This is a genomic window from Shewanella sairae (assembly GCF_023283535.1).
GTDB lineage: Bacteria > Pseudomonadota > Gammaproteobacteria > Enterobacterales > Shewanellaceae > Shewanella > Shewanella sairae.
The window spans coordinates 1-57,671 of record NZ_JAKILT010000022.1; the positions used below are offsets into that span (position 1 = coordinate 1).

The 57,671-nt window shown below is 42.7% G+C and carries 49 protein-coding genes and 1 pseudogene (1 of these 50 running past the window's edge); 25 read left to right on the forward strand and 25 right to left on the reverse strand.

The features are described 5' to 3' along the window. Window positions 1–353 precede the first annotated feature (353 nt). The 3 genes from L2748_RS10835 to L2748_RS10845 form a co-directional block, all read right to left on the reverse strand. Window positions 354–1,058 carry an SDR family NAD(P)-dependent oxidoreductase gene (locus tag L2748_RS10835; protein WP_220782823.1) on the reverse strand — a complete coding sequence of 235 codons (705 nt, stop codon included), beginning with the start codon at window positions 1,056–1,058 and terminating at the stop codon, window positions 354–356. A gap of 144 nt (window positions 1,059–1,202) precedes the next feature. Beyond that, a complete protein-coding gene (locus L2748_RS10840; RefSeq protein ID WP_220782824.1) occupies window positions 1,203–1,763 on the reverse strand; it encodes a VOC family protein in 561 nt (186 codons plus the stop codon). Window positions 1,764–1,847: 84 nt separating this feature from the next. Next, window positions 1,848–2,351: a L,D-transpeptidase family protein gene (locus L2748_RS10845; protein ID WP_220782825.1), complete on the reverse strand. Its 504-nt coding sequence runs from the start codon at window positions 2,349–2,351 to the stop codon at window positions 1,848–1,850. 212 nt (window positions 2,352–2,563) lie between these two features. Between L2748_RS10845 and L2748_RS10850 the strand changes: the two genes are divergently transcribed. Together L2748_RS10850 and L2748_RS10855 are read left to right on the forward strand one after the other, a co-directional pair. Then, on the forward strand, window positions 2,564–3,397 hold the full coding sequence (locus L2748_RS10850; RefSeq protein WP_220782826.1) for an ion transporter: 834 nt from the start codon (window positions 2,564–2,566) through the stop codon (window positions 3,395–3,397). Between the two features lie 59 nt (window positions 3,398–3,456). Then, window positions 3,457–4,992 (forward strand): MATE family efflux transporter, encoded by a 1,536-nt coding sequence (locus L2748_RS10855; protein WP_220782827.1) that lies wholly within the window; start codon window positions 3,457–3,459, stop codon window positions 4,990–4,992. A gap of 75 nt (window positions 4,993–5,067) precedes the next feature. On the opposite strand, the gene L2748_RS10860 is transcribed toward L2748_RS10855, so the two are convergent. Further along, a complete protein-coding gene (locus tag L2748_RS10860) occupies window positions 5,068–5,310 on the reverse strand; it encodes a DUF2986 domain-containing protein (RefSeq protein WP_220782828.1) in 243 nt (80 codons plus the stop codon). Between the two features lie 234 nt (window positions 5,311–5,544). Between L2748_RS10860 and yqfB the strand changes: the two genes are divergently transcribed. The 4 genes from yqfB (at window position 5,545) to L2748_RS10880 (ending at window position 10,801) form a co-directional block, all read left to right on the forward strand. After that, on the forward strand, window positions 5,545–5,859 hold the full coding sequence (yqfB, locus tag L2748_RS10865; protein WP_220782836.1) for a N(4)-acetylcytidine aminohydrolase: 315 nt from the start codon (window positions 5,545–5,547) through the stop codon (window positions 5,857–5,859). Between the two features lie 210 nt (window positions 5,860–6,069). Next, window positions 6,070–6,351 (forward strand): hypothetical protein, encoded by a 282-nt coding sequence (locus tag L2748_RS10870; RefSeq protein WP_220782829.1) that lies wholly within the window; start codon window positions 6,070–6,072, stop codon window positions 6,349–6,351. Continuing rightward, window positions 6,351–7,694, forward strand: a complete 1,344-nt coding sequence (locus tag L2748_RS10875) for an efflux RND transporter periplasmic adaptor subunit (protein WP_220782830.1) — start codon at window positions 6,351–6,353, stop codon at window positions 7,692–7,694. Before L2748_RS10870 ends, L2748_RS10875 begins: the two co-directional genes overlap by 1 nt. Beyond that, window positions 7,691–10,801, forward strand: coding sequence for an efflux RND transporter permease subunit (locus L2748_RS10880; protein WP_220782831.1), 3,111 nt, complete (start codon window positions 7,691–7,693; stop codon window positions 10,799–10,801). Before L2748_RS10875 ends, L2748_RS10880 begins: the two co-directional genes overlap by 4 nt. 151 nt (window positions 10,802–10,952) lie before the next feature. Here the strand turns inward: L2748_RS10880 and L2748_RS10885 are convergent, their stop codons facing one another. Together L2748_RS10885 and L2748_RS10890 are read right to left on the reverse strand one after the other, a co-directional pair. Further along, window positions 10,953–11,738: a 5'-methylthioadenosine/adenosylhomocysteine nucleosidase gene (locus L2748_RS10885; RefSeq protein ID WP_220782832.1), complete on the reverse strand. Its 786-nt coding sequence runs from the start codon at window positions 11,736–11,738 to the stop codon at window positions 10,953–10,955. Window positions 11,739–12,017: 279 nt separating this feature from the next. Further along, window positions 12,018–12,536, reverse strand: a complete 519-nt coding sequence (locus tag L2748_RS10890) for a hypothetical protein (RefSeq protein WP_246616249.1) — start codon at window positions 12,534–12,536, stop codon at window positions 12,018–12,020. Between the two features lie 193 nt (window positions 12,537–12,729). Between L2748_RS10890 and L2748_RS10895 the strand changes: the two genes are divergently transcribed. After that, entirely contained in the window at window positions 12,730–13,341 is a 612-nt protein-coding gene (locus L2748_RS10895) for an energy-coupling factor ABC transporter permease (protein ID WP_220782833.1), read from the forward strand. An 8-nt stretch (window positions 13,342–13,349) separates the two neighbouring features. Here the strand turns inward: L2748_RS10895 and L2748_RS10900 are convergent, their stop codons facing one another. Beyond that, window positions 13,350–13,757 (reverse strand): GFA family protein, encoded by a 408-nt coding sequence (locus L2748_RS10900; protein WP_220782834.1) that lies wholly within the window; start codon window positions 13,755–13,757, stop codon window positions 13,350–13,352. 205 nt (window positions 13,758–13,962) lie between these two features. Here L2748_RS10900 and L2748_RS24445 point away from each other — a divergent pair, with 205 nt between their 5' ends. From L2748_RS24445 to L2748_RS10950, 11 genes are all read left to right on the forward strand, one after another. Then, the gene (locus L2748_RS24445; protein ID WP_276516340.1) at window positions 13,963–14,094 is read left to right on the forward strand and encodes a hypothetical protein; all 132 of its coding nucleotides are present in this window, start codon (window positions 13,963–13,965) and stop codon (window positions 14,092–14,094) included. 594 nt (window positions 14,095–14,688) lie between these two features. Beyond that, window positions 14,689–15,951 (forward strand): dicarboxylate/amino acid:cation symporter, encoded by a 1,263-nt coding sequence (locus tag L2748_RS10905; RefSeq protein WP_220782835.1) that lies wholly within the window; start codon window positions 14,689–14,691, stop codon window positions 15,949–15,951. A 1,046-nt stretch (window positions 15,952–16,997) separates the two neighbouring features. Further along, window positions 16,998–18,359, forward strand: coding sequence for a Na(+)-translocating NADH-quinone reductase subunit A (locus L2748_RS10910; protein ID WP_220782345.1), 1,362 nt, complete (start codon window positions 16,998–17,000; stop codon window positions 18,357–18,359). After that, the gene (locus L2748_RS10915; RefSeq protein ID WP_220782344.1) at window positions 18,359–19,573 is read left to right on the forward strand and encodes an NADH:ubiquinone reductase (Na(+)-transporting) subunit B; all 1,215 of its coding nucleotides are present in this window, start codon (window positions 18,359–18,361) and stop codon (window positions 19,571–19,573) included. The genes L2748_RS10910 and L2748_RS10915 overlap by 1 nt, the downstream gene beginning before the upstream one ends. Beyond that, window positions 19,563–20,336, forward strand: coding sequence for a Na(+)-translocating NADH-quinone reductase subunit C (locus L2748_RS10920; RefSeq protein WP_220782343.1), 774 nt, complete (start codon window positions 19,563–19,565; stop codon window positions 20,334–20,336). The genes L2748_RS10915 and L2748_RS10920 overlap by 11 nt, the downstream gene beginning before the upstream one ends. 3 nt (window positions 20,337–20,339) lie before the next feature. Further along, entirely contained in the window at window positions 20,340–20,963 is a 624-nt protein-coding gene (locus L2748_RS10925) for an NADH:ubiquinone reductase (Na(+)-transporting) subunit D (RefSeq protein WP_220782342.1), read from the forward strand. An 8-nt stretch (window positions 20,964–20,971) separates the two neighbouring features. After that, a complete protein-coding gene (gene nqrE / locus L2748_RS10930; RefSeq protein WP_220782341.1) occupies window positions 20,972–21,580 on the forward strand; it encodes an NADH:ubiquinone reductase (Na(+)-transporting) subunit E in 609 nt (202 codons plus the stop codon). Window positions 21,581–21,635: 55 nt separating this feature from the next. Continuing rightward, complete coding sequence (nqrF, locus tag L2748_RS10935; RefSeq protein WP_220782340.1) at window positions 21,636–22,853, forward strand: NADH:ubiquinone reductase (Na(+)-transporting) subunit F; 1,218 nt, start codon at window positions 21,636–21,638, stop codon at window positions 22,851–22,853. A gap of 771 nt (window positions 22,854–23,624) precedes the next feature. Beyond that, complete coding sequence (locus L2748_RS10940; protein ID WP_220782339.1) at window positions 23,625–24,380, forward strand: putative porin; 756 nt, start codon at window positions 23,625–23,627, stop codon at window positions 24,378–24,380. Between the two features lie 176 nt (window positions 24,381–24,556). Then, window positions 24,557–24,865, forward strand: a complete 309-nt coding sequence (locus L2748_RS10945) for a hypothetical protein (protein ID WP_246616217.1) — start codon at window positions 24,557–24,559, stop codon at window positions 24,863–24,865. Window positions 24,866–25,216: 351 nt separating this feature from the next. After that, entirely contained in the window at window positions 25,217–27,022 is a 1,806-nt protein-coding gene (locus L2748_RS10950) for an aryl-sulfate sulfotransferase (RefSeq protein WP_220782337.1), read from the forward strand. 150 nt (window positions 27,023–27,172) lie between these two features. Here L2748_RS10950 and trpA read toward each other — a convergent pair whose 3' ends face one another. The 6 genes from trpA to L2748_RS10980 all read right to left on the reverse strand — a co-directional run bounded on the left by trpA (window position 27,173) and on the right by L2748_RS10980 (window position 34,010). Next, the gene (gene trpA / locus L2748_RS10955) at window positions 27,173–27,982 is read right to left on the reverse strand and encodes a tryptophan synthase subunit alpha (RefSeq protein WP_220782336.1); all 810 of its coding nucleotides are present in this window, start codon (window positions 27,980–27,982) and stop codon (window positions 27,173–27,175) included. A gap of 10 nt (window positions 27,983–27,992) precedes the next feature. Further along, complete coding sequence (gene trpB, locus L2748_RS10960; protein WP_220782335.1) at window positions 27,993–29,204, reverse strand: tryptophan synthase subunit beta; 1,212 nt, start codon at window positions 29,202–29,204, stop codon at window positions 27,993–27,995. Between the two features lie 119 nt (window positions 29,205–29,323). Then, window positions 29,324–30,751 (reverse strand): bifunctional indole-3-glycerol-phosphate synthase TrpC/phosphoribosylanthranilate isomerase TrpF, encoded by a 1,428-nt coding sequence (gene trpCF / locus L2748_RS10965; protein WP_220782334.1) that lies wholly within the window; start codon window positions 30,749–30,751, stop codon window positions 29,324–29,326. Between the two features lies 1 nt (window position 30,752). Beyond that, entirely contained in the window at window positions 30,753–31,811 is a 1,059-nt protein-coding gene (gene trpD / locus L2748_RS10970) for an anthranilate phosphoribosyltransferase (protein WP_220782333.1), read from the reverse strand. 4 nt (window positions 31,812–31,815) lie between these two features. Continuing rightward, window positions 31,816–32,430: an aminodeoxychorismate/anthranilate synthase component II gene (locus L2748_RS10975; RefSeq protein ID WP_220782332.1), complete on the reverse strand. Its 615-nt coding sequence runs from the start codon at window positions 32,428–32,430 to the stop codon at window positions 31,816–31,818. Beyond that, entirely contained in the window at window positions 32,427–34,010 is a 1,584-nt protein-coding gene (locus L2748_RS10980) for an anthranilate synthase component 1 (protein WP_220782331.1), read from the reverse strand. The genes L2748_RS10975 and L2748_RS10980 overlap by 4 nt, the downstream gene beginning before the upstream one ends. A gap of 789 nt (window positions 34,011–34,799) precedes the next feature. On the opposite strand from L2748_RS10980, the pseudogene L2748_RS10985 reads away from it, so the two are divergent. Continuing rightward, a pseudogene (locus L2748_RS10985) lies at window positions 34,800–35,855 on the forward strand (alpha/beta hydrolase). A 59-nt stretch (window positions 35,856–35,914) separates the two neighbouring features. Here the strand turns inward: L2748_RS10985 and L2748_RS10990 are convergent. From L2748_RS10990 to L2748_RS11000, 3 genes are all read right to left on the reverse strand, one after another. After that, on the reverse strand, window positions 35,915–36,271 hold the full coding sequence (locus L2748_RS10990) for a glutathione S-transferase N-terminal domain-containing protein (protein ID WP_220782330.1): 357 nt from the start codon (window positions 36,269–36,271) through the stop codon (window positions 35,915–35,917). Between the two features lie 89 nt (window positions 36,272–36,360). After that, window positions 36,361–37,014: a Type 1 glutamine amidotransferase-like domain-containing protein gene (locus L2748_RS10995; RefSeq protein WP_220782329.1), complete on the reverse strand. Its 654-nt coding sequence runs from the start codon at window positions 37,012–37,014 to the stop codon at window positions 36,361–36,363. 182 nt (window positions 37,015–37,196) lie between these two features. Beyond that, window positions 37,197–40,316 carry a DUF748 domain-containing protein gene (locus L2748_RS11000; RefSeq protein ID WP_220782328.1) on the reverse strand — a complete coding sequence of 1,040 codons (3,120 nt, stop codon included), beginning with the start codon at window positions 40,314–40,316 and terminating at the stop codon, window positions 37,197–37,199. A gap of 364 nt (window positions 40,317–40,680) precedes the next feature. Between L2748_RS11000 and L2748_RS11005 the strand changes: the two genes are divergently transcribed. The 3 genes from L2748_RS11005 to L2748_RS11015 all read left to right on the forward strand — a co-directional run bounded on the left by L2748_RS11005 (window position 40,681) and on the right by L2748_RS11015 (window position 42,358). Further along, a complete protein-coding gene (locus L2748_RS11005; RefSeq protein ID WP_220782327.1) occupies window positions 40,681–41,388 on the forward strand; it encodes a DUF445 domain-containing protein in 708 nt (235 codons plus the stop codon). A gap of 162 nt (window positions 41,389–41,550) precedes the next feature. Next, entirely contained in the window at window positions 41,551–41,913 is a 363-nt protein-coding gene (locus L2748_RS11010; RefSeq protein ID WP_220782326.1) for a VOC family protein, read from the forward strand. 100 nt (window positions 41,914–42,013) lie between these two features. Continuing rightward, window positions 42,014–42,358: a 5-carboxymethyl-2-hydroxymuconate Delta-isomerase gene (locus tag L2748_RS11015; RefSeq protein ID WP_220782325.1), complete on the forward strand. Its 345-nt coding sequence runs from the start codon at window positions 42,014–42,016 to the stop codon at window positions 42,356–42,358. A 92-nt stretch (window positions 42,359–42,450) separates the two neighbouring features. Here L2748_RS11015 and asnB read toward each other — a convergent pair whose 3' ends face one another. From asnB to L2748_RS11030, 3 genes are all read right to left on the reverse strand, one after another. After that, complete coding sequence (asnB, locus tag L2748_RS11020; protein WP_220782324.1) at window positions 42,451–44,115, reverse strand: asparagine synthase B; 1,665 nt, start codon at window positions 44,113–44,115, stop codon at window positions 42,451–42,453. 480 nt (window positions 44,116–44,595) lie between these two features. Then, complete coding sequence (locus L2748_RS11025) at window positions 44,596–46,254, reverse strand: M28 family metallopeptidase (protein WP_220783422.1); 1,659 nt, start codon at window positions 46,252–46,254, stop codon at window positions 44,596–44,598. A gap of 318 nt (window positions 46,255–46,572) precedes the next feature. Beyond that, window positions 46,573–47,319 (reverse strand): HAD-IIA family hydrolase, encoded by a 747-nt coding sequence (locus tag L2748_RS11030; protein WP_220783423.1) that lies wholly within the window; start codon window positions 47,317–47,319, stop codon window positions 46,573–46,575. A 486-nt stretch (window positions 47,320–47,805) separates the two neighbouring features. Here L2748_RS11030 and L2748_RS11035 point away from each other — a divergent pair, with 486 nt between their 5' ends. Next, window positions 47,806–49,755, forward strand: coding sequence for a GGDEF domain-containing protein (locus tag L2748_RS11035; RefSeq protein WP_248957700.1), 1,950 nt, complete (start codon window positions 47,806–47,808; stop codon window positions 49,753–49,755). Between the two features lie 254 nt (window positions 49,756–50,009). Beyond that, the gene (locus L2748_RS11040; RefSeq protein ID WP_220782379.1) at window positions 50,010–52,151 is read left to right on the forward strand and encodes a TonB-dependent receptor; all 2,142 of its coding nucleotides are present in this window, start codon (window positions 50,010–50,012) and stop codon (window positions 52,149–52,151) included. A gap of 193 nt (window positions 52,152–52,344) precedes the next feature. On the opposite strand, the gene L2748_RS11045 is transcribed toward L2748_RS11040, so the two are convergent. The 5 genes from L2748_RS11045 to purM form a co-directional block, all read right to left on the reverse strand. After that, on the reverse strand, window positions 52,345–53,205 hold the full coding sequence (locus L2748_RS11045) for a hypothetical protein (RefSeq protein ID WP_248957701.1): 861 nt from the start codon (window positions 53,203–53,205) through the stop codon (window positions 52,345–52,347). 203 nt (window positions 53,206–53,408) lie between these two features. Further along, window positions 53,409–53,864, reverse strand: a complete 456-nt coding sequence (locus tag L2748_RS11050; protein ID WP_220782378.1) for a GNAT family N-acetyltransferase — start codon at window positions 53,862–53,864, stop codon at window positions 53,409–53,411. 67 nt (window positions 53,865–53,931) lie between these two features. Then, window positions 53,932–54,339, reverse strand: a complete 408-nt coding sequence (locus tag L2748_RS11055; protein WP_220782377.1) for a GNAT family N-acetyltransferase — start codon at window positions 54,337–54,339, stop codon at window positions 53,932–53,934. A 169-nt stretch (window positions 54,340–54,508) separates the two neighbouring features. Continuing rightward, the gene (gene purN, locus L2748_RS11060; protein ID WP_220782376.1) at window positions 54,509–55,153 is read right to left on the reverse strand and encodes a phosphoribosylglycinamide formyltransferase; all 645 of its coding nucleotides are present in this window, start codon (window positions 55,151–55,153) and stop codon (window positions 54,509–54,511) included. After that, window positions 55,153–56,193 carry a phosphoribosylformylglycinamidine cyclo-ligase gene (gene purM, locus L2748_RS11065; protein WP_220782375.1) on the reverse strand — a complete coding sequence of 347 codons (1,041 nt, stop codon included), beginning with the start codon at window positions 56,191–56,193 and terminating at the stop codon, window positions 55,153–55,155. Before purM ends, purN begins: the two co-directional genes overlap by 1 nt. Window positions 56,194–56,413: 220 nt before the next feature. Between purM and upp the strand changes: the two genes are divergently transcribed. Next, window positions 56,414–57,040, forward strand: a complete 627-nt coding sequence (gene upp / locus L2748_RS11070) for a uracil phosphoribosyltransferase (RefSeq protein WP_220782374.1) — start codon at window positions 56,414–56,416, stop codon at window positions 57,038–57,040. 121 nt (window positions 57,041–57,161) lie between these two features. Here upp and L2748_RS11075 read toward each other — a convergent pair whose 3' ends face one another. Further along, window positions 57,162–57,671, reverse strand: partial view of a Na+/H+ antiporter family protein gene (locus L2748_RS11075; protein ID WP_220782373.1) — the 3' portion only. The gene runs 810 nt beyond the window's last position; only the last 510 of its 1,320 coding nucleotides appear in the window; its start codon lies beyond the right edge, outside the window; its stop codon occupies window positions 57,162–57,164.

The following is a 57,671-nucleotide window of genomic DNA, read 5'->3' on the forward strand; positions in this document are numbered from 1 at the left end:
TATTCAGGCTCCTAGGTTCATCTGGTGATACAGATGGTCCACTCTATTAAGCGGTGGACAGCGCTTCATACGACCTCATGTCGCACGCCCCGTTATTATTTTCGTGAGCGTATTTAACGCTGGTCGTATATTGGGATTATTTCTATATAGTGAGCAACCATTTACTCAAAGTTTAACTAGCCATGTAGGTATTGAGCTGGTGATAACACTGAGTTTAGCTATTTGTGCCATTTCTGAATTTTTACGTTCTATCCGACATGCCAAATCAAAGTGTGCAGGTAGCGCTTGTTTACGTCTTGATTAGCAAGTTATTTCAAACTTTCTGTTCAATAAATTTTATATTCATTGTTTACTTACCAAGGTAAAATCGAGCCGTCATAACTATAAAATTTACCAGTATCACTCGCACTGGTATCACGGATGATACGGCTTAAACAATCGGCTACATATTCAGCAGTAAATAGTTTTCCCTCTGGCACATTACGCTGAAAACGCTTGGATAACTCTGTGTCAGTGGTACCAGGGTGAAACACCAATACGCAGGTATTGGCCAGCTTGAAGCGCCATTCGATACTGATGGTTTTCATTGCCATATTGAGCGCAGCTTTTGAGCTTCTATAGCTCACCCAGCCCCCAAGACGATTATCTTCTATACTGCCAATTTTGGCGGAAACAGTCACAAAGTGGCTGGTGGTTTTCGATTTCAGGTGTTCGGCAAAGTAGCTTGCGAGTAATAAACTCGGAGTGACATTGATAACAATATTTTTATTGAAAAAGTTGCTATCAAACTCTTTAACGCTTTTCTCTGGGTTATGTTCGCCATCATGCAGCATACCTACTGCATTAACTAATAAGCTCAGCTTTGGTAAAAGCTTAGCAAGCTCTTCAATGTCACTTTCTACCGTGACATTCACCTTGTACCAAACCAGTTTAGGGTGATTAAGTGCAGGCTTATTTGTGCGATAGGTGGCAAATACGTTTGCCGTATTTGTCGCTAAATAATGTTCTACCAGTGCCAAGCCTATGCCACCAGAGCCGCCTACTACCAATACATTCACGTTTGTTGTCCTTACAAAGTTACTGATGTCGTGACTTTAAAGAAATACGGAGATTGGAGGCTGAGGGATCAACTCAGTCTCCATGATGTATTAGCGTGACTGTTAACTTTAGGCGCTGGTGGAGCGCTTTTATTGATTATCTGGTTACTCAGCTTCTGAGGCGATAACAGCTTTAATACCGTGAGAGTGAACCTTTACGCAAAGGCCATCTTTCTTAAAGGCGATTGTAGGGTTGAGTAAGCGCTCTTTATCCCCTTGTGGTGAGCTTAGCTTCACTTTGATATCAGTTTGTCCCGCTAATACAGGTGCTAGCTGTGGTGCTTGTTCAAGCAGGGATTGGGTTAGCATGTCGCAATTATTAGCGCCGCAATCGAGCACAAGCTCTATATGCTCCCAGCCCTCCTTTGGATAAGCTTTTTCGCCAGGGTAAGGCAGTTCAACACATTCAATAGTATTGGTACCCATCAAAAGTGGCGTGTTTAGCTCAATAATTAAAATTGGGCGGCCATTAATCATGTTGTCTGAAATAATCGTGCCGACGTTAGCGAAGTCTTGTCTAAGCTGGTCAGCGCTTGCATTCGTATTCACTCTTAAGGCGCTATGATCACATTCTAGTGTTAGCTTATCTAAGCCTAACTCTTGAGTAAACGCTTGTATACGCTGGCTAAATACCGGCCAGCTATTGATTAATTCTTGGTATGTCATGGGTGAGCCTTAATGCTAAAAGGGCGTGGAGAATGATGGTAAAATATTAAAAAATCCGATAAATATGACTTGCAAAGAGGCCAATTATGGCCAGATTTCAATAGGTGTGCCTGCATCAATCATTTGCCAAAGTTCATCCATTTCGGCGTTAGTCACAGCGATACAACCGTCGGTCCAGTTATACATTTGTGCTTCTTCTGGTGACAGGCTGGAATTGGGATTCTCGCCGTGGATCATAATCTGTCCACCTGGGCTAATGCCTAACGCATTGGCACGTAATCTGTCTTCATCGTTAGGGTAAGAGATATGGATCGCCCGGTAATATGCGCTATCAGATTTTTTATAATCTAATATGTAGCGACCTTCTGGAGTTCGTTGGTCACCTTCGGTGAGCTTATGGCCTACAGGGCTATCGCCCATAGCAATGCGGTAGGTTTTAAGCACTTTACCTTGACGCAACACTTTCATGCTGGATTCTGACTTTGTGACAACGACTAAATCTATCTTTGGGCTTGCCCAAGCACAATTGGAGAATAAACCGCTGACGGTCAATAGAATTAAGCTAAGTGATAGAGCTAAAAAGCGCATGAAAAAACCTTGCTGACAGACGAACTAGCGATAAATGAATAATGGCATATTACCTTAAAAAACCGCTGCTGTTGACGGCAAAGGGTAAGATTATTTTTGAGCTCTGATCTTTTGCGTGTCACACTATTAGCATTATTGATTTTAAAACATTGATCCGTCGACTGAAGTCGGCGAGAGCAAACATCACTTTTTTGTAAGGAGTTGCTGCAACAATGGCAACAGAGAAAGATTTAGAAAGCCAATTTAAACTTAAGTTACGTCGGGTGATTTTTGGCACTGATACTCCCGCAGGGCGCTACTTTGACCTCAGTTTGATGGTGTGCATTGTATTAAGTGTGGCGTTAGTTTTTCTTGATACAGTGGCGCGTGTTCACGCGAAATATGGCGATATTATCGTGATGCTGGAGTGGGGCTTTACCTTTATTTTTACGATAGAGTACATTCTTAGGCTCTATTGTTCGGCTAAGCCGCTCAGTTACGCGAGAAGTTTTTATGGCGTAGTTGACCTTTTATCGGTATTACCAACGTATTTGGCACTGCTGTTCCCGGGTGCTAACTTCACTATGGTTATTAGGGTCTTGCGCTTATTCAGGATCTTTAGAGTATTAAAGCTGCTGCGTTATTTAAGTGAAGGTAATCTGTTATTGCGAGCCATGCTGCAATCAGGGCGTAAGGTGTTTATCTTCTTTTTCTCTGTTAGCCTGATCGTGGTTGTTCTGAGCGCCGTAATGTATGTGGTTGAAGGGCCGAATAATGGTTTTACTTCAATCCCCAAGTCTATTTATTGGACAATCGTCACCATTACCACTGTAGGGTATGGCGATATCACACCGGGTACGCCATTAGGTCAGGCGATAGCAGCATTTACCATGTTGTTAGGTTATTCAATTATTGCGATACCAACCGGTATTTTGACCGCAGAAATATCGCAAGAAATTGGCCGTACAAGAGATTTAAGACGTTGCAGTAACTGTTTAAAAGTTGGTCATGAAAACAACGCATTGTATTGCGATCATTGCGGCAGCGAATTAGAGAGTGAATTGTAAATCACTTACATGTGTTGAATGTATTTAGTTAAAGGACTAGCCAAAGGCTAAGAGGTGTTATGGCGGTAGCCAAGTTTGTACAGGGATCGATTTTACGACATATATTAGTGATGAGCTCTACCGCTGCAGTGGGGATCTCAGCGCTGTTCGTGGTCGACTTATTAGATATTTTCTTCCTTAGTTTATTAGGTGAGTTAGAGCTCGCGGCTGCGGTCGGTTATGCGGGCACGATTTCATTTTTCACCACCTCAATTGGTATCGGGTTATCTATTGCGCTAGGGGCTTTAGTGTCTCGCTCTATTGGCGCTAAAGAAACGAAAAAAGCGAAACGATTACTGCTTAACAGTTTGGTGGTGACCTTACTGATGAGCATTTTAGTTGCGATTACCGTTTATCTGTTTATCCCTGATTTATTAAAGTTAGTCGGCGCCACCGGTAAAACCGCTGAGCTGGCTGAAAGCTATCTTAATATCTTGGTGCCATCACTACCGCTTATTTGCTTAGCAATGGCGTTAGGCAGCGCACTAAGGGCAGTGGGCGATGCCAAGTTGTCTATGGTATCGACCTTAATTGGTGGCGGTGTTAACGCCGTATTTGACCCGATATTTATCTTTATGTTCGCTATGGGCATTGAAGGGGCTGCGGTTGCGTCGGTGATGGCACGTTTTGCGGTATTTGCTGTCGCTGCAAAAGGGGGGGTGGTTAAGCACAATTTACTTGGCCGTTTTAACTTTGATCATTTTGTTGAAGATTTAAAACCTATTTTTGCTATTGCAGGTCCTGCAATGCTAACTAACGTGGCAACACCAATTGGTAATGCGGTGGTTACCCGCGCTATTGCCGATTTTGGTGACAGTTACGTGGCTGGTTGGGCGGTACTTGGCCGATTAATTCCGGTGTCATTTGGGATGATTTTCGCCTTATCTGGCGCAGTGGGTCCTATTGTTGGGCAAAACTTTGGCGCGTTGGAATTTGAGCGAGTGAAAGAGTCGCTCACCCGAGCCATTCAATTTTGTGCCGTATACGTCATCGCAGTGTCTTTACTGCTGTTTCTTACTCGCCATCAAATTGTCAGTGTGTTTGATATGAAAGGTGATGCGGCAGAGTTAATCTTATTCTTCTGTTCGTATATCGCAGTGTTTTTTGTTTTTTCAGGGATTTTATTTGTCGCTAATGCTTCCTTTAACAATTTAGGCAAGGCCAAATATTCAACCTTATTTAACGTGGGTAAAGCCACTTTGGGCACTATCCCTTTTGTGTATTTTGGCGCCCAATGGGGTGGAGTATATGGAGTGCTTGTTGGCCAAGCAATAGGCTCGATTATCTTTGGTGTATTGGGTGTCGTGGTGGCTTATCGACTAGTCGATAAAGTGCAAAATATGGCGACAGGTAGTGTGTCTGCAAGTGAGTTGCGCGAGAGCGTCACACAAGCGGAAGATAAGACAGAGTTTGATGAGGAATTAAGCTTAAGTAGTCAAAATCCCATGTCATCATCATGCGCTAACATGGCAATGGTGAATGAAGAGCAAGATTGCGTTGCGAGTAATAAAGTGGCTGAGCTTATTGGTACAGACGAGAAAGCGTCAACCAAGTAAGCTCAATCTAACGAAGCGCATAGTGATGCAAAAGAGTGAGTTGGCTTGAGGTCAACTCGCTAACCGTAAAATGGGCTAGCTTGCAGGTGTTGCTTTTTCTTCGTTTGTTTCTGCAGGATCAGCCGCTGAAAGGTCAGCTTCTGCGGTGCCTTCTGTTGCAAGTAATGCTTGCTCAGCGGCTTCAGCCTCTAGTTTCGCTTGCTGTTCAGCACGCTCTGCTTTAGACACATATTTTTTGATCGTAGGCGCAGTGTGCTTATTAAGGCGAGCCTTGGCACGTTTAGCGGTCTTTTTGATCATCTTCTGTTTTCTGTTCATGAGTTCTCTACGATATGTCGTCTATAGTATGACAATTGTGGCACATTAGGCGCCAAGCTAGAAATCGGATGCGGATTTTACCCTAAACGCGCCGCTATCGCTACCGTCGTGTTTATTACAACTTGATTACTTTTTAAGGAGTGAGGTTAGCGTAAAAATGATGTACCGCAGATTACTAACAGATTAAAATGGCTTCAAAGCATCAATAGTGGTGCAGCCATGAGTTATTGCAGTATGAATCCACCAAACAGTATTACTTTTTTCAGCCGATTTGAAGCCGATATTTTAGCCGGTAAAAAAACCATTACCCTGCGTGATGAGTCTGAGTCTTTCTATCAAGCGGGCCAGCGTGTGAGCGTGTCTAATTTAGAAGATGGTCGCTGTTATGGTGAGCTTGATATCCTCTCTATTAGCCGCGTGGCTTTTGATGACTTAAATGACACCCACGCAGAGCAAGAAAATATGAGTTTAGCTGAGCTTAAGACCTTAATTAGGCAAATTTATCCTGGTATTGAAGCGCTGTACTTAATTCACTTTAAGTTAGTCTAATTCACTTTAAGTTAGTTTAATGCAATTTAAATGGGTTTAATTCTTTGTAAACTCATTTAGTTCAACTTCTTAGTCGTTATTTTTTCACTAAGTTATTTTAGTGTGCGGTTATTCAAAACTCTGGTTTTTGAATAACGATAGTTCATGCAAAACCTCAAAGCAGACAGTAGACTTGTGTTATTCAACTGAATAATACGGTCTATGTCGCTGATGACAACGGAGCACTCTGTCGAGGCTAAAGGGGTCATTTTTAGATTGTTTGAGCCAATCGCTGAACTGACTCCCATGCCACATAAATTATTAGAAGGATGGGGAGAGCTTGATCCACAAATGCTGAAAATGTCGTTACTGAGCTTAATGATTTTCCCCTTTGTCATGCCAATTCCAATGGCAAAACTACATGGTTATCAACTTAATGAAGAATTTTATCAACAATTGGCCAAGCACAATATTGCGCTGCTCGAAAACGGGATCTGTGGAGGAAAGCGCTAATGTCTAGTTTTAAAGGTAAGCGCTGGTATTTTTTCCCTGCATTGGCAGTTGGCTTTGTGGTGCTGATTTTAGTGGTTAAGTTACGCAGTCATCCGCCGCTAGAGTTACAGTCAGAGCCGAGCAAGCTGGTTGAAGTGACTACACTTAAGCAGGTCCCGGTTATTGCTCAAGTTGATGCGTTTGGTCGAGTGAGTCCTAAAACTCAGTGGCAGTTGTTACCCGAAGTGGGCGGACGAGTGGTGTATAAGCACCCTGATCTAGCAGTGGGAAAAATCCTCGCTAAAGACACTTTATTATTATCTATTGACCCACTTGATTACCAAATTCGCCTGTCTCAAGCACAAGCAGATCGTAAAGCCCTTGAAGGTCAGCTTGCCGGTAAAGCGTTGCAACTTAAAAATCTACAGTTATCGCTTGAGATTGAAAATAATCGCTACGACTTAGTTAAATCAGATTTAAAGCGTAAAGAGACATTACGTAAGCAAAATTTGATTTCGCAATCAGAACTTGATGGTGAAAGGCAAAATCTATTAGCGCAGCAGCAAAAACTGCAAGAATTAGATAACAGCTTAAATCTAATGCCGAATGAAACTGACATTCTGAAGGCGCAGTTACAGCAAGCTATTGCCCGAGAACAAGAAGCCCTGAGTCAGCTAACTAAGACAGAAATTAGATTACCTTTTGAAGGCCGTGTGGCCGAAGTGAATGTTGAAGCCAGCCAAGTGGTGTCGCCACAGCAAATTCTTGCGCGTATTAATGGCATTGAGACCATGGAAGTTGAAGCGCAGGTCTCGCTAGGCGATGTGATGACATTAATGAAAACCGTTAATCAACCGCAAGCAGAAAAGGGGCAACTGCCTCGCGCTGAAGCGTTAGGGCTAACAGCTGAAATCACTCTTAAAGGCGCGACATATTCATTTAACTGGCCGGCAGCAATTAATCGTATTGGCGAAACCGTTGATCCAACGCTTGCGACGGTAAGTGTGGTTTTGCAGGTAGAGCAAGAGTATCGCGAGCTTAAAATTGGTCAGTCACCACCGCTGGTTAATGGCATGTTTGTTAGCGCTCGGATCAAAGGCGGCGAGCGTAACTACTGGATGGTGGCAGAGCGTGCATTACATGGCGATAAACTGTATATCATGAATCAAGATAACCGATTGCAAGTTATTGATGTACAAGTGCTATTCCGTCAAGAAGGCCAAGCTGCTGTACAAGGTGCGTTAGTTGAAGGCATGCAGTTAGTACTGACCGATCTTATTCCAGCAGTTAATGGCATGGCGCTGCGCACTAAAAGTAATGATGTTAGCGATTCAGAGCCTGCAAATGGGGAGATGCAGCCGTGATCGGTTTTTTTGTTCGCCATCCAACCGCAACAACGCTGTTGATGTTAGCGTTTATTGTGCTAGGTATTAAAGCGTTACCCGAGCTTAAACGTGAAACATTTCCCGAGTTTTCAAAAAACTACATTAGTGCTCAAGTTGTACTTCCAGGTGCGTCGCCGCAAGATGTAGAAGAAAACCTCTGCCTGAGAATGGAAGATGCGGTAGACAGTCTCGGCAGCATTACTGAAACCAAATGTGATGCGCTAGAAGGCGTGGCACGCATGACATTAAAGCTTGAAGATAATGCCGACCTTGGGCGTAGCTTGGTTGACGTGCAAACTAAAATTTCGGCGATTAAAGATTTCCCGGCTGAAATTGAGCCGCCAATTGTTGAGGAGCTAGACTTTAACGAACGCATTATCGACATCGCAGTATCAGCCTCTACCAGCAAACCAGAGCTTAAAGCTTATGCCGAGGACTTAAAACGTCGCTTAAAGTTAGATACCAGTATTAGCCAAGTTGAGATTGCTGGCTTTTCTCAACATCAATTATTGGTAGAAGTCTCACTCGGTGCAATCAAGCGCTTAGGTATGAGCGTTGCTGATGTAGCTAATCAAATTGAGCAACAAAACGTGCAGCTGCCGAGCGGAACGGTGGAAACGGCCAGTAAGAATATATTAATTCGGTTCGATCAACGTGAAGTTGAGCCTGAGCGTCTGGGTAATATTGTGATCCGCTCAAATGCCCAAGGTGGCTTAGTGCGGCTGCGAGATATTGCCACCATCACAGATAGGTTTGAGTTAGACGAAGAAAGTATTCGCTTTGATGGCGAACAAGCCGCCATTTTGACAGTGTTTAAGAATAAATCGCAAGATTCACTGCGCCTTAAAGAGGAGGTGATCGGCTTTTTAGATGCAGAAAAACTGCGTACGCCAAACGGTATCACCATCAGTACCTCTAATGATTTGAGCTCACTATTGTGGGATCGCTTAACCATGCTGATTAAAAATGGCTGGCAAGGTGTAGTGTTAGTCTTTTTGTGCATGTGGTTATTTTTTAGTTTGCGTTACTCATTCTGGGTGGCAATGGGTTTACCTGTTGCCTTTATGGGTAGCTTGTTCTTTATGGCACAAGTTGGATTAACCATTAACATTATGACGCTGGTGGCATTTTTAATGGCTATCGGCATCATGATGGATGACGCCATTGTGATTGCCGAATCGATTGCGGCGCATATTGAGCGGGGTATGAACAAGGCTGATGCCGTTATTCAAGGGGTAAAGCGAGTGCTACCGGGCGTAGTGTCATCGTTTTTAACCACAGTATTTATCTTTTCCAGTATCGCTTTTATGGAAGGCGATATGGGTAAAGTACTTAGAGTGATCCCGCAAACCTTGCTGCTTATTTTAACCGTGAGTTTAGTGGAAGCCTTTTTGATTTTACCAAATCACTTAGCCCATGCTGCTAAAGGCAAAGCGCGTAAAACCAGCCGCTTTAAACAAAAGTTTAATCAAAATTTTGAACACTTTAGAACGGTGCAATTGGTAGCAGCAGTTGAATGGGTGATTAATTGGCGTTATGTGTTTATGGGCTCAGTGATAAGCCTGCTACTTATCTCAATTTCGTTAGCTGCGGGGGGCGCGGTGAAATTTATCGGTTTCCCAGAGCTTGATGGCGATGTTGCTGAAGCGCGAATTATATTGCCGCCGGGATCAACGCTTGAACAAACTGAGTTTGTGGTTAATCGGGTGGTGAGTGTCGCGCGCGAGCTGGATGATAAATACAGCCAAAAAGAAGACAACCAAAGACTTATTCAACACATTACCGAGCGGTTTAACTTTAACGCTGATGCCGGAGAAAGCGGCGCTCACGTGGCAACGGTTAAGATTGATTTATTGAGCGCAGAGATCCGCCAGACGCTAATCAATACTTTTATCCGCGAATGGCAGCAAGGCGTGGGAGAGCTGGTTGATCCAATTGCGATTGTTTACAAGCAAGGCGCAATGGGGCCAGCTGGCCGCGCGATTGAAATTCGGGTACGCGGTGACGATTTAGACGAGCTAAAATCTGCGTCAATTGAAGTGCAGCAATATTTGCAGGGCTTTAATGGCGTGTCGGGTGTGATGGACAGCATGCGTCCGGGTAAAGCCGAAATCTTGATGACCTTAAAACCGGGAGCGGAAGCTTTTGGGGTTAACGGTATGATGCTCGCCAGTCAGCTTCGCGGTGCGTATTTCCATCAAACTGCTGATAACATTCAAGTGGGGCCTGAGAGCATTCAAATTGATGTGCAGCTGGATAAAGTCGATGCCGCCAAGCTTGAAAACCTGGCTAACTTCCCTATTACCATTGGCAGTGCTGGTGAGCAGGTGCCGTTATCGGCGGTAGCTGATTTTAAATGGCAGCGAAATTACGTCAAAATTTCCCGTCTAGACGGTATGCGGTTCGTTACTATTACCGGCGAAGTGGATACTCACTTAGCTAATGCCAGCGAGATTAATAAGGCCTTTAGAGACGAGTTATTACCTGAGCTTAAACAGCGTTACCCAGGGATTAGAGTAAGCTACGAGGGCGAAGTTAAAGAGAGTGCTACCACTCAAAACTCAATGGCGAGTGGCTTTATTGTTGGCTTATTAGCGGTATTTGCCATCTTAAGTTTGCAGTTTAAAAGCTACATTGAACCATTAGTGGTGATGGCGGTTATTCCGCTTGGTCTGATTGGCGTACTCTGGGGGCATTTGTTGCTTGGTTACTCTATGAGTATGCCATCAATACTCGGCTTTGTGGCGCTGGCAGGGGTTGTGGTAAATGACTCTATTTTGTTGGTGCAATATATTCGTTACCACGTAGAAGAGGGCCAATCGGTGCATGAGGCGGTAGTGAGTGCTAGCAAAGAGCGTTTTAGAGCGGTGTTTATTACCTCGCTCACCACAGCTGCAGGTATGTTACCGCTGTTACTTGAGACCAGTATTCAAGCGCAGGTACTGCAACCTCTTGTGGTGTCTATGGTGTTCGGTATTTTTGCATCAACCGCACTGGTACTGTTTATGGTGCCAGCCTGCTACGCAATTTTAGAAGACTTTGGCAAGGTGAGTTTTAGTAAAAAAGACGAAGCAATAAAAGCTTAATTTTGAGTACTCACTGAGTATTCCCCTGAGTAAGCCGATAGATAGAACAAAGGCGCTAACTGCAAAAGTTAGCGCCTTTTTTATAGTTAATCTGCAATCAGCGGGTTTTAGCTACGTAACCGCTGTTGCTTTATTATATTTTAGTGCTTTATTACATTTTGCTGAGCATATTGAGTGTAATGGCGACAGAGTTATCCGCGGTAGTTTGTTTAGCATCTTCATAGGTCAAATGGGCTGAGCCATCGGCTTTGTCAGAGATGGTGCGAATAACAACTAGCGGAATTTTAAACATATCGGTCACTTGCGCAACCGCAGCGCCTTCCATCTCAACGGCGATAGCATTGAATTCCTTAAGTAGCATGCTCACTGCGGCTTTGTCGGCAATAAACTGATCACCTGTTGCGATAATGCCTGAGTGAACACGCGCTTTACCCACAGATTCCTCTGCAGCGTTAAGTGCTAATGTTTGTAACTTTTTATCGGCATAGAATAAGCGGTCATCATAGCCATCAAGTTGACCTTTTGGCGCGCCAAAGGCGGTTAAGTCGACGTCGTGCTGCACCAGTGCCGTTGAAATTACCACATCAGCAACGTTGAGCTCAGCTCCCGCTGCGCCGGCAATACCGGTGAAGATAATACTGTTTACATTAAACTGGTGAATCAACACATAAGTGGTTATCGCGGCATTGACTTTACCCACACCAGAGCGGGCTACAACCACAGGTTTACCTTGGATAAAGCCAGTGTAATAAGTATTTTTGGCTACAGTATGAGTTTGGCGCTGATTAATTTCAGGTAGTAGCTTTTCTATTTCAGCATCCATAGCGCCTAAAATGGCGATAGGTTGTGAGCTAACAGCGGTATCTGCAGGTTTTGCTTGAGTATTAATAGTCATAAGTGATGAAAGTAACGTGATAATGACAGCAGCTGTGCGCATCTTAGTGGCATTCCAGAGAGTTTAGATGCGCGCATCATAATCACATCAAGATATAGAGTAAATCATTAACTATTTGGGTTTTGCTTAGCCTTACTTTGGCAGCAGAGGCTGGTAATAGCGGCATTTATGGCAGGTTAATGCCTGCTGGGCCATCGTTTATGGCTTAGCTATGGCTTAAAAAATCATCCAATAAGTCGCTATGTTAGCTCCATGGGTTTGAATTAATAGGAGCCAAAACTAGAAATTGAACCCACAGACTAATCAATGGATTTAAGCTATTCAAGAATCAAATTTAGCTCGATCCGCATCATTGGCGCCGTCATTACATTCACCGCGTATTGTGCCGCGATCGATCTGAATACTGCGATAAAGTTCGATATAACCATCGCGACAATAGCCATTCATTTTTATTGTTTGCTGCAACCCAAGCTCAATTTGGGCTGTCCAGCCACTGAGATCCGGGCCTTGATATCCTCGTTTTGAGCGCGAACGTTTTATTTGGCTCGAACGGACTTCGTGAGGGAGTGCTTTTGTTTGTGATTGGTTAGTAGTTAGTGCTGCTCGATAAGTAAATAGCTTAAGGCCATTACTTTTTATGTCCGTTCTAAAAGAGTCACTCACTTGTCCTGCAAACTCTTGCGGATCGATATCGTCAGGGCTAGTCGTGCATCCACTTAATAAGAGTAGGCTAAAAGCACAAAAACAGGCGCTTTGTCGGCGAAATGCATTAATTTGGCGATAGAGCTTATTGGATTCTACAAAGCGAGTGCTAAAAGTTTGTCTATTAACTATCATCATTTTTATTCTAATTTTAATATCAGGTTTCGATCTTTAGCGTCAGCATAACGTATATTGAAGTAAGTTAGCAGTGTGATTACAGGATTTTACAGTTAATGGGCGAAAGTGTTATTGGTTTTATTCATAGTCTATTGAGTGGCATTGATTGGGCGTTTTCAGTGGGTGATTACGTGGCAAGTATCGTGTTGGTTTTATGGTTTTATGGCTTTGGGCTCTATGGCCTAAAGCGGAGCTGGCTAAGCTTATAAAGAATTCTGCTCAACAGACGCACATATTAATTGTTACTGTGAGCTTAACAGGGCTTTGGTTGCTGAATGCCAGTATGACCCCAGGGATCCATGTGCATTTTCTAGGGATCGTTGTACTACTGCTAATGTTCGGTTGGCGTATGGCAAGTTTGATTGCCTTATTGCCGACACTCTTTTTTGCCGTATTTGTATTTAAACAACCGAGTGAGTTTGCTATCTATGCGTTACTTGGGGTTTGTTTACCGATTTTTTGTTGCTTTTTAATCTACAGTCAAATGTTTAAGTATCTGCCACACCACTTGTTTATCTATATCTTTTGTGGCGCTTTTCTCAATGGTTTTTTATCGATAATGTTTCATATTCTTGCATGGTCGATTTGGCTAACAGCCACAACTGACTATAGTTGGGAGTTCCTAAGCCATAATTACTTAGTGCTTATCCCTTTGCTGGGGTTTCCCGAAGCGTTGCTTAACGGCATGGCGATAACCTTGTTAGTGGTTTATCGCCCCGACTGGTTATATGACTATTCTGATAGAACCTACCTTTGGAAGAAGTGACACTCCATTCAGCTGCGTCCAGCCTTGTATTTAGGGTATTCATCGACAATGGTTAACCACTTTAACTGACTATTAGTATAGATATGATAGTTCGGGCTAATTGAGCTTGGATCATCAAGGCTACTAATGCTTAATGTGAGGTAGTCTGGGTAGCGTAAATCACGAAAGCTGATTTGAGTGCCGCAGTGCTGGCAAAACCCCCGCCTTACATGTTCAGATGAGGCATATTCTTTTGGCTGCTGATTAAGCCAGTTAACTTGTTCACGTTTAAAGTCCATCCAAGCGCCCACCACTGACCCCGTGCTTTTTTGACATTGGCGACAATGACACAAGTCTGCGTCAAACGGCACCGCATTAACTTGATATTGAATTGCACCGCAAAGACAGCTGCCGTTGAGTAAGGGGAGAGATGGCATGTTGACTCCTGTTTTAGGTTAAATTGAAACGCATTTTTTTTGCGATAAGTCATTGATATAAATCTATCATGCCCGAGTAATTTTTAGCCAACGACCGTTAATTTGGACTGGGCATAATATTTATTCAAAACAGCTATTCATTACTGCTATTTATTCATAACAGCTAGGCTTTGAGTTCACGCTTGGACCAAGCGATTGTATTGCAGTGTATAACGTAATTCGCAGTACCCGCAGCCAACTGGCAATTGTTGAAAGAGCATTGGATTATTTATTAGAAGATAAAGGTACTTTTTTTTATAAAAAGACCTTTGTCGCAAAAGAAGTGCTTAGCGCGTAGACGTCAGGGAAAAAGTTAAAGGTTGTTCGCTTGTAGCGGTACCAAAGTGGTGTGAGCTTTAAACAGGCTCAAGCGTTTATTTCATAGCTTGGAGTTTAGTTAACAGCCTTGAAAACGGCCTCGCTTTAGTGGTAGCCGTGGGTGAGGCTAATAGCCTTGAACAAAGCTAACACTGCAAAGCTAAATATAGATCTGAACTAAACTACTAAATCAAATAAAAACCTAACTCAAATTCGTGTGTTTTCTAACAAAGCTTAAATTATCAGCTGTTTTAATATTTTAGAGTAGCGTTAAACTCTGAATTTATTAATAAATAGATGGTTTAATGTTAGTTAGTTGGGTTTGGGTTACTTCTTGTCTTCTTGGGTGTTACCCTTTTCTAACATTTATTTTTTTAAATTAAGGATTGTATTTTTTATTGGTCTATTTTTTGATGATTATTCAGTTAATGAGTGATAATTGTCACTATTTCTCTGAGGTGGTGATAAGTCCTTCGTTAATCACATTAATTGACTCAACTGGGTGTTATTGTGCTGCAAAGAATCAAAGTGGTCGTTATTCCACTTAATATAAAAAGTCTGGGATGGAGCTAGGGTGTTGAACATAAAGAAAAAGTTTTATAAAAATATCGGATTCCAAGTGGTTGTTGCCATGGTTTTAGGCGCAATCGTTGGTATGGTGATGGGACATGATGCCTCTATATTTGCTCCGCTAGGGACGTTTTTCATTCACTTAATTAAAATGTTAGTGATCCCGTTAGTTGCCGTTTCAATTATTGCTGGTGCTGCAAGCTTAGGTGCGGGCCCGTCAGCAGGTAAAGTCGGTATTGGTACTATCGCTTTCTTCATGGCGACATCAGCATTGGCAGTGACCTTAGCGCTAGTGATGGGCGAATTTTTCCAGCCAGGCGTCGGCATGGACTTTTCACAACATACTGCTGGTCTCGCTGCGGTAACGGCTGAGCAGGGCGCACTGCCAGGTGTGGCTGACACCATTATTGGTATGATCCCAACTAACGTATTTGAAGCACTGACAGGCGGCAATATTTTACAGATCTTAGTATTCTGTATCTTCTTTGGTATCGCACTGACTAAAGTGAATCAAGAAGCGGCTAAGCCAATTACTTCTGCACTGAATACAATCGTTGAAGCCTTCATTTGGATGATCAACATCGTAATGCTAATTGCCCCTATTGGTGTATTTGGTTTGATGGCTGATTCTGTTGGTACTTTCGGCTTCCAGTCACTGACAGTGGTGCTAAACCTATTCGTGGTTTATGTTGCTGCAATCTTGATTTATGGCTTTATCTTCTTCCCACTGATGGTGAAGTTCTTCTCTAATGTGCCAGTTGGTAAATTCCTGTCGGCAATGAAGAAGCCACAAGCATTGGCTATGTCTACTGCTTCATCTATGGCTGCGCTGCCAGTTAACATCGAAGTGTGTGAGAAAGAGCTAGGCGTTTCTAAGTCGACTGCTGCATTCGTATTGCCATTAGGCGCTACGATTAACATGAGTGGTAACGCGATTTATTACGGTCTAGTAGCGGTATTTTTTGCGCAAATGTTCAATGTTGAGCTAGGTCTTGCGGCTTATGTGGCGATCATCTTCACCTCGACATTAGGCGCAATTGGTCAAGCTGGTGTACCAGGTCCATCATTCCTTGTTATTGCGGTATTAGTGGCGGCAGGTATTCCAATTGAAGGCCTACCACTGTTGTTTGCTCTAGACCGTGTGTTTGACATGATCAGAACAACGCTAAACATTACGGGTGATGCAGTTTGTGCTGTGGTGATTGATAAATTCAATCCAGAGACAGAGATCCCTGTTGAGCCAGCTGCAGTGAGCATTAAAAGTTAAGCACTAAAATTTCAGCATTAAACGTTAACTCGTTACGCTGAGAAACATTAAATCCTCCGTTCAAGTCATTTGAATGGGGGATTTTTTTTAGCGACTTTTCCTTGAGTCGCTAATAGCGTTTGCTACTCTGACTTGCTATAAGAGCTTGCTACAAGAACTCAGCATAACAACTCGGTTATGGAAACTGTGTCACTGTATAACAGTTTCGAAAGCCTCCCTGCCTAATTAACAATATCAGAGTGATAGCAGAGCGCCGTTTTTGAACCGAGTGTGGCTATAATTTGGTATTCTTTTTTTACTCATCTACCATTTACTAGCGTAAAGTCGTCATTTTATTAGCCTAAGTAGATGTTCTACTTGTCGCTCTTTAGCACTTTGTTACCCATGCTAATAGTGCTATTTCTGCTTAACCTGTTCTCGTTGTCGCACGTCGGCTATCGACTGTTAAACTGCTTTGTTTTGTGATGTTTCGCACCGTTTTGTATGAATGGTGCACTGCGTTGTTTTGTCCGGGGGGATGTGGGGCGGCTGTCACGCATGATTTTGAGTCGCCGCGCTCACAAATAAAGCGTATTGTTCAAGGATGCTACAGTCTTGCTTGAGTAATTATTATTTGTTGTTTTACATCAAAAAAATCCGAGTTTGATCGAACAGAATTCAAGTTATTGGCGTTTTATAGCAATAGTTCTGATAAATCCGTTATTTGACCTGTGTCATGCTAATGTGAACTCTGACTCTACCCTTGTTTAGGAGGAGACTGATACATGGCTAAGTGTTTGTTGAATAAAGAATTAAATTAATATATTTCTGTTGGTGAGTTGTTGCTGCAATCTTGGGTTGCTGGATATCGCTATTTACGTATTAAAACTACATAAAGCGGTATTTATTCAATCAGTTCTATGTCTATGTCACATAAAAGGTGCCGATAGCGTAACTTTATGTCGGTAACTTACAATTTTGGCCGGAAAGTGTGAAGTCTAACTCGGAATATTAGTTAACAAAGATTTACTATTGGGCATCCAAACTTTTAACGGTTGATTTTAGTGATGGCAGGTTTCTCAAACCAAGTTATAACAATCAAAAAGGGCTTAAATGTGCCCATAGCCGGCGCACCTAAACAAGTGATTAATGACACTAAGTCATCGACACATGTTGCCTTATTGGGTGAAGAATATATTGGCTTAAAGCCAACTATGCTGGTTGAAGAGGGTGACATTGTCCAAAAGGGCCAAGCGCTTTTTGAAGACAAGAAAACCCCCGGTGTCATTTATACCGCTCCCGCGAGTGGCAAGATCGTTGCTATTAACCGCGGCGAACGCAGACTATTCCAATCAATCGTTATTGAATGCAATGATGATGCGCCTAAAACCTTTGCACCTTGCAAAGCGTTTAACGAGTTAAGCCGAGAAGATGTTCAAGCCAAGTTAGTAGAAAGTGGCCTTTGGACAGCATTACGTACGCGTCCTTTCTCTAAAGTGCCTCAATTAAATACATCGCCTGCTGGCATCTTTGTAAGCGCAATGGATACCAATCCATTGGCGGCTGAGCCTAGATTGGTTATTGCTGAGCAAACTGAAGCATTTGCCGCTGGTTTACAAATTCTAAGCCTACTGACCGACGGTAAAGTACATTTATGTCAGGAGGCAGGTGAGTCTTTACCTGGCCACGATCTTGCCAAAGTGAGCAACCATTTCTTTGCGGGTGTGCATCCTGCGGGCATTGTGGGTACCCATATTCATTTCGTCTTACCTGCAAGTCTAGAGCGCCCTGTGTGGCACCTTGGATATCAAGACGTTATTGCCTACGGCAAACTATTTTTAACTGGTGAGCTTTATACCGACCGTGTTGTGGCGTTAGCTGGTCCTGATGTGATTAATCCACGTCTTATCCGCGTTCAAGCGGGGGCAAAGCTATCAGAAGTGGTTGCTGGCGAGTTAAAAGAGGGCAATTCACGTGTGGTGTCTGGTTCAGTATTATCGGGTCACACTGCAAAAGGGCCTCATGATTTCTTAGGTCGCTTTAATAACCAAATTAGTGTGTTGCAAGAAGATGCTAAACATCAAGTGCTTCCTTGGGTACGTGGTGGTTCGCAAAAGTTCTCTATTACGCGTGCGGTAACGTCACGTTTAAAAGGCGCTAAGCAACTATTTGATTTTACCACTCACACAGGTGGTTCAGCTCGCGCCATGATGGCATTTGGTCAGCTTGATCGGGTGATGCCACTTGATATCTTACCGACCTTACTCGTTAGAGACTTAGTGGTTCGTGATACGGATGAGGCGCAGCAACTTGGTGCACTAGAGCTAGATGAAGAAGATTTAGCACTGTGTACGTTTGTTTGCCCTGGCAAGTACGACTTCGGTAAAGAGTTACGTGCTTGTTTAGAGATTATTGAGAGGGAAGGGTAATGAGTCAGCAAGATAAAAAGCCTGATATCCAAGAAGATTATTATGCGCCGGGCAGTTCAGTTAAGGGCTATTTAAGTTCATTACTGATTGCTCGTGGCCGCAGCACTCAAGGCAAAGTCCATATTCGTGACGCCATTGATGTTAAACGTACCATGACTATTGTCGGCTTATGTTTATTGCCAGCCATTTTGTTTGGTATGTACAACATCGGCCTGCAAGCACAAATTGCCGTGGCTTCAGGTTTAGCTACCGCTGATGTTTGGCAGCTAGCGATTTTTAACTTTGTCTTTGGTGGCTTGAGTGAACAAACCGGTATTGTGGGTTTATTTGCTTATGGTCTGAGCTTTTATGCACCTATCTACCTAACTGCGTTGGCGGTTAGCCTGTTTTGGGAAATGGTATTTGCCAAGGTGCGTGGCCAAGAGTTGCATGAAGGTTTCTTTGTTACCGCATTATTGTTCACCCTGATTTTACCTGTATCAACGCCGCTGTGGCTGGTGGCTATGGGTATAACCTTTGGCGTGATCATGGCAAAAGAAGTATTTGGTGGCATGGGCTACAACTTCTTAAACCCTGCGTTAGCCGGTTTAGCCTTTATCTACTTTGCTTACCCGTCACAGGTGACAGCGGTAAGTCAGTTAGTTGCGGTTGATGGATTTTCTGGCGCAACCACCTTAATGCAAACGGCGGCAGGCAAGGTCAGCTTTGCTGATTACGCTTGGTTTAATGCCTTTAGTGACCCTAACTGGTGGAATGCGTTCTTTGGTTTTACCGTGGGTGCGATTGGTGAAACCAGTACGCTGGCATTATTGATTGGTGGTGGCTTGCTTATTCTTACCCGTTTAGCTGACTGGCGCATTGTTGCTGGCGTGCTGTTTGGCATGATCTTAACCGCCACAATGTTCAATGTGATTGGTTCAAGCAAAAACGATATGTTCGCAATGCCTTGGACATGGCACTTGGTCACCGGTGGTTTTGCTCTGGGTATGATGTTTATGGCAACCGATCCGGTAACCACTTCATACACTCGCAAAGGCAAAGTGGCTTACGGTTTGCTGATTGGTTTTATGACAGTGCTTATTCGTGTGGTTAACCCGAAAATGCCAGAAGGCATTATGCTGGCGATTTTATTTGCCAACCTATGGGCACCAATTTTCGATTACCTGGTGGCGAAAGCAAACATCAAGCGGAGACTAAAACGCCATGGCAATTAAGAAAGATTCTTTTGTGGGCACCATGATTTTCACGGTGACCTTATGTCTATTGTGCTCATTTATGATCACAGGTACTGCCGAAGTATTGAAAGAGCGCAAGTTAGTTAAGAAGCGTGATGAGTTGATGCGTAACGTGCTGATTGCTGCTGATGTTGATCTAAGCGGTCAAGACTTTAGAGCTTTGTTCAAAAAAGACGTTAAGCCGCTTTTAGTTTCAATCGACACGGGTGAAGCCGTTAGTGATGCGACTGTGATGGATTTTGACCCGCGCATGGCGTCAATTAACCCTGAAACATCAATCAAGCTTGAGAAAAAGCAAGATAAAGCCAAAATCAAAACCCGTGCTAATCAAGTGCGTGTGTTTAAAGTTTTTGACGATAGCGGCAAGTTAACCAGCGTAGTGTTACCGATTTACGGTAAAGGCTTATGGTCGATGGTTTACGGCTATGTTGCGCTTAAACCTGATTTGAACACCATCGAAAACGTTGTGTTTTATGAGCACGGTGAGACCCCTGGTATTGGTGATTTCCTTAACGATACTGAGTGGACCAACCAATGGCATAACAAGCAGATCTTTGACGACAAAGGCAAAGTTGCTTTTAAAGTGGTTAAAGGTGGAGCTAAAGAAGACGATATTCACGGTATTGACGCTGTGAGCGGCGCAACCATGACTGGACGCGGCGTACAACGTTCGATTCAGTTCTGGTTTGGCAGTGAAGGTTTCGAAGCTTTCTTCAAAAAATTAAAAGCGTCGGAGGTATAACGGATGAGTACTCAATCTATTTCGACTCGTGAAATGCTAACAGGGCCAATTTTTGCTAATAACCCAGTAGCAATGCAGGTGTTGGGTGTTTGTTCGGCGTTGGCGGTAAGTAACTCAATGCAAACCGCATTGGTGATGACCCTAGCGGTGACCTTTGTACTGGTGTTCTCAAACTTGATTATTTCAAGCATACGTTCACTTATCCCAAATAGCGTGCGTATTATCGCGCAAATGACGGTGATTGCATCACTGGTGATTGTGGTTGATATGGTGCTACAAGACGTAGCCTATGAACTATCACGTCAGTTATCGGTATTCGTTGGTTTGATTATTACCAACTGTATCATCATGGGCCGTGCAGAAGCATTTGCCATGAAAAATCCGCCGCATTTAGCCGTGGTAGATGCCGTCGGTAACGCGTTAGGTTATGGCGTAATTTTATTAGGTGTGGCGTTTGTTCGTGAATTACTGGGCAGTGGCACACTATTTGGTCATGAAATCCTAAAGACGGTTGAGAATGGCGGTTGGTACCTTGCGAACGAAATGTTCAAACTACCTCCAAGTGCCTTCTTCTTAATTGGCTTAATGATTTGGTCAATTAACGTCATTCAACGTAAGCGAGGCTAAGGGCTGATATGGAACATTATATTAATCTGTTTGTACAAGCCGCGTTTATCGACAACATGGCGCTGTCGTTCTTTATGGGCATGTGTACCTTCTTAGCGGTATCAAAAAAGGTATCAACCTCTTTTGGTCTGGGTATCGCCGTTATTGTGGTGATGACCTTAGCTGTACCACTTAACCAATTGATTTACGCCAATATCCTGGCGCCAGGAGCACTCGCTTGGGCGGGTTACCCTGCATTGGATTTAAGCTACCTGCAGCTCATTACCTTTATTGGTGTGATCGCAGCCTTAGTGCAGATCTTGGAAATGTTTTTAGATAAATACATTCCTGCACTGTATGACTCGTTAGGTATTTTCTTACCTTTGCTAACCGTTAACTGCGCGATTTTCGCGGGCGTTATCTTTATGGCAAACCGCGACTATAACCTTGCTGAGTCAACGGTATTTGCAATGGGTTCAGGCTTTGGTTGGGCGATGGCGATTGTGATGCTAGCGGGTCTACGTGAGCGCATGAAGTTCCATGCTATTCCTGAAGGCTTACAAGGCATTGGTATTGTGTTTATTACCACGGGCTTGATGGCGTTAGGCTTTATGGCTTTCTCCGGTATTTCTATTTAAGGCTGTTTGAGTTTTTAAACCTTAATGAAAACGAATTAAACAAAAGGTAGATTCGATGGAAATGGCAATTGGTATCGGTATGTTCACGTTTGTGGTGAGTATATTGGTAATGGTGATTTTATTCGCCAAGAGCAAACTGGTGTCTACGGGTGATGTGAATATCCGTATTAACGACGACCCTGAAAAAAGTATTTCAACCCAAGCGGGTGACAAGCTTTTAGGCGCGTTAGCAGGTAAAAATATCTTTATTCCATCAGCCTGTGGTGGCGGTGGTACATGTGGTCAATGTCGCGTTAAGGTCAAATCTGGCGGCGGTGAGATCTTAGCCACAGAGCGTGACCATATTAATAAGAAAGAAGCTAAAGAAGGTTGTCGCTTAGCGTGTCAGGTATCGGTAAAAACCGATATGGAACTTGAAGTTGAAGAAGAGATCTTCGGCGTTAAGAAGTGGCAATGTGAAGTTATTTCTAACAATAACCAAGCGACCTTTATTAAAGAGTTATTGCTTAAATTACCTGAAGGCGAAGACGTACTGTTTAAAGCTGGTGGTTATATTCAGATTGAAGCGCCTGCTCATGAAGTCAAATATGCAGATTTTGATATTCCTGCTGAGTACCGTGACGATTGGGAAAAGTACGACCTATTCAAGTTAGTGTCAAAAGTTGACGAAGATGTATTGCGTGCATACTCAATGGCGAACTATCCAGACGAGAAAGGCCGTATCATGCTGAACGTGCGTATTGCTACGCCGCCAAGCGACAATATTGCCCCAGGTAAGATGTCATCGTACATCTTCAACCTAAAAGCGGGTGATAAAGTCACTATCTCTGGTCCATTTGGTGAGTTCTTTGTTAAAGAAACGGACGCTGAAATGGTGTTTATTGGTGGCGGTGCCGGTATGGCACCAATGCGTTCACACATCTTTAATCAGCTTAAAGGTGTTAACACCAAACGTAAGATGAGCTTCTGGTACGGCGCGCGTTCAACTCGCGAAGTATTTTATCAAGAAGACTTTGATACGTTAGCGGCAGAAAACGATAACTTTGTTTGGCATGTGGCATTGTCTGATCCATTACCAGAAGATAACTGGGATGGTTACACAGGCTTTATTCATAATGTACTTTATGAGAATTATCTTAAAAATCATAAAGCGCCAGAAGATTGTGAGTTCTATATGTGTGGACCTCCTATTATGAATTCATCAGTCATCGCCATGCTTGAAAGCTTAGGTGTTGAGCCAGAGAATATTCTGTTAGATGACTTTGGTGACTAACACCTATCACCCGTGAGTGGGCTAAACTAGGGTCAAAGTTATGTGTGGCCCTACACCCACGAGCATGAACTCATCAGTCATCGCGATGCTAGAAAGCCTTGGTGTTGAGCCAGAGAATATTCTGTTAGATGACTTTGGTGACTAGCGCTTATTAGATGGTTTTCAATCTAGAATGAACTAGAGTAGGGTCAAAGTAATCTGTGGCCCTACACCCACAAGCATGAACTCATCAGCTATTGTGATGCTAGAAAGCTTAGGTGTTGAGCCTGAAAATATTCTGTTAGATGACTTTGGTGACTAGCGCTTAATAGATAGTTTTCAATCTAGAATGAACTAGAGTAGGGTCAAAGTAATCTGTGACCCTACACCCACAAGCATGAATTCATCTGTTATTGCGATGCTAGATCTACTTATTGAACCGAGACTCTGAGACAATTACGCAGCTTAATCGCTGCGTTTTTTATATTCGAATATATTTAATATTTAGGCTTTTTGCTATTACTTGATAATAATAAACGAGTTGTTACGGACATGATCTTAAAATGTATCGATAGCGTAAAAATCTGTACTTGTGTGATTTTTTTGGTGTTTTAGTGTTTCATTTTGTAATTATTTGGATTATTGTTTGCGGCGCTAGGAGAGCAGCAGTGTTTAAGGTTATTAAATACTGAGTAATATCAAGGACGCATAATGACAACTTATGCCTATCATATATTTTATCTGCACATCTTCTTCTCTTAGCATTAAACAACAATATAAGGGAATAAATTGATGAGAAAATCAACAACTGCTTTAGCTATTCTATTAGGTCTTTCAAGTGCAAGTGCTGTTGCAGTTCAAGATAACAACTATCAACATGAAGCAGGTCTGAGTTATACAACTAACTCAGAAGAAGTTGGTGATGGTCTGTGGAACGCGAACTATCGTTACTACTTCAAAAGTGTTGAGCAAGGTAAAACACCTTATGCGTTGAACGGATTCTTAGCTCAAGAATCAAATGTCGGTGCAAACTATCAAAACTTCGATCCTACTGATACTGATAGTTATGGTGTTGATGGTACATTGGTTTTTGATTCTAATTGGTTCGTTGGTGCTAATTATCAAAAGTTTGATGTAGCAAACTATGACTTCAATACTTATGGAGCTGAAGTGGGTTATTACTTCAACGATAGCTCTGCAGTATCAGCATTTTATCAAGATGGTGATGATAACTTTACAGAAAACTATGGCTTAAAAGTACGTAGTTATTATGCTTTACAATCTACAGCTGGTATCGATTTCAATGCAAGTTGGACGCACAACGAGTTTGATGATGTGCTAAATGTTGGTGCAGACTGGTATATCAATAACGCTTGGTCTGTAGGGGCTGGTTATACAAATAGCGATTTTGATGATGGTTTCGACATTCGTACTGCTTATTGGCTGCGTATTTCGGACAATTTGTCGGCAAACTTCCACGTTGCGAAAATGCTTGATTCTGATTACGACGGTGTTGGTTTAGGTTTAGGTTTGACTGGTCGATTCTAAGTCCTTATCTACTGATTCAATATGATGAGCGCAGCCTAATGGCTGCGTTTTTTTATGCTTTATTATCATTGTCTTTATTCAACTTGCTTATTTATGTTTAAATTGCGCAGGATTAAATAAATTGCTTGTTCTATCTAAAATCGATGTGAGCCAGCTGGAGATAGAAAAATATGGGGATGGCTGAGTTGTTAATCATCGTTTTAGTCGGTGGGGCATTAGCATTGGGTTATTTGTCGATTTACCCTAAAGTTGCTGCGGGTAATTTTAATAAGTTGTCAGTGTGTGATCTCGTATGTTCAGTATTTGTATTTACGCTAGTGGGGACTCAATACTGGGGCTCTGACTATGAATTCAGTTTGCTGCTGTTTAGTACGAACTGGTTTTGGTTTACTTTGGTTATCTATGCGCTAATTGAAATCCCGTTAGCGATTTGGTACTTCAAAAAGTATGGCGTTGCGGTTAACGACAACGGAAAAGATAAATAATAACCGAGCCGTTACATTTAATGTTATTGAAGTTGAGTTATTTTCTCCTTGTTTGCGACCTGCAGGCTTTGAATTCTCAACTCTATCTGTTTACTCACGATGAGACTTTTATGGTTTGCTGCTTATCATTGCAGCGTCACAAGATAAAAAAGGTAGACTTGCAGCTAAAGCAGCGCCGTTAAAGACCATCAGTTACTGTAAAAGTTGCAGCCAGTGCAAACAAAAGCGTTAAACCGTGATCGGCTAATCAAACTCAAAATATAGTCACTATAGTGTTAATTCTCTGACAGTTTTTTTTGTATTAGCTGATTATAATCCGCCTCAGTTTCCGTACTGTTGAGTTAATTTTCAATGTCTAAACCAGCTTTGCTTCTTTCGGCGTTAGCCTTGTCTTTAAGTTTGTGCTCAGCACAAACCTTTGCTTCTATCGATGGCATGAAACCTAAACCTGTAGCAGGGGCTCCATTAGGTTATATCATTCATAACCCATATGAAAATGCACCACTTACTGCTCTAGTCACTTTAGCGGGTCATACTATTTCGGGCGTAGAAGTCACTGTGCATGCTAATGATGCCGATGGTGTAAGCCTGACTTATCAGGTTGATGATATGCGGGTGATGGATGAAGGCGGCGTACCGATTTTTGGTCTGTATCCAGCATTTATGAATAAGTTTACCGTGAAGTGGATCGAGAACGGAGAGCGTAAATCTCACGATTATCAAATGCTGACGCCAGATATCGACATGGGCTTTTCTGAAAGTCAGTGGGCGAAAGCACCAATTGTTGAAGTTGAGCACGTCGATGCTGACTTTAAAGACAGACTGTACTTTGTTAACTGGACCAATGCCGACGGTAAAGCTGCGCCACTGATGCACAACAACTCCGATGCTCCAGGCGCTTTTTCTTGGGATGGTAAGCCAGGATTTTTCATTATCGATACCGCGGGTGATATTCGCTGGTATATGAATCCTTATACCACTCATGACGCCAAAACCTACGACAATGCAGGTTACGCTATGGGGATGAACGTCACTAAAGACGGCAACATGGTGTGGGTGCAGGGCCAAGGCTGGAAAAAGATGTCGATCATGGGGCGAATGATCTCTGAGCACAACTTACCGGGTAACTTTATTGATGCCTCCCATGAGGGCATTGAAGGCGCTAACGGTAACGTATTTATTCGCGCAGCGGCTAAAGATTACCGCACCGCTGATGGCCGCTTGGTGAATACCGTGCGCGATCAGATTATTGAAGTGGATAACACTGGTAAGTTAGTTGATTACTGGGACTTAAACACCATCTTAGATCCTATGCGCGATGCAGCGCTGTTATCCCTTGATGCGGGCGCAGTGTGTTTAAACATTAACCTTGACGATGCGGGTCATCAAACCACAGAAGAAGATTTAGCGAAAGCACCATATGGCGATATTCATGGCGTTGCTACGGGTCGTAACTGGGCGCATGTTAACTCGATTGAATATGATCCAACAGATGACAGCATCATTTTGAGTTCGCGTCATCAGTCTGCTGTGTTTAAAATTGGCCGCGACAAGCAAGTGAAGTGGATTTTAAGTGCCAGTAAGGGCTGGAGCGACAAGTTCCAAGACAAGCTACTTAAGCCTATCACGGCTGACGGTGAACCAATTTGGTGTAACGAGAAAGGCGCATGTCAGGATAAAGGTTTTGACTTTAGCTGGACATCACACACAGCGTATTTGGTGCCAGAAAAGGGGACCTTGACTGTGTTTGATAACGGTGATGGTCGTGATTTAGGTCAGCCGATGTTTGCCAACGAAAAGTACTCTCGCTCAGTTGAGTATAAAATCGATGAGCAAAATATGACTGTGCAGCAAGTTTGGGAATACGGTAAGGATGAACTGGGCTATGAAGGCTATTCGCCAGTGACATCTATCGTTAAATACCAAGCGGATAAAGACAGTATGATGAGCTACTTCGCTTCTGCCGGTCTGTTTGGTTTAGGTGGTGGTTACGGTAACTTAAAGATGGATGACACTACGGGTAAGGTACAATCTATCTTAGTTGAGCACAGATACGGCGAAACTAAGCCTGCTGTTCGCATCAATATCGACAGCCATGATATGTTTGCGACGGGTTACCGCGCTCAGGTTATTCGCGTCAATGAGATGTTGAAATAACAGTGATATGTTGAAATAACAGTGATATGTTGAAATAACAGTGAGATGCTAAAGTGATTCAGTGCTGAAGTAATCGGTTGCAGAATCGAACCCACCAATAAAAATAGCGCCATTAAGGCGCTATTTTTGTATCTGTAGCTCGGCTATTAACTAACGTGCGGTTGCCGCTTTCATATTACGGGTAAATTCCGCAAGGGCGCTTAATAGCGCGGCTTCGTTGTTTTTATTGGCTTCAATAATTTTAACCACAGCAGAACCTGAAATTGCGCCAGCAGCGCCAGCATCAATTGCCTCTTTGACTTGAGCGGGTTCGGCAATACCAAAACCTAATAGTGGCGGCGCGCCATTAAACTCTTTCAGACGATTAAGAATATCGGTGATTGGCATACCCGCTTTTGACTCTGTGCCTGTTACACCTGCGCGCGATAACAAGTAGGTGTAACCTTCGCCTTTTTCGCTAACTAACTTTAAGGTATCGCTGTCGGCATTTGGTGGCGCGATAAAGATAGGGCACACACCATGCGCTTTAGCTGACTCGATAAACGGCGCAGCTTCTTCCACTGGCACATCGGCAATCAATACCGAGTCGACACCGGCGGTTTGGCATTTTGCGTAAAATGCATCAACACCATTCGCGAACACGAGATTAGCGTACAGTAATAGGCCAATCGGTAGCTCAGGGTATTTAGCACGAATGCTCGCTAGCATCTCAAAGCACTGACTTGGTGTGGTACCGGCGGCCAAAGAGCGTAAATTAGCGCCTTGAATAACAGGACCATCGGCTAGAGGGTCTGAAAATGGAAAGCCTAGCTCTAGGGCATCGGCGCCGTTTGCAACTAAGGTGTCGATGATTTTTAGTGATAATTCTGGTGACGGATCACCTAAGGTCACGAATGGCACAAATGCGCCTTGGTTTTTTTCATTTAGGGCGGCAAAGGCTGCCTGGTAACGTTGACTCATTGCCACTCTCCTAGTTGTTTTGCTTGTTAGTTTGTTGCTCAACTTCTTGTTGCTCAAGAATGTCCGCAACCGTGAAGATATCTTTGTCGCCGCGGCCCGACAGATTAACCACTAATAGAGTTTCTTTGGTTGCCTCTTTGGCAAGTTTTACTGCGTAAGCTAAGGCGTGAGCAGACTCAAGCGCTGGAATAATCCCCTCACAGCGTGCCAGCAGCTGGAATGCTTCTAATGCTTCATCATCAGTGGCTGACTCGTAAGTCGCGCGGCCAGTGGCGGCAAGGTGCGCGTGCTGCGGCCCAACCGATGGGAAATCAAGACCAGCAGACACTGAGTAAGATTCCTCGATTTGCCCTTCAACATCTTGCATTAGCGGCGCTTTCATACCAAAGAAAATACCGGTTTTACCATGCTTTAGTGGCGCGCCGTGCATTGGGGTATCAATACCTTTACCCGCAGGTTCTACACCAATCAATGCCACTTCTTCATCATCGATAAAGTCGGCAAACATACCAATGGCGTTAGATCCACCGCCCACGCAAGCGATAACCGCGTCAGGAAGACGACCTTCACGCTCAAGAATTTGCGCTTTGGTTTCTTCACCAATCATACGTTGGAACTCACGCACAATCGTTGGGAACGGGTGTGGACCCGCAGCCGTACCAAGTAGGTAGTGGGCTTTATCATAGCTACCAGACCAGTCGCGCATGGCTTCGTTACAGGCATCTTTTAGGGTGGATGAGCCTGAAGTGACCGGAATAACCTCAGCACCCATGAGTTTCATTCTAAATACGTTTGGTGATTGACGCTCAACATCTTTTGCGCCCATGTACACTTTACATTTAAGACCAAGTAATGCGCAGGCAAGGGCAGTTGCTACGCCATGTTGACCGGCACCAGTTTCTGCAATGATTTCTTTTTTACCCATACGCTTGGCGAGTAATGCCTGACCTAGTACCTGGTTAGTCTTGTGAGCGCCGCCGTGCAGTAAGTCTTCACGCTTTAGGTAAATTTTAGCCAGTGGGTTAGGGCTTAAATTACGGGTTAAAGTCAACGCCGTTGGACGGCCAGCATAGTTCTTTAATAGCTCGGTAAACTCCTGTTGAAAGCTTTCATCTTGTTGGGCTTCAATAAAAGCGCTTTCAAGCTGCTTAAGTGCAGGCATTAAGATTTGTGGTACGTACATACCACCGTATTCCCCAAAGTATGGGTTTAACTTGCTCATGTTCTTGTCCTATTTCTTTTCAATTTGTGGCCACAGGGGCTTTGCCTGTGGTGATAATTCTGTTTGCGTTCACTTCAGTTCTGCTTGCTTAAGTTCTGTTTGCTTCAGTTCTGATTAGCTTAGTGCTGACGCAAAAGCTTAAACGCTGCGCTAATTTTACTTGGATCTTTAATGCCAGGGCTTTGCTCAAGGCCTGAGTTAAAATCTAAGCCATAAAATCCTTGGGCGGCAGCATCGAGGGCATTGTCTGGGCTTAACCCTCCAGCAAGTAATGCCGTCTCTTTATTGGGGAGTACAGTTTGCCAGTCAAAAGCTTGGCCTGTACCACCAAATTGGCCAGCAGACTTGCTATCAAATACTACGCGGTCTATCCCCTCTGGGATTATCACTGAGTCATTATTATCAAGGCTGACAGCAACGGCTTTCCAGATTTGAGTTTGGCACTTAAGCTCTGCAAAAATGGCTCTTAACGCATCGATTTCTAGTGCGGTTTCATTACCGTGCAATTGCACCGCATAAAGGTTTAACTCCACTGCGAGTTGGGCAATCACATCGGTGGTCTCATTCACAAATACGCCAACCAAATTGAGTTTAGTGCCGCTGTTGTTAAGCTCTGTGACTAACTCTAGTGCTTGCTCTGGCGTTACCGCACGCGGAGATTTCTTCGCAAAGATAAGGCCGCCGTAGACTGCGCCAGCTTTGGCTGCGGCTTGCATATCTTCAAGGCGAGTTAGGCCGCAGATCTTGTTGTGGCCAAAGGTTAATGTACGGCAAGCAAGGTCTAAATCATCTTCTGCCATTAACGAGCTGCCAACTAAGAAGCCATCGACTAATGGCGCTAAACGGCGAACTTGGGCTTGGTTATAAATGCCTGATTCGCTAATCACCACTCTGTCTGCCGGAATATGCGGTGCAAGTTCCTCTGTGGTAGCAAGGTCTGTCGATAGATCGCGAAGATTACGATTATTAATGCCGATGATTTTTGCGTTAAGTGCAATGGCGCGAGTCAGCTCAGCTTCATTACTGACCTCAGTTAAGATATCGAGTTGATACTTAGCCGCTTCGGTGGCTAGTGCTTGGTAGCGATTATCATCGAGTACAGAAAGCATTAACAATATTGCATCGGCGCCTTGATGAGCAGCTAACTTAACTTGGTATTCATCAACGAAAAAGTCTTTACACAAAATAGGCTGAGTGACGCGAGCACGTACACGCGGGATATAATCCATATCACCTTGGAAGAACTGTTCATCAGTTAATACCGAAATACCCGCCGCGTAGTGGTTATAAACATCGGCAATGGCATCGACATCAAACACATCACGGATAAGCCCTTTTGATGGACTGGCTTTTTTACACTCTAAAATAAAGCCTGCATTGGGCGCTTTAAGGGCATCAAATAAGCTTCTGTCTGAGACCTTAGGTGTTAATGTGGCTTCAGGAAAGCGCTGTTTTAATGAATCAATATGTGCAGCCTTGGTATCAACAATTTTTGTTAATACGTTACTTTCTTTTACCGCGGGTGCATCTCTTAAATCCGTGCTCACATTAAGCTCCTTTACCGGCTTGGCTAGCGTCGCTAAGCAGGGTCAATAATTGGTAGGCTTTACCGCTGTTTATGGTCTCGAGTGCTAACGCTGTGCCTGATTTAATATCATCGCAAACGCCTGCTACATAAAGCGCACAGCCAGCATTGATGGCAACGGCGTTCATGTGAGCGCTTTGACCTGTACCTTGTAAAATAGCGCGAGTGTACGCGGCATTTTCATCCGGTGCGCCGCCTTCTAAATCTGTTAGTTTTGCTTCTGTTACGCCAAGCATGGCAGGGGTAATCGTATATTCGATGATAGCGCCATCTTTTAGCTCATTGACTAAAGTGTCGCCATGCAGCGCGACTTCATCAAGGCCGCTACCGTGCACCACCATGGCGCGCTTAATACCAAGGGCTTTTACGACCTCAGCAATAGGGGCAACGAGTTCTGGGCTATATACACCAAGTAACATAAAGTCAGGGCGAGACGGGTTAATCAGTGGCCCTAATACATTAAATAGAGTGCGAGTTTTTAGTGCTTGGCGAACAGGTACTGCATGAGCCACGCCGCCGTGATAGTGCGGCGCAAACAAGAAGCACAGACCTAGCTCATCTAAGCAGTCACGCGCCGTTTCTGGTGCCATAGTTAAATCGATACCAAATTGCGCTAATAAGTCAGATGATCCAGATTTACTCGATACGCTGCGGTTGCCGTGTTTAGCAACCTTTGCGCCTGCAGCCGCTGCGACAAACGCAGCAGTGGTTGAGATATTAATGGTGTTGTGACCATCGCCACCTGTACCAACTATATCGACAATACCTTGTTTGACGGTTGCTTCACTCGGCGTCGGGAAGGCTTTAGCAGCTGCGCGTAGTGCATCTGCTGCACCTGAAATTTCATCAATGGTTTCACCGCGCATCTTCATCGCAACGAGCATACCCGCCATGGTGACTTCATTCATCTCGCCTTGAATAATTTGGCTAAATAGCGCTTTCGCTTGTGCTCGCGTTAAGCTATCGCCCTGATAAAGTGTTTCGATAAGGGCTGCAGTCGGTTTGATTTCTGTTTGAGTCATTATCTTATCCTTTATCGTTATGCTGGCCGCTTTGCTTCAATGCGTGCGCTAAATAATCTAAGCTTTGTACTAATAGTTGGCTACCTAAAGTCGTTAAAATTGACTCGGGATGAAACTGAAAGCCAACCGCTTTATCTTGGCGGTGAATAATCGCCATTGGCATCTCTTCTGTGGTGGCAATCACTTCTAAACAATCAGGTACTTTGGTCGCCACTAAGCTGTGATAACGGGCTACAGGCAGCGGTGAGGGTAAGCCGCTAAAGATATCCTCACCGTTGTGGTAAGTCGGGCTAGCCTTACCGTGCACCACTTGGTCTGCACGCTCAACTTTACCGCCATAATGCTCAACTAAAGCTTGGTGCCCAAGGCATATACCTAGCATAGGTACTTTACCAGCGACACATTCAATTAAGGCCATTAATGAACCTGCTTCATGGGGCGCGCCAGGTCCTGGAGATAATACTAATGCTGTAGGTACGGTTTCGTTTAATAGCTTGCTGGCAATAAAGTCGGCGTCTACATCGTTACGGTAAATCACCACTTCATAGCCTAAGCTTCTGAACTGATCCACTAGGTTGTAGGTGAATGAGTCGAAGTTATCCAGTAGATAGATTTTCATCGTCCACCTCCCATTTTAATCGCTGAAATAACCGCTTGTGCCTTTTGACGAGTTTCGTCTGCTTCTGCTTGTGGATCTGAGTCGAACACCACGCCTGCACCCGCTTGAATAAAGGCGGTTCCCTCTTTGACAAAAGCGGATCGGATAACAATACAGGTATCCATATCGCCTAGGCCATTTAAGTAACCGACCGCTCCGCCGTAACTGCCGCGACGAGTCTTTTCAGCGCCGCGAATAAGCTGGGCTGCGCTAACTTTTGGCGCGCCAGTTAAGGTGCCCATGTTCATGCAAGCTTGGTAGGCGTGCAGAGCATCTAAATCGTTGCGAAGCTGACCGGTAACACGGCTAACAAGGTGCATCACATGGCTATATCTATCGACTTTTAAAAGCTCTGGTACTTTACGGGTACCACTTTGGCTAATGCGAGCGATATCGTTACGGGCAAGATCGACCAGCATGATGTGCTCTGATAGCTCTTTCTTATCTAAGCGCAGCTCAAGCTCATTGCGGCTATCAAGATCAAAATCAATTTCACCGCTGGCAGTTTTGCCGCGCTTGCGGGTGCCGGCAATTGGGTAGATCTCGACTTGATTGGTTTGTGCTTCATATTTGAGCGCACTTTCTGGCGATGCGCCAAATAAGGTGAAGTCATCACCGCGAAAGTAAAACATGTAAGGACTAGGATTTGTCAGTCTTAATGCGCGGTAAGCACCTAACGTGTTTGGGCAAGGTAGGCTAAAGCTGCGCGATGGTACGACTTGAAAAATATCGCCAGCAATAATGTGCTGTTTGAGATCAATGACGGTACTTTTAAAATCATTGTCTGAAATATTAACTTGGGTGTCGGCATCAATGCTGATGAGTTCTGCTACCAGCGGTAATGACTGGCAAGCTTGTTGTAACTCAGCCATACGCTGAGCCAGTGACACGCTAACGCTATCAAGTGGGCTTTGCGCTGGTTGTACAAACTGGTGGGTAACAATTTCAGCACTTTGCTGCTGATGATCAACAAGAATAAGGGTTTCTGCTAGATAAAACAGGTAATCAGGGCAGGTGTTATCACCCTCTGGTACGCTTGGTAGTGGCTCTACTGTATCGATAAGATCATAAGCCAATACGCCGCCTAAAAACAGGTCTTCAAACTCAGGGCTTTCATCACAGCGAATGTGCTTCACTAACAGTCTTAAACCATCGAGTGGTGAGGTTGATTTTAAACGTGCATCTTCATCAAGCTGGCTAGCATCTTTGTGTAACGTAAGGCTTAAGTTCGCTGTATCAGATTGATTTATTTCTGTAGCTGGAAAATCTTTTTCGAAGAAAGATTTTATAGGTAAAAGCAGGGCTTGACCGTTATCTGTTAAGGCGTCAAACGTAAGCTGGTAGCCATCACAACGGATCTTCATCGCCGCATGAGTTAAGACGATGCTTTTTAAGTGGTCTTTGCTGTCTATTTCAGCAGATTCCAGCAGCATAGTATGAGGCGCATCTTGAGTCACATGCTGATATAAGCGTAGCGGATCATCGTGATAAGCCAACTGCTGTTTTTGAGTGACGACTCTAGCGATAGTCTCAGTAGTCATTTTGATGCTCCTGCCTTGTAGGGTGACGCATTATTCATTGTTTTATCTCACTTTATCTTATACCAACCGGCTTAACTAGAAGATTTGATTGGTCATTCCCCGCTGCCTTGGGCTTGTCGTTTCTCGCTATTTAAAAGTTAGATACAAGAAAGCCCGCAACATGTGCGGGCTTTTTTGTTGAATCTTGTCTCAATATTTTGAGTACACAGTTCCACACCACCCGCTAAGTTGGGAAGTGACACCACCAATTAATGTTTTGGAAAGTTGTAAACTGTGTCATTTGAAATTCACTTGTTTGTTTTAGTGGGTATATAAAAACATTTACGAGACAAATCTGTCAATCGAATATTGTTGTTTTTGAATGATCTTCATCAAATAAATGAACGGGTCGACCAAAAACAATTAATAAATTGATTTTCCCCTTAAATTTGAGTGGAATTCACTAAAAATTTAACTTGTAAATATTATGAACCTTGCTGGAAATAGCTGCCTATGACTACAGGCTGAGCAACAATTAAGCGTGATATAAGCGTTGTGATTGAAAATTGTACTTGCTCTATGGGGTTTTATTGCCATCTTTGTGAGCTTTAGCACTATTGCTATATTGGTAAGCTTGAATGAACTCTCGTTGGCTGTCTATGTGTAGCTTAATTGTTGCATTTACAGTATGTTCACAGCGAGTAAAGTTGCATTAGCTTAAGCTAATCTAGATTCTGCATGATGGATTCAGAGTTAAGTTATGACGAGTACATTTGACTAATTAAATTCACACCACAAGGAGAGTGTAAAATGAGAGGGTTCATTCTAAGTTTATTACTTTTTTCACCGCTTTTATTGGCTGATGATTTGGTTCTAGCTAAACAAGCAAAGTTGAAGTCAGCAGTATTGGCTGAAGATAGAAATATGCTGATAAAGCTGCCAGAACACTATCATGATTCAGAGGGGACTTATCCAGTGTTGTATCTGTTGCATGCTCAGTGGGATATGCTGTCAGCGTTATCGGTGATTGATTTATTGGCTGAACAAGTGCCTAATTTTATCGTTGTCGGTATCGAAAGCCGGGGCAAATAGCTTAGTCCTAATGCTGGACAGGTGACGCCTTTAGCGAAGTTTTTATCTGAGGAACTTAAACCCTATATCCAGAAACATTATCGAACGTCGTCTTATAGCATCTTATCTGGTCATTCAAACTCTGGACGTTTTGTATTGGATAACTGGCTCAATAAGCATGCAGACTTCTCACAATATTTTGCATTTAGCCCCTCACTCGATGATGGTTATATTGTGGAGCAGCTTGAGAAAACGGCATTAGCAGATTTACAACAAGCTCGACCTCTATTAGTGACAATGGCTAGCGAAGGTGAGCATATGCAAGCACCATTTGCTGCTTTGCAGAAAAGACTATCAGAAATTTCAGATAAGTCTTATGTGTTTAAAATATTTCCTAACGAATCTCACCGCACCACAAAGCATGCTTCAATGCAGTTTGCGTTACAAACGACATTCACTGGTTGGCAACCTTCGTATGAGATTAAAGTCTCGGGGATTGACGCGCTTTCAAAGCACTATAAAGACTTGTCCGACAAATTTGGATTTCAAGTCGATGTACCTAATTCGACGTTACAAAAACTTGTGGCGCATTATGCTGTTAGTGAAGCGCCAAAATCTAAGCAGGCATTAAAGAAACATATTGCCTTTGCTATCGCACAAAGCCCTGCGGGCATCAATTCATTATTTGAAATTGCTGACTATTTGCAGGCAAATAATTATGTGCCTGCTGGGCAGTTAGTCTTGGATGAGATCTGTAATCAAGATAATGAGAATTTGAGGTGTGATAACTCGTAGTGTTAAAAGAAAAGGCAGCGTAATAGCTGCCTTTTAGAATGCTAGATAGTGACTTGCATTTAAGCAAACTTCTTATCCAGAAAACCGATGATCTCAGATGATTCATACATCCAAGTAGATTGACCGTTTTCTTCAATTTTCATACATGGCACTTGTAGCTTACCGCCGCCATTTAGCAAGGTGCTCTTATGCGGCTCTTGTTTGGCATCCAAGGTCACAATGTTCAAACCTTGGCGACGTAATGAGCGACGCACTTTTACGCAAAATGGACATGCTTTGTATTCGTAAATAGTCATGTTGCTGGTGGCGCTGTCGATTTTTTTTTGTTCTTCTGCCGGACGCTTTAGTTTTTTAGGCGCAAAAACAAAGTTTAAAAACAAAATGATACGGCCTAATACCCAACGAATGATAAACATTAACTACCTCTGATGTATTGATTCTCGCGCCGATTTTAACCCAAGCGTTACAGGGTTGAAAGTATTGATTAAAGATCTTTACAGCTGTTTTACGCTTGACTCCAATGGGGTTGCCCATGTTTAAGGAGCTGATTATTTATAATGGATAACGCCGCGTTATCAGCACATAAGCAAAGTGGCTGACGAAAAGTTAAAAGCTGTTGTTTGAAGTCAACTTGCGCAAAAAAATCGTTAGATATATGAGGAGCAAACAGGAAATCGACAAGGTTTAGCGCCGTTAAATCTGTTAGGTCGCAATGGTTGTTATCACCACAAAGTACTGCGCTGCTGATATTGGGTGTCATAATCATTGCGCCAGCACTGACGCCAATGAGGCCGCCACCATTAACCACAAATTGGCGAAGTACCGGTAATAGGGCTCTTTGTTTGAGTGCAGCTAAAAAGCGAAACGTGTCGCCGCCAGACAGATGAATAGCGTCACATGCGAGCAAAGCCTCTAGGCTGCTTTGTGAAAATTCTGACTCCAATTCAAGGTAGACAGATAGTTCTGCGTTAAGTCGCTTATACAGCTGTTGCGTTTGTTGGTAATACTCTCGCGCAGGATCTGGTTGTGAGGCGATATAGCCGATTTTAATGGCGGCGCCCTTGTTTGCTGTTTTGCTGGTTATTATTGCGTTGAGTACTGATTCGATAGCCTTGTGGGCGTTTTCGCTATTGGGGTCACTTAAGAAAGCGAGCTTCATATTCAATCCTTTGAGCTTATAAACGTCGATATATAGTCAGCTTATCTTGAACAACCACAATTGTTAAGGTGCATTAATCGAAAATCCTCAATGTGTACACACATCCTAGGATATAGCGTTAATACAAGGCATATCGATAAAAAAGCACGCGATTAAGCGTGCTTTCACAGTGAGTTGTTTCGCTAATTAGCGCCGAGCGTTAACAGTGCTTGGCTTGCTCCAGTATTGAGTTCTACTCGACTATCAAGCAGGAATACCCGTTCTGGAGCAATGCCTTTTTGCTCGATTAAATAGGTTTTTACTGCGTTAGCACGGCTTTGAGCAAGTTTACCTAAGGCCTGCTCACTGACGCGTTGTGCACTTAAGGCAAAGTTATATAGCGCAATGTGCCAACGCTCGGTAAGTTGCTCATCAGTGAGTTGTTGTTCGCCTTGATGTTCAGCCTCAATCTTATCTTTAACGAGCTCTGCTGGGCTGCCAATCTCAGTTTCATACAGCGATATTAACGCAGCAGGCAATGGACCTTGGGTTGGATAACGACTGGCTGACAGATCTTGCGGTAATTGGTCTATGTTGATTTTTGCAATTTGTGCGAGTTTCGTTTGTAGCCGCAGCTCGCTCATTGCTTGGCTATCATTGGGCATATTTACGCCACCTTCAACGCTTAACGTCAGCATTGGTCTATCGCTTAAGCCTTTAGCAAGTTTGTCTAAAGTGGCTTGTTGTTGATCATCTAAGCTGGCTTGACCTGCATCAAAACTAATTTTATCTAACTCGTCAGCATCGTCTCCAAGTAAACCTGCTAATAGGCTAAATGGTGCGGTTACGGCTTTGGTGATCACATTCGTAAAAGCGGTCATCACAATACTGCCAATACTAAAACTCGGATCATCAACATCCCCCGATACTTGCAGACCTAAATCAATCACGCCGTGTCTGTCCTGTAATAGCGCAATGGCGAGTGTTACTGGCAATGTGGTAGCAAGGCTACTGTCACTTGGTTTACCTAGCTTTAATTGGTCGACGACTAGATGGTTATCCCCTACGAGTTGGTTTTTATCCAGTTTATAATTGAGATCTAACGACAGTAAGCCCTTGTCTATGTAGTAACCCGCATAAGTGCCTGAGTATGGATTAACTGATGTTAGCTCAACATGCTTAAAACTTAGGGCGAGATCGAGATAAGGCTGCGCAAGTAGTGGGTTGATGTCACCTTTTAAGCTAACTGGCGCATAGCGGTCAATTTTACCTTTAATATCAACCGATGCCGTTTGTTCACTGCTAGAAGATAGCTTGCTGATCTCACCCTCTAAATGCTCGATACTAGCGGCAAAGTTTGGCGTTAACGAGTTATCAGCAAAGAAAGTCGAACCATCTTTAACACTTATTTTATTGATTGTTAGCGCTAAAGGTGAGGCTGATTCATGTTGTTTGCTCGATAGCTTAGCTGCTACAGCAGGTGTTTCTTTAGCTTGATTCGTCGTTGTTTGTTCACCAGTAGTTTGCTCTGTGACAATTAAGTCACCGATATTAGTGGTTTTATCTTTAGCAATAATGATTCGGCCAAAAGGCTTATTTAGTGCAATATGGTCAATACTGAGACTATTAGCTGCACGGTCAAAAGTAAGCTGGTTGATTGTTAATGCTTGCCACTTTAGCAGCTCTTTTTTCTGTACAGTGTCTTTTATCAGTAAGTCATTAATATCGACAGTGCCGGAATAAATGGCTTGCTTTGACTTGGCATCAAAACTGACAGAGCCCTGGGTGCTAAAGTCACCTTTTTTAAGGTTTATATTCACATAGGGGCTCAAATAAGCTTGCAGTTGTGGCAGTGAAAAATCGATTACAGCCAACTTAGCGTTGAGTTTTTGCTTGATGGCATCGACGCTGCCACTCGACTTGACTGTTCCTTGTTGGTTAATGTTAAGCGCAAGCTGGTAATCAATAGGCGTTGCAAGATCGGCATTGATAACGCCTGTACTAAAATTTATGTCATCGATTTGCCATTGGGTATTTTTAGTCAGTAATTGCTCACTGATATTGACTTGATAGTCTTTAAGCTCAATAGCACTTAACACGGCATGCCAAGGGCGAGACTCTGCTGCTGGTTGCTGTTTGGTATCAGCAACTTCTATTGTGGCTTTAGATTGTTGATTAGCACTGTTTGTCGATGCTTGCGATGTAATAGGCGTAAATAGCTGAGCTAAATCAATTCCGCTTTTATTTAGCTTAGCATTGACAACTAGCCCCTTGGTGTCGAGTAACTCTGCACTTACAGATTGCTGATTAAAATCAAATGCAATGCCTTTTAAAGCTATCATTGGAAGGTTAACAATGGATTGCTTTCGATACTCAAAATTAATATCCGCTAACTGCAGTAAACCTTGGTTGGTGAGAAACTGTAATTTGTCATCTTGCAGCTGTAATTGATAGTGAGTCGATAAACTCAAATGACCAGATGTGAGCGTTGGTGCGAATTGCTCTGAGATAAAAGACCAAAATTGTGGTAGCTGTATGTTACTCAGTTGCAGATCGCCAACGATGTTTAGAGGCGAGAGTTGTACTAAACCTTGAGTGGCTATTTCGCCGCCTTTACGCCCAGTAATCTGAAGTGCATAGTGATTGGTCTGCTGAGCATTGCCAAGGTTATTAAGCGAGGTTGAAATGGCGTGTTTTGAATCGAAATAAGCAACGTCAAGGTTGAGCTGCGGGTAGTGCAGCTGGCTATTGGTCACTTCATCGATAAAGTTAAGATCGGCATTAACAATACTTAAGTTACTGACAATAAAGTGCGGAATGGCCGCAGAATTTTGCTCGGGATTCGCTTCTCGATTATCAGCCTGTTCTTTAGCCCGATTGGCTAATGTCTCTATGATATCGGAAAAATTAAAGCGTAATGTTTGTTTGGCGGCGATACGCTCGATATTAGCACTTGGCGCCGTCAACGTAACATCAGCGATACTAAAGGCAGTGTTATATAGAGAATGCCAAAACTGGTATTCGAAGCTTAGCTGATTAAAACCGACGAAGTCTTGATTATCAGTTTCATAAATTTTGAATCTATCAATGACCACTTCAAGGGTAAATGGATTTATCTTGACGTCTTCAAGGGTTACTGGGCGCAGTATTAGCGCTGATAGTTGTTTTGGAACTTGCTGAACCGCTATGTAGGGCACCAGCAAACCAAGAAGTGCAGTGAAGCTCAAGTAAATAGCACTCAAGATAATGATCATGCGCTGATATTTGGGACGCTGACGATAGCCATTAACGATTGGTTTAAGAAACTTATTGATAAAAGACATACTAACCTTTGTCGATTGGTTTCTGGCAGAGTGCGTGTCATGCTAACAAGAGACTTAAAAACGCTGTTTGTTAAAGCTTGATACTTGCCTTACTAATTTTAGCTTCATTATCAAGTAAACGACGCTAGGATCATAATAATTTCCATTAAATATCTTTAAATCATTAACTAATGAAAACAGTTGTTACAGTTGGGGTTGTATTGTGAGCAATTTAATCAAGCAGGTTGCATAGTTAATTAAAAAAATACATGGGCTGGCGTTAATTGATGTTAGCGGAATGAAATAAGCGTGATGGCGGCTATTGCCTCGGGTCTTTCTTGGTTGATACCATAGCGCGGTTTCAATCTTGCTTTGGGGAATTAGCTTGAATAAAAGTGTTATGACTAATCTGCTAGCGGCCATCTTGGTAGCTGTGGGTTACTTTTTTGCTCTGCCAATCGTATTAACTGTTGGTTTGTTTGCGCTTTCTGGTGCAGTGACTAACTGGCTTGCTATTCATATGCTGTTTGAAAAGGTTCCAGGTTTATATGGCTCTGGTGTCATTCCTTCACGCTTTGAAGAGTTTAAATCGGCAATAGCCAATTTGATGATGAAGCAATTTTTTACAGAAGAGAATATCGACCGATTTCTTTCAGGTGAGGGCGGAGTAGAGAAGCAACTTAATCTACAGCCTGTGATTGAGAAAATTGATTTGTCGCCAGCTTTCGATGCGTTAGTGAAAACAGTTGAGCAGTCTTCACTTGGTGGAATGTTAGCCATGTTTGGTGGCAGTGACGCGATTACACCCTTGCGTGAGCCTTTTATTGAAAAAATGAAGAGCTCATTAAGTGAAATTGCTCAAAGTGATGATTTTTATGCGTTAGTTAAAGCTGAGCTTGAGCAACCAGATATGATTGCCGATATGCGCGCTAAAGTGGAAGAAATTGTCACCCAGCGACTTAATGAACTAACACCGCAACTCGTTAAAGAGATCGTACAAGAGATGATCCGCGAACATTTAGGTTGGCTTGTGGTTTGGGGCGGGGTATTTGGTGGCTTAATCGGTTTAGCTGCTGCGCTTATTCAAGCTTGATAGATTAAAACTGATTTAGATTGAAAGGGAAGCTAAGGCTTCCCTTTTTTATTGCATTAAAGCTGTTATCTAGCTGGATTGTTTGCAATTGCTGTACGATTAATCTGCGTTGGGTTATGTTCTAAAGATATATTTGCAAAATGGTGTTCACAGGAGTGACCGATGCAGCAAGATAAACGACAACATCACAGCATTAACTACCTTGAGATCCCGGTTAAAGATATCGGTAAAACCAAAGCATTCTTTCAAAGTGTTTTTAATTGGGAGTTTGTTGATTATGGACCCGAATATAGCTGCTTTATCGACGTAGGTATTACAGGGGGATTTTTTGTGAGCGATAAAAGCTTTTCAACGGAACAAGGTTGTCCACTGGTCGTTATCTATTCTGAACACTTAGAACACACTCAAAAGCTAGTGGTAGATGGGGGAGGACAGATAAACCAACAGATCTTTTCTTTTCCTGGTGGGCGAAGATTTCACTTTATTGATCCAAACGGTAATGAGTACGCTGTTTGGTCAGAATAAAGGATTTAGACTGCAATTATCATTTTTTGCTCCGTAGCGAGAATAAGAGTCTCGCACGAGATTTTAGTCATTTCACTGTTACGTAAAACAAGGGCAAGTTATGCCACATTGCACCATTGAATATTCGGCACCATTAGCAGAGCAGCTCTCTATTGAAGCGTTAGTCACGGCAAGCCACAGAGGGTTAATTGAGTCAGAATTGTTTGAGCCTAAAGCGATAAAAACTCGAGTACACGCTTGTGATTATTACCAAATTGGTGAAGACGCAAACAATCACTTTATTCATTTAAATATTGCGATAATGCCCGGGCGTACGGATGAGCAAAAAGCGTTATTGCTTGAGCGAGTCTATGATGCTATCGCACTCATTACCGCCACGGTTTCTAGTGTCACTATTGAAATTGTAGATATTAAACAGCAACACTATTTTAAAGCTCCCTTTTAGGGAGTTCGTTTCATAAGGGCTAGCAAAGCCACCTTCTTCAGAAGGTGGCTTTTTTACTTAGTCGTACTTGTGCTTAAAGCACTTTCTAGGCGTTAGTATGCGCTGTCGTGTACTGACTGCACCGCACGGCCTGACGGGTCGATGATCCCTTGCAAGCTCTCATCCCATGCTAATGCCTCCGGTGTTGAGCAAGCAACCGACTTACCACCAGGCACTGTTTCTGCTGCACTTGGCAATGGGAATAGTTCTTCAAAGAAGGTACGGTAAAAGTAAGCTTCTTTGGTTTCAGGTGTGTTGTATGGGAACCTAAATTTAGCATTGGCTAATTTTAAATCGTCTACTTTTTCCGCTGCATGATCTTTTAGACCATCAATCCAAGAGTAACCCACGCCATCGCTGAACTGCTCTTTTTGACGCCATGCCACTTCTTTAGGCAATTTATGCTCAAAGGCTTCACGTAAAATGTGTTTTTCAATCTTACCGTTCTTCGACATTTTCGCTTCTGGGTTAGTGCGCATGGCTACATCCATAAACTCTTTGTCTAAAAATGGTACGCGTGCTTCCAGTCCCCATGCTGCCATTGCTTTGTTGGCGCGTAGGCAGTCAAACAAATGCAGCTTATCTAACTTACGTACAAGTTCCTCATGGAATGCTTGTGCGTTTGGCGCTTTATGGAAGTATAAGTAACCGCCAAATAGCTCATCGGCGCCTTCGCCTGATAACACCATTTTAATGCCCATGGCTTTGATTTTTCTGGCCATTAGGTACATAGGTGTTGCAGCGCGGATAGTAGTAACATCATAGGTTTCTAGATGGTAGATCACGTCTTTAATTGCATCGATACCATCTTGGAAGGTAAAAGTGATTTCGTGATGGATAGTACCAATTGCATCAGCCACTTTTTGCGCCGCAATTAAATCTGGTGCGCCTTCAAGTCCCACTGCAAATGAATGCAGTTGTGGCCACCATGCGTTGCTTTCACCGTCGTCTTCAATGCGGCGTTTGGCAAATGTTTGGGTGATAGCAGAAATGACTGATGAGTCCAGTCCACCAGATAGCAGTACGCCGTAAGGCACATCTGACATCAATTGACGTTTTACTGCTGCTTCTAATGCATCACGCACATCTTCTGCGCTCGCAGGGTTGTCTTGTACTGCGGCAAATTCGCGCCAGTCACGTTGGTAGTAATGAGTTAACTCTGCTTTCTCGCTTGACAGATAGTGACCCGGTGTAAAGGTTTCAACTGTTTTACACACAGGCATTAACGCTTTCATTTCTGAAGCAATATAGAAGTTGCCTTCTGCGTCACGACCAGTATATAGCGGGATAATACCCATATGGTCACGACCTACTAAATAGCTATCTTTGGACTTATCGTAAAGTACAAAAGCAAAGATGCCGTTTAGCTTATCTAAAAACTCGGTGCCGTATTCTTGGTATAGCGCCAATATGACTTCACAATCTGAGTTAGTTTGGTAGCTGTACTTTTCACCTAGCTCTGCTTTAAGTTCTTTATGGTTGTAGATTTCGCCGTTAACAGCTAATACGATTGAACCATCTTCGCTTAGCAGTGGCTGAGCACCGTGTTCAATATCAACGATAGCTAAACGTTCGTGGGCTAGAATAGCTTTGTCGCTGCTGTAAATTCCTGACCAATCTGGACCGCGATGACGCAGTAACTTGGACATTTCAAGAGCGACCTGACGCAGTGGTGTCGCGTCAGACTGAATATCTAAAATTGCAAAAATTGAACACATGGGTCACTCCAAAAAAATTCGTCTTAAACTTAATTGAGTATTAATCTGCCATTGAAAATTTAAGATTTCAAATCTAATTTTGAATAATCGATGTTAAAAGTGGCTTTTTTGCTAATTTAAAGTTTGTTTTTGGGTGTGTGAAATGAATATTCATCATTTTTTGGCTTTAATTGTTGGGTTATCCTTATTTAATAGGGCGTAATTGATAAGTCTGATTAGACATACCTTAATGACGTTTAATTAAAATCGACTTGATTATATTTATCAGTTTCAAGCAACTAAGTTGAGCAAAATTTACTCAATATTATGATACTAAGGAAGCGTTAGCTTTTTCGTTTGGGGGATAACGGCTAAAAAAAAGCCGACAAGTGGGTGGCAAGTCGGCTGGTTGAAAACGTTCAAATTGGTAAAGTTTTACACTGAACGATGCTATAAAAGCGGGTAACTATTTTAATGTAGTCTATTTTGTAAAATTTGATGCTATTGACTTGCTTGCTCCAATGTATCGCCTGCGGGACGCAGTGCATTGAATTCAGTGTCAGCGAAATAACCCGGCCAATCATTATTATTACCTAATGTACTTGCAGCTTGGTAATAGATGGCTAAATCTTCTAATGCGCCGGATAAGTCCCAGTCCTCTCGATATTCGTCACAAACATTGTGGTAGCAACCTTTCATTTTTAGCTTCATGGCGGCTTTATATTGTGCGGTTGCTTCATCGACTGGTTCACTGCCACCGCCGGCAAACACTGCTGGTACACCTTCTTTAGCAAAACTAAAATGGTCTGAGCGGAAAAAGCCGCCAGACTCAGGGTACTTTTCGCTTTTGGCGACACGGTTTTGGCTCTTCAGTGCATCAATCAGATAGTTTTCCAGCTCAGACTTACCCTTACCTATAATGGTGTAATCTGTCGTGCGGCCATAAATATTGGTGCTATCTAGGTTAAATACTGCCACGCTTTTATCAATTGGGTAGATAGGATTTGAAGCGTAATAGCGTGAGCCTAGCAAACCTTGTTCTTCTCCTGTTGTTGCAATAAAAGTCACAGAACGGGCGAGGGTGTGACCGTTTTTTGCTTGTTTAGCAAATTGACGAGCAATCTCTAAAATACCTGCAGTGCCTGAAGCATTATCAAGTGCGCCGTTATAGATCTGATCGCCTTCTTTATTGCTATCGACGCCAATATGATCCCAATGTGCGGTGAATAAAAGATGTTCATCTGGGCGGCTGTTACCCGGTAGCGTAGCGACAACGTTGTAGCTGTCGGTATATTGGGCTTGGTTTGCAAAGGCGATTGAAGCCGTTTGATTTAACGGTAAGTTGATTGGGCTTGCTGCTGCACGGTCAGACACAGTCGCTAAGGATAACCCTGCGCTGTCAAAGAGTTGATTTGCTATATCATGGGTGATCCAACCTTCGACTTTGACTCGCTGAGCTTGCTCTTCTTCGCTTTTGACTAAATCTTGCTGGGCACCAGTCCAGCTATTTTCGACCACAGACCAAGGATACGATGCAGGTTTAGTGTCATGAATAATGATTGCACCTATCGCGCCTTGGCGGCTAGCTTCTTCAAATTTGTAGCTCCAACGGCCGTAGTAAGTCATTGCCTTACCGTTAAATTTCCCCGAGTTTGGTAAAGCATAGCCTGGGTCATTGACTAAAATGACGGCAATTTTACCGCTCATATCCAAATCTTGGTAATCGTTCCATTCATACTCTGGTGCGTTAATTCCGTAGCCAACAAAAACCAGCGGTGCATTATTAATATCAATATTTGCCACATCATGACGGCTACCTAACACCACATCTTGACGGTGCTTTAAAGCAAGATCGCCTAAGCGTATGGTTTGCTCATCCGATGCGGTATAGGTAACCATAGGCACAGCCTGTAAGTAATCATTACCATTTGGTTTGCTAAGGCCTATTTCTTCAAAGGCGGCACTTAAGTAATCTAAGGTTAATTGCTCACCTTTAGTGGTGGGCGCTCGCCCCTCAAATTTATCAGAGGATAATGTTTTGATGTCTTGGCGAAAGCGGCTTTCGTCAAAAGTTACATTAACAGGGGTTGAAACAGTGACAGGGTGTTGGCTGCAGGCAGTCAGCATTGTGAGTGCGCAAATAGATGCAATTGAACGCATGTAAAGGTCCTATTATTATTGTTTTAGACTTTTATTAATTTTTTATGAATCTAGTTAGGATAATGGCGGAAAGGAGGGGGCGTTAGCAAGCTAAGTACTAGGTAAGGTGGTCGCTAAAATGTTACGTAATATTGCACTGCTCATTGAGATCTTTAAAAGTAGCCACTTTTCCTAGATGAGGCTATTGTCAATCTATGAGGGATCGCTTGTTTTATCATTGATATAGAGACAACTTTAGTTTTTATCAAACATGGCGCGTTATAACTTAAGCCTTTTAGGGCTTTGTTATAACTACGCCATATATGACTTTGTAATGCGTTAGACTACGTCTATATCGCCTGCGCAATCAAAAATATGATTAGGTCTAAAAGGTTCTTTTTCAATGTCAGTAATGGAGCTTACACCACTGGTGACTAAAATCGTCTCTAGACCTGCTTGAAAGCCTGCCAGAATATCGGTACGCATATTGTCACCGATAATCACAGTGTTTTCAGAGTGGCCGCCAATATGATTAAGCGCTGAGCGGATAATCCAAGAACTTGGTTTACCCACATAAAACGGCTTTTTACCACTTATACGCTCAATAGGAGCACATAATGCACCGCAAGCAGGGCTGAACGCGGGGCCATGGGTATCGGGATTCGTTGCTATAAAACGCGCGCCTTCACTTACAAACTTGGCTGCTTTATGGATCATATCCCAGTTGTAAGAGCGTGTTTCACCAACAATGACAAAGTCAGGGTTGATATCGGTAATGGTAAAACCGGCTTTGTATAGCTCGTGGGTTAATGCTCCCTCACCAATCACATAGGCCTTGGTACCTTGCTGATGTTTTAAAAAATCTGCAGTTGCCATGGCGGACGTATAAAAACATTCTTCAGGGATGTTGAGGCCTGCGGAGCCTAATCGGTTCTGTAGATCCTTACCCGTTTGTACCGGGTAGTTAGTCAGTATAACGAGCGGGTTACCTTGCTCTACTATGCGGTTAATAAACTTATCACTTCCGGGAATAAGCTGGTTGTTGTGCAGTAACACTCCATCGATATCGCAAATAATATTTTTCATCTGACTCTCTTACTTCACATTAGTTTGCCGAATAATTAGCCTTTATCTAATGCTAAATAGAATGTAAAAACAATGACTATTAAGGTGTATTTAGGTAAATGTTAGCTAATGAATCAAATTAAAGAGGTGATTAACGCATCGCTAGCGCAAGAGGTGGGAGCACAAGAGAAGTGATTATCTTGATAAAGGTATTCAACAATAAGTTTAGATATTTAGTTTCTTATGAGGGGATGCATGTTGGATAGTGGTGAGACTTGTTTAGTTGAGTCTAATTTGTCCGAATATTATACAGGTGTATATAAGGGGTATAATATTTTTATTGACCTTATATTTTTTTCAGATATTGTGTCGTTAACTCCTTTATTTATAACAAGATACATACGTTAATAGATTGTTTTTTTTGGCTGTATTTTCTCTAAGCTATGTTTTCACTGCTTAACAACTTGATACGAATTTCTTCTTACTCTCCAATTTAGCGATATTGTCATGGAAAAGATAATTGCATTTATTTTTTTGTTAGGGATTTCATTTAACTCCTACGCTGTAAACACTGTTGAGTTCTCTCCTTTAAACACCATTGAAAATCTGACCAATGGCGAAGAAATTATTGCCTTACTCAAAGACAAAAATCTTGCGGTGGACTTAAAACGCAATAAGTTGAACTTACTAATCTCTGCTGATCAGGTTGAAGCCTCTCCCTATTATGCATTCGCTTATTATCTTATTCTGCATGATATTGAGCTATCGAATGGCAAGCCTCATTTATCAGAGAAGGCGATAGTGGACCTGTTAGAAGCAGGCAAATCACATAAGCAAGACTGGTTAATCGCTGAGGCTAAAATGTGGTTGGCGACATTTTCTGTCAGAGAAAGCCAATATCACGCTGGATTAACCTTAATTGATGAATCAATAGCATTATCGAAGCAGGTTAATTTCGTTCATTTAACTGCGCGTGGATATAACACCAAAGCTGCGCTGTATTTCTTCCAAGACCAATACTACTTTGCTTTAGAGTATTACCTTAAAGCCTTTGATATCTTTATGAACCAACCTGAAGACCCCTATGTCAGTAAGGTTCTGTCCAATGTTTCGCTTATTTACCTTGAAATTGAAGAGTGGGACAAAGCGTGGGAATCGAATGTCAACGCATTGTCTCATGTTGAGCAATTTGGCGGCGATTATGAACAAGTTAGTGCATTCAACAATAATGCTGCTTTTATTTTGGAGCGCCTTGGCCGAGTTAACGAGAGTAAGCCTTATCTTATTGCAGCACAAAAAAGTGCTGAAAAAAGCGGTGAGTTGAGGGTTCAATTTAATGTGTTGATCGCTTGGCTTAATTACTATTTATCAACAGAACAATATGAGAGCGCTACGCTAAAGGCAAATGAGTGTATTGCTCGTTCTGCAAAATTGGCATATCGGGTGTTTGAAGCAGATTGTAGCCGAATGCTAGCGAAAGCTTTAATTAAAATGGGAAGTGTTGATGATGCGTTAAATTCATTAAATAGCGCGAAGAGGCTTTATAAGCAAATTGGAACGCAATCCGGTTATGCTGATATGTTTAATAATTACGCTTTAGCGTATGAAGCACTTGGGGATTATCAGGTAGCGCTTAACTACCAGCGTAAAGCCAATGAGGCTGAAAAAGATCTGCTTTTCGATAAACGCGGCAAAATGTTACTTAATCTAAGTGAAACTTACAAAGAAAAGTATCGCTTGCAGAAGATGGCTCTACTAACTGCCGAAAACGATGCCCATGAGGCTAGGCTTGCTGAGCAAGATATTCGTGAGAAGTTTTTGTGTTTCTTTATATTGGTATCAGTTCTGTCGATTTCATTATTAGCTAAAAAGCGTTATGGGCTTGAAAATGATAATAAGAATTTACAAACCTCAAATATGGAACTGTATAAACAGTCTAATATTGATGCCTTAACAGGGTTATACAATCGTCGTTATTTTCTTACGTTTCTTGAACAGCAGCAATCGCTTGGTCAAAACACTCAAATGTGCTTGGCCATTATCGATATTGATCATTTTAAGACGGTAAATGATACCTACGGGCACGATATCGGAGATGAGGTATTAGTCCAGGTCGGGCACATTATTCAAAAGAATATTCGAGAAGAAGACTTACTTGTACGTTGGGGAGGTGAAGAGTTTGTCCTTTCTCTGAGCTGGCCCTATGCTGGTAAGTCAACCTCTTTGGAAGAGTTGCAAGGGCGTTTTGAACAGGTTCGGCAGGCTATCGCAGCTACTCCTATCGTGGTGGGTAAGCAGAAGCTTCATTTGACCGTATCGATAGGTGTGGGTAAACGATTAAATGCGGCTTTATTGAAAGACTGCTGGCAAGATATTCTTGAGGGGGCTGATAAAGCGCTTTATCGTGCAAAAGCGCAAGGACGGGACAGCGTTGTTTTAGTTGACCATATAGGATGAGCGAACTAAGTGATACGGGAAATTCGATGTGCAATAAATCTCTTTGTTTTTTGTCAATTACCCAATGCTGTTCATAACTAAACTCGGATAATGAATTCGAATAACTCGTTTGCATAGTTAGGTGCTCTGAAGTCGGCGTTAACCTCATTCTACGACTTTGACTTATTGTAATGTTTGTAAATGTTTTGAGGTATCGTTGCGATCCATAATTAAATGTTAATAATAGTCGTTCTCATTTATTTATGGAAAAACAAGTGAAGTTAAGTATCTTAGGATTAGCAGTATTGAGCGCTTTGGGTACGACAGTTGCAGTTGCAGACCAAAGTAAACAAGCATCAAATCAATCTAGTGATATTGAGCGCATTGTTGTTACCGCATCGCCATTTGCACAAAAGTTAAGTGATACCCCTAATTCCGTTTTTATTGTTTCAGAAGCCGACCTAGATCTTCAACGTGTGGTTGCGCGCAATCTGTCTGAGATGATTTCTAATTTAGTACCAGGCTTTTCACCAAGTACTGAAACAATGTCGACATTTGGTCAAAACTTTCGTGGCGGTAAAGCGATTGTGATGATTGATGGTGTGCTTATTTCAACGACTCTGCGCGCTGGTGGACGCGATCTACAATCAATCTCTGTCGATGTGATCGAAAGTATCGAAGTCATCAAAGGTGCTAGCGCCATGTACGGCAATGGTGAAGCCGGCGCTATCATTAATGTGATCACCAAAAAGCCGAGCGTGAATTTTGAGATGCAAACTCGAGTGGGCGTTGAGGCGTTTTCTGATGAGCTTTCTGACGCGGGCTACAGCATTTCTCAGAGTTTTTCCGGCACAACAGATTCAGATCTAGGCTACTTACTCAACTTGTCAGGTAAAGATCGCGGTAACCTGTATGACGCGGATGGCGAGCAATTACCCGGTGCACCTAATAATCAAGGCGGCATGGGCGATGCCGATGAATATGATGTGTTGTTTAAGCTTGAGCAAGAGTTTGACGCGAGTCGTCTAGCTTTACTTGCCCATCATTATTATATCGAAAACAAGTTGCACTATAAGCGTAACGTTAATGAAGAAAATGGCCTTATTGAAATTGATAAGACTCAGCCCTATGTTGGTCCCAATCCATCGACTAAATTAAGCACCGTACAGTTAACCTACGATCAAGATGACTTCTTCAGCCAACAATTAAGCCTGTCTGCCTATTATAGTAAAGTAAACGTGGGTTATGAATCCGCATCTGAGATTGTGTCTACCCGCAGTGGTTTTAAAGCGGCTATGCAATGGACGATTAATGATAGAAGCCGTTTAGTTTATGGTTTCGAATACGGTAAAGATAATACCGAACAAGGACGAGATCGTGACGTGCTTACAGGTATCGATGCGGATGGTAATCCTATTACTCAGTCTCAATATATTTGCTCGGTATGTGATTTAACAGAAACTAAGCTAAGTCCGTTTGCACAATATTGGAATCAAGTGACTGATGATTTGACGCTACAAGCGGGTTTACGCTATGAGAACTTTGAAATCGAAGTGCCAGATTATATGCGTTATAAGCGCGGTGTTCTTAGCGCTAAACAAGGAGATACACTAAAGTACGATAAGCCGTTGGTGAACTTAGGTCTAGTTTATAATATTGCTGACAGTACCGATATTTTTGCCAGTTACTCCCAAGGTTATTCTCATGCCGATATGCGTATGCTTAGAGATATGCCTGTGGATAGCGTTGCTGAGTTCGCTGATGATATTCCCGCGACTCAAACTAACTATTATGAGACAGGCCTGCGTTATAGTGATGATAGTCTACAAGGCAGCTTATCTTTCTTTTATTCAGATATTAAAGACGGTTATGCTTATGATTATAACGTTGAAGCTCTCGCTGCCAAACGCGTAGCTGCTGTCGTTGTTGCTGATGAAGAGATCTGGGGGGTTGAAGCAACACTGGATTACCAAGTGACTCAAGAGGTTAAGTTGGGGACTAGCGTGTCAATGTCAGAAGGCAAGCGTACCAACAGTGAAACGGGTGATGATTATTGGATGAATGGCACCAGGATCACGCCGGTAAAAGCATCCGTGTATGGCGATTATCGCTTTAATGATATGGCTTCATTGCGCCTACAGGCAAATTATGTGGGTGACAGAGACAAGCACGATCGTGAAAGTGATGCCGGTTATAGCTTTTATGAGTCACCTTATGACGGTTATACGCTAGTCGATCTGGTATCGACTTTTGACACTGATTTTGGTCGATTCACCTTTGGTATTGATAATCTATTGAATGAAGATTATCAGCCATTAGTTTCTCAGATGAATAAAGAAGTTATTTGGGAAACCTATCGTAGCCAGTTCTCAGGTTATGGTCGACGCTTAGCGCTGGAATATAGTATTAGCTACTAATTCTTGTGTAGCCACTTATGTTATAAAGCCTCAAGTTGGTGTTTCAATTTGAGGCTTTATATGATGTTCTGCAATTGTTCAGTTAGGTTGCTTAGTGAACCAAGTATCGTTGGATAATTCAGAGATGCTAAGTCTTGAGGTGGTAAACGATAATTCCAAAAATATGACCTTGTTAGTAACGATATGCGATAGCTTAGCGGTTTTTAGCTGCTTGAATGATCGCAATAAACTGCTCCGGTTTATCGATACCAATAAAGATATGTTTGACTGTTCCAAGCGGTTCTTTTAACGCTATAACAATATTAGGGTTACCTGCATAATTATAACGTTTTACTAATCTTGAACGTTTTACAAATTCTTTATGATAAGCAACAGTTGCTATATTGGATAAATCTAAAGTTAATGGTTGGAAGAGTCCATATCTGATAATAAGCTTGTTTTTAGCTAGTGAGATAGGTCTTCTTGAAACTGCTCGATATTCAGCAATAAAAAAAACGAGGCTAAAAAGCGTGAGAAAGGTGATGATATTAGCTGCTAGTGGCGAGTAGGTGAAATGAATCAATAAATGCATTAAAGGCATTTCAAATGCGATTAATAAAGCAAAGCCAAGCAAGTTACTCTGTGCACCATCTTTTTCATGGTAGCTAAAGTAATGCTCCCCGATGAAGTGAGTTGTTTGTACTTTACTTGCTAATAAAGCATAACTCCACATACGAACTTCGAAGCTTAATAACGTTGCAATAGTTCCTTCGCCAAAATATTTATTTATTGAATTTTCTATTGATATATCAGGATCATGTTGCTGGCGTATCGCAGTCTTTAGTGCAAAGTAAACAGTCAGGATTGCCGTCAACTCAAACAGCAGAACAATAGCTAAAATAAAATAGCGACCGCTTTCAAGATAAGTCCAAATTATCTTATTGGGCTCTGGTACGATATAACTGCCAATGAATATGGCGATGCATCCCAAGGCAAGAGACTTCAATAAGGCTTCTTTTTTGTCCTTGATGCAAATAAAGCAAATTATAGGCAGAGCAACCAATGCATCTAACAAAAACAGCCATTCAAAATTTGCAGCGCCAAATTGGTTAAGTGTGCTGTTACTTTGATAATAGAATCCCCACTAAATTGAAATACAAACAAGGAATAACAGGGGGATTTTCGACTTTATTGATTTAATCATAGGCGTTTCCTTACGCAATTATGTTTTAGGTAACCAAGTTATGCAGGCATTGATGTCGAGTTGGAAAGTAGCATTTATTTTGCCTTAAGCTGCATTTCAAGCAGTGTAGGTGTAAATCCAAGTTTTTCATATGCACGCATTGCTGAATTGTTTTGAGAATAAACATCTAGATAGAAATGTTGCACCCCCTTGTGTTTGCCCCACTCAATTAACTGCTCTATAACTGCTGAGTTGATGCCTTTTCCACGGTGTGAAGGTGATACGTACATAAAGCCAAGGTAACCATGGAGGTCATGCTCTAATGAGCGTTTTGAGCAACGTATTTGGACATATCCGCTAGCTATAATCTCATTTTCAATTTCTCCAACCACTAAGTGAGAATCATTGGAAGAAATTAAATTTTCTATGTCGTAATAAATTGCTGATTTGGGTTTGATTGAGTCATTGTAAGGTCTTTCCGCTTCGATAACGCGCTGCTCTAACTCTAACAGCTTTGGAAGATCCTCTTTTACCGCTTTTCTCAGGTTCATATTTTGTCGCCAATGTAGAGTAGGGAATGAGTTAATAGTGCAATAGAACAGCTCTAGGTGCTCAGTGTTAGTGCTCTGTGCCCGCATATATCCACATTGGTGCAGTGTTACCTGCGCGCTCAAAACCTTGGGCTTGATAAAATTCAATCGCCTCTTCGTCAGCGGTAAGCATTTGCTGATGAAATCCAGAGTAAACAGATAACATTGCTTGCATCATTTTTGTGCCAACGCCTTTGCCTTGGCTGTTCGGGTGGACCAGCATATGAGGATAATATACGACTAGGTGTCCATCTGATATCGCATTACCGATGCCAATGAGTTTACCGTTAGTTCGAGCAGTTACTAATGTGTGAGAGTGACGTAGTGCGAGTAATAGTTGCTCAGGTTTTTCTGCTGAGGACCATCCATTTGCTCTATACAAGGTGACGACTTCAGCCTGTTCAATTTTGCCATTGAGTTCAATTTGAATTTCCATATTGATTTTCACCCTAGTTTTGTTTAACGGTTGAATAATTGGTATTAGTCGCCAGAATAGTATGGGTAATGCCTTGGTTGTAGATGTTTGGAATCAAAAGTGCTTTTTATTATCTATGCATTATAAAAAAGGCACCCTAAGGTGCCTTTTATGCGCTATTTAAACTGCTTTAATCAGCAGCGTAACCATCAGCTGGCAGTATTTTCCCATCAAGGTGGGCAATGCCTTCTAGCATAGTTAAACGGTTTTGGCTGAACCATTTAACCACTAGAGGGTAAATAGCATGCTCTTGCTCATGTACACGCTCTGCTAAAACCTCGGCAGTATCATCTTCATAAACAGGCACTTTAGCTTGTAAGATAACGGGGCCGGCATCAAGCTCTGGCGTGACAAAGTGCACGCTTGCGCCATGTTCAGTGTCTTTAGCGTCGATAGCACGTTGATGCGTGTGTAAACCTGTATATTTAGGCAAAAGAGAAGGGTGGATGTTGAGCATCTTACCTTCAAAACGTTGCACAAATTCGTCGCTTAAAATACGCATAAAGCCAGCTAAAACCACAAGGTCTGGCTGATACTTTTCAATCGCGCTAAGCAGACGTGCATCGTACTCTTGCCTAGTTTCGCCTGTGTGAGCTATCACGCAGCTGGTATCAATCTCATTGTGGTGGGCGCGAACTAATCCGTAAGCGTCTGGTTTATTGCTTATGACGCCAACAACGTCAGCTTGAAGATTATCGTCACAACCATCGATAATGGCTTGTAAATTACTGCCGTTACCTGAAATTAATACTAAAACGCGACAACTCTGGGGCATTACAGGATCTCCACTTGCTCTTCTTCGCCGTTACGCTTGGCAATGCTACCAATTAACCATGCGTTCTCGCCCTCTGCATTTAGCAATGTTAAGGCTGAATCGACTTTGTCTGCTGGTAGGGCGACAACCATACCAACACCGCAGTTGAAGGTGCGGTACATTTCAAATTGTGAGATATTACCGTTTTCCATCAACCAGTTAAATACGACTGGCCATTGCCATGAGTCGCTGTTTACCACTGCTTTGCAATCTTCAGGTAGTACGCGTGGGATGTTTTCCCAGAAGCCACCACCAGTGATATGTGACATTGCGTGAACATCGTGCTGTTCAAGCAATTTAAGCAGTGATTTAACGTAAATTTTTGTTGGCTCTAATAAATGATCTATTAGTGGCTTACCAGCAAGTTCTTGCTCTGGATCTGCCTTGCTCACTTCTAATACCTTACGGATAAGTGAGAAACCATTTGAATGAGGACCGCTTGAAGCTAATGCGATAAGGGCATCACCGTCTTGCACTTTAGTGCCGTCGATGATGTCTTCTTTTTCAACTACGCCAACGCAGAAACCTGCTAGGTCGTAGTCATCGCCTTCGTACATGCCTGGCATTTCAGCAGTTTCACCGCCGATAAGTGCACAGCCTGATTGTACACAGCCTTCTGCAATGCCTTTTACTACAGAGGTGGCAACTTCAACATCAAGTTTGCCTGTCGCATAGTAGTCAAGGAAGAACAGTGGCTCTGCACCAGCAACGATTAAATCGTTTGAGCACATGGCGACTAAGTCGATACCGACGTTGTCGTGCTTTTTAAAGTCGATAGCAAGACGTAACTTAGTGCCAACACCATCAGTGCCTGAAACCAGTACTGGATGCTTATACTTAGTTGGTAGCTCACAAAGTGCACCAAAACCACCTAGATTGCCCATAACTTCTGGACGGCGGGTACGTTTTACTGCTGACTTGATGTTGTTAACTAGTGCATTTCCGGCATCAATATCAACGCCTGCATCTTTATAGCTTAGTGGGGTAGTAGGAGTGCTCACGGAGATCCTCTCGGGTACGGGTATCGATTATTATTGGATTTTACGCGGCGCTATTCTATCAGCTTGTGAGTAGCGTCGAAAGGTAAGTTTTTCAATTAACTTAGCGACAGAGGTCACGATTTACCGCCTTTTTGAAACTTTAAGTTTTCCTGTACGAACAAATCTACTAGAATCGTTAAAATTTACCGTGAAAAATACGTTAGAAAATCAGGAGAACAAGATGAAAGTCGTTGAAGTTAAGCACCCTTTAGTCCGTCATAAAATTGGATTAATGCGCGAAGGTGATATTAGCACAAAGCGTTTTCGCGAATTAGCGGCAGAAGTAGGCAGTCTACTAACATACGAAGCAACGGCTGATTTTGAAACTGAAAAAGTAACGATTGATGGTTGGAATGGTCCGGTTGAAATCGATCAGATCAAAGGTAAGAAGGTAACTGTAGTGCCTATCTTACGTGCAGGTCTAGGTATGATGGATGGCGTGCTTGAGCACGTACCAAGTGCACGTATCTCTGTTGTCGGTATTTACCGTGACGAAGAAACACTTGAGCCAGTACCTTATTTTGAAAAACTTGCTAGCGACATGCCATCACGTATCGCACTTGTGGTTGACCCAATGCTTGCAACTGGCGGCTCAATGATTGCGACTATCGACCTATTAAAAGATCGTGGCTGTACAGCGATTAAAGCGCTTGTATTAGTTGCTGCGCCAGAAGGTATTGCTGCGCTTGAGAAAGCACATCCAGATATTGAGCTTTTCACTGCGTCTATTGATGATTGCTTAAACGAGCAGGGTTACATTCTCCCAGGTCTTGGTGATGCGGGTGATAAGATTTTTGGTACTAAATAAGTATTGAACTTGGTAAAGATGAAGTGGGTTTGAATCTAAGCTAACTAAATCATTTAACAATAAAAAGGAGCCTAATGGCTCCTTTTTTGTTGCAATTTTTCTAAGCAATATCGCTTGTACACTACAGCACCATGGCTGCTATCCAACCAAACACTAGTAATGGAATGTTGTAGTGGATGAAGGTTGGAATAACGCTGTCCTTCATATGGTCGTGTTGACCGTCAGCATTAAGACCTGCAGTTGGGCCCAAGGTCGACTCCGATGCTGGTGAACCTGCATCTCCTAGTGCAGCAGCGGTGCCCACTAGCGCAATCGTCGCTTCAACTGAGAAACCAAAACTCATAGATAAAGGTACATAGATTGCAGCAATAATTGGAATGGTCGAAAACGATGAACCAATGCCCATCGTAATTAACAAACCGACTAGTAACATCAAAAATGCAGCCAAGGCTTTATTATCGCCAATTGCTGTATTCATTATCTCTACTAAGCTGCCTACATCACCAGTGCCTTTTATTACCGCTGCAAAACCTGCGGCAGAAATCATGATAAAGCCAATATTAGCCATCATGCGCACGCCTTGGTTAAAGATATCTTGGTCGGCAACGTGTTTAAGTGCGCCAGAAAAACT

What these genes read in the sequence shown, in the direction of transcription:
- L2748_RS10840 (WP_220782824.1), bottom strand. Translation starts at nt 1,763, where the DNA reads ATGACATACCAAGAATTAATCAATAGCTGGCCGGTATTTAGCCAGCGT.
- L2748_RS10845 (WP_220782825.1), bottom strand. Translation starts at nt 2,351, where the DNA reads ATGCGCTTTTTAGCTCTATCACTTAGCTTAATTCTATTGACCGTCAGC.
- L2748_RS10850 (WP_220782826.1), top strand. Translation starts at nt 2,564, where the DNA reads ATGGCAACAGAGAAAGATTTAGAAAGCCAATTTAAACTTAAGTTACGT.
- L2748_RS10855 (WP_220782827.1), top strand. Translation starts at nt 3,457, where the DNA reads ATGGCGGTAGCCAAGTTTGTACAGGGATCGATTTTACGACATATATTA.
- L2748_RS10860 (WP_220782828.1), bottom strand. Translation starts at nt 5,310, where the DNA reads ATGAACAGAAAACAGAAGATGATCAAAAAGACCGCTAAACGTGCCAAG.
- yqfB (WP_220782836.1), top strand. Translation starts at nt 5,545, where the DNA reads ATGAATCCACCAAACAGTATTACTTTTTTCAGCCGATTTGAAGCCGAT.
- L2748_RS10870 (WP_220782829.1), top strand. Translation starts at nt 6,070, where the DNA reads ATGACAACGGAGCACTCTGTCGAGGCTAAAGGGGTCATTTTTAGATTG.
- L2748_RS10875 (WP_220782830.1), top strand. Translation starts at nt 6,351, where the DNA reads ATGTCTAGTTTTAAAGGTAAGCGCTGGTATTTTTTCCCTGCATTGGCA.
- L2748_RS10885 (WP_220782832.1), bottom strand. Translation starts at nt 11,738, where the DNA reads ATGCGCACAGCTGCTGTCATTATCACGTTACTTTCATCACTTATGACT.
- L2748_RS10890 (WP_246616249.1), bottom strand. Translation starts at nt 12,536, where the DNA reads ATGATGATAGTTAATAGACAAACTTTTAGCACTCGCTTTGTAGAATCC.
- L2748_RS10895 (WP_220782833.1), top strand. Translation starts at nt 12,730, where the DNA reads ATGGTTTTATGGCTTTGGGCTCTATGGCCTAAAGCGGAGCTGGCTAAG.
- L2748_RS10900 (WP_220782834.1), bottom strand. Translation starts at nt 13,757, where the DNA reads ATGCCATCTCTCCCCTTACTCAACGGCAGCTGTCTTTGCGGTGCAATT.
- L2748_RS10910 (WP_220782345.1), top strand. Translation starts at nt 16,998, where the DNA reads ATGGCAGGTTTCTCAAACCAAGTTATAACAATCAAAAAGGGCTTAAAT.
- L2748_RS10915 (WP_220782344.1), top strand. Translation starts at nt 18,359, where the DNA reads ATGAGTCAGCAAGATAAAAAGCCTGATATCCAAGAAGATTATTATGCG.
- L2748_RS10920 (WP_220782343.1), top strand. Translation starts at nt 19,563, where the DNA reads ATGGCAATTAAGAAAGATTCTTTTGTGGGCACCATGATTTTCACGGTG.
- L2748_RS10925 (WP_220782342.1), top strand. Translation starts at nt 20,340, where the DNA reads ATGAGTACTCAATCTATTTCGACTCGTGAAATGCTAACAGGGCCAATT.
- nqrE (WP_220782341.1), top strand. Translation starts at nt 20,972, where the DNA reads ATGGAACATTATATTAATCTGTTTGTACAAGCCGCGTTTATCGACAAC.
- nqrF (WP_220782340.1), top strand. Translation starts at nt 21,636, where the DNA reads ATGGAAATGGCAATTGGTATCGGTATGTTCACGTTTGTGGTGAGTATA.
- L2748_RS10940 (WP_220782339.1), top strand. Translation starts at nt 23,625, where the DNA reads ATGAGAAAATCAACAACTGCTTTAGCTATTCTATTAGGTCTTTCAAGT.
- L2748_RS10945 (WP_246616217.1), top strand. Translation starts at nt 24,557, where the DNA reads ATGGCTGAGTTGTTAATCATCGTTTTAGTCGGTGGGGCATTAGCATTG.
- L2748_RS10950 (WP_220782337.1), top strand. Translation starts at nt 25,217, where the DNA reads ATGTCTAAACCAGCTTTGCTTCTTTCGGCGTTAGCCTTGTCTTTAAGT.
- trpA (WP_220782336.1), bottom strand. Translation starts at nt 27,982, where the DNA reads ATGAGTCAACGTTACCAGGCAGCCTTTGCCGCCCTAAATGAAAAAAAC.
- trpB (WP_220782335.1), bottom strand. Translation starts at nt 29,204, where the DNA reads ATGAGCAAGTTAAACCCATACTTTGGGGAATACGGTGGTATGTACGTA.
- trpD (WP_220782333.1), bottom strand. Translation starts at nt 31,811, where the DNA reads ATGACTCAAACAGAAATCAAACCGACTGCAGCCCTTATCGAAACACTT.
- L2748_RS10975 (WP_220782332.1), bottom strand. Translation starts at nt 32,430, where the DNA reads ATGAAAATCTATCTACTGGATAACTTCGACTCATTCACCTACAACCTA.
- L2748_RS10980 (WP_220782331.1), bottom strand. Translation starts at nt 34,010, where the DNA reads ATGACTACTGAGACTATCGCTAGAGTCGTCACTCAAAAACAGCAGTTG.
- L2748_RS10990 (WP_220782330.1), bottom strand. Translation starts at nt 36,271, where the DNA reads ATGTTTATCATTCGTTGGGTATTAGGCCGTATCATTTTGTTTTTAAAC.
- L2748_RS10995 (WP_220782329.1), bottom strand. Translation starts at nt 37,014, where the DNA reads ATGAAGCTCGCTTTCTTAAGTGACCCCAATAGCGAAAACGCCCACAAG.
- L2748_RS11000 (WP_220782328.1), bottom strand. Translation starts at nt 40,316, where the DNA reads ATGTCTTTTATCAATAAGTTTCTTAAACCAATCGTTAATGGCTATCGT.
- L2748_RS11010 (WP_220782326.1), top strand. Translation starts at nt 41,551, where the DNA reads ATGCAGCAAGATAAACGACAACATCACAGCATTAACTACCTTGAGATC.
- L2748_RS11015 (WP_220782325.1), top strand. Translation starts at nt 42,014, where the DNA reads ATGCCACATTGCACCATTGAATATTCGGCACCATTAGCAGAGCAGCTC.
- asnB (WP_220782324.1), bottom strand. Translation starts at nt 44,115, where the DNA reads ATGTGTTCAATTTTTGCAATTTTAGATATTCAGTCTGACGCGACACCA.
- L2748_RS11025 (WP_220783422.1), bottom strand. Translation starts at nt 46,254, where the DNA reads ATGCGTTCAATTGCATCTATTTGCGCACTCACAATGCTGACTGCCTGC.
- L2748_RS11030 (WP_220783423.1), bottom strand. Translation starts at nt 47,319, where the DNA reads ATGAAAAATATTATTTGCGATATCGATGGAGTGTTACTGCACAACAAC.
- L2748_RS11035 (WP_248957700.1), top strand. Translation starts at nt 47,806, where the DNA reads ATGGAAAAGATAATTGCATTTATTTTTTTGTTAGGGATTTCATTTAAC.
- L2748_RS11050 (WP_220782378.1), bottom strand. Translation starts at nt 53,864, where the DNA reads ATGAACCTGAGAAAAGCGGTAAAAGAGGATCTTCCAAAGCTGTTAGAG.
- L2748_RS11055 (WP_220782377.1), bottom strand. Translation starts at nt 54,339, where the DNA reads ATGGAAATTCAAATTGAACTCAATGGCAAAATTGAACAGGCTGAAGTC.
- purN (WP_220782376.1), bottom strand. Translation starts at nt 55,153, where the DNA reads ATGCCCCAGAGTTGTCGCGTTTTAGTATTAATTTCAGGTAACGGCAGT.
- upp (WP_220782374.1), top strand. Translation starts at nt 56,414, where the DNA reads ATGAAAGTCGTTGAAGTTAAGCACCCTTTAGTCCGTCATAAAATTGGA.